General features: G+C 48.6%; 59 protein-coding genes, 1 other RNA gene and 2 pseudogenes (1 of these 62 running past the window's edge). 52 read left to right on the forward strand and 10 right to left on the reverse strand.

Annotated elements, in window-relative coordinates:
- The 9 genes in view from G9F48_RS08445 to G9F48_RS08485 are tightly spaced (at most 49 nt apart) and all read left to right on the forward strand, a layout consistent with a single transcriptional unit that may run on beyond the window.
- On the forward strand, positions 1-33 hold the 3' end of the coding sequence (locus tag G9F48_RS08445) for a nucleotide sugar dehydrogenase (protein ID WP_094247488.1). Its footprint begins 1,305 nt before the window's first position; the window shows 33 of its 1,338 coding nt (coding positions 1,306-1,338); the start codon falls outside the window, past its left edge; it ends in the stop codon at positions 31-33.
- 49 nt (positions 34-82) lie between these two features.
- A complete protein-coding gene (locus tag G9F48_RS08450; RefSeq protein WP_238785812.1) occupies positions 83-1,213 on the forward strand; it encodes a DegT/DnrJ/EryC1/StrS family aminotransferase in 1,131 nt (376 codons plus the stop codon).
- The gene (locus G9F48_RS08455) at positions 1,210-2,139 is read left to right on the forward strand and encodes an NAD-dependent epimerase/dehydratase family protein (RefSeq protein WP_165409344.1); all 930 of its coding nucleotides are present in this window, start codon (positions 1,210-1,212) and stop codon (positions 2,137-2,139) included. Before G9F48_RS08450 ends, G9F48_RS08455 begins: the two co-directional genes overlap by 4 nt.
- The gene (locus G9F48_RS08460; RefSeq protein WP_165409345.1) at positions 2,105-3,361 is read left to right on the forward strand and encodes an aminotransferase class V-fold PLP-dependent enzyme; all 1,257 of its coding nucleotides are present in this window, start codon (positions 2,105-2,107) and stop codon (positions 3,359-3,361) included. Before G9F48_RS08455 ends, G9F48_RS08460 begins: the two co-directional genes overlap by 35 nt.
- Positions 3,362-3,372: 11 nt before the next feature.
- A complete protein-coding gene (locus G9F48_RS08465; protein ID WP_165409346.1) occupies positions 3,373-4,254 on the forward strand; it encodes a GNAT family N-acetyltransferase in 882 nt (293 codons plus the stop codon).
- Positions 4,227-4,985: a WbqC family protein gene (locus tag G9F48_RS08470; RefSeq protein WP_102422561.1), complete on the forward strand. Its 759-nt coding sequence runs from the start codon at positions 4,227-4,229 to the stop codon at positions 4,983-4,985. The genes G9F48_RS08465 and G9F48_RS08470 overlap by 28 nt, the downstream gene beginning before the upstream one ends.
- Positions 4,948-5,625, forward strand: a complete 678-nt coding sequence (locus G9F48_RS08475) for a PIG-L deacetylase family protein (protein WP_156735803.1) — start codon at positions 4,948-4,950, stop codon at positions 5,623-5,625. The genes G9F48_RS08470 and G9F48_RS08475 overlap by 38 nt, the downstream gene beginning before the upstream one ends.
- A gap of 7 nt (positions 5,626-5,632) precedes the next feature.
- Positions 5,633-6,553, forward strand: a complete 921-nt coding sequence (locus tag G9F48_RS08480) for a TIM barrel protein (RefSeq protein WP_015387694.1) — start codon at positions 5,633-5,635, stop codon at positions 6,551-6,553.
- The gene (locus G9F48_RS08485) at positions 6,528-7,763 is read left to right on the forward strand and encodes an MFS transporter (protein WP_003151636.1); all 1,236 of its coding nucleotides are present in this window, start codon (positions 6,528-6,530) and stop codon (positions 7,761-7,763) included. Before G9F48_RS08480 ends, G9F48_RS08485 begins: the two co-directional genes overlap by 26 nt.
- A gap of 42 nt (positions 7,764-7,805) precedes the next feature.
- On the opposite strand, the gene G9F48_RS08490 is transcribed toward G9F48_RS08485, so the two are convergent.
- Positions 7,806-8,267 carry a GNAT family N-acetyltransferase gene (locus G9F48_RS08490; protein ID WP_156735800.1) on the reverse strand — a complete coding sequence of 154 codons (462 nt, stop codon included), beginning with the start codon at positions 8,265-8,267 and terminating at the stop codon, positions 7,806-7,808.
- 131 nt (positions 8,268-8,398) lie between these two features.
- On the opposite strand from G9F48_RS08490, the gene G9F48_RS08495 reads away from it, so the two are divergent.
- Positions 8,399-10,189, forward strand: a complete 1,791-nt coding sequence (locus tag G9F48_RS08495) for a zinc ribbon domain-containing protein (protein ID WP_156735799.1) — start codon at positions 8,399-8,401, stop codon at positions 10,187-10,189.
- Positions 10,190-10,228: 39 nt separating this feature from the next.
- Here G9F48_RS08495 and G9F48_RS08500 read toward each other — a convergent pair whose 3' ends face one another.
- The gene (locus G9F48_RS08500) at positions 10,229-10,939 is read right to left on the reverse strand and encodes a hypothetical protein (protein ID WP_015387695.1); all 711 of its coding nucleotides are present in this window, start codon (positions 10,937-10,939) and stop codon (positions 10,229-10,231) included.
- A 439-nt stretch (positions 10,940-11,378) separates the two neighbouring features.
- On the opposite strand from G9F48_RS08500, the gene G9F48_RS08505 reads away from it, so the two are divergent.
- Positions 11,379-12,011 (forward strand): NAAT family transporter, encoded by a 633-nt coding sequence (locus G9F48_RS08505; protein ID WP_003151647.1) that lies wholly within the window; start codon positions 11,379-11,381, stop codon positions 12,009-12,011.
- Between the two features lie 20 nt (positions 12,012-12,031).
- Here the strand turns inward: G9F48_RS08505 and G9F48_RS08510 are convergent, their stop codons facing one another.
- Positions 12,032-12,589 carry a GbsR/MarR family transcriptional regulator gene (locus G9F48_RS08510; RefSeq protein ID WP_014418904.1) on the reverse strand — a complete coding sequence of 186 codons (558 nt, stop codon included), beginning with the start codon at positions 12,587-12,589 and terminating at the stop codon, positions 12,032-12,034.
- A 260-nt stretch (positions 12,590-12,849) separates the two neighbouring features.
- Here G9F48_RS08510 and opuCA point away from each other — a divergent pair, with 260 nt between their 5' ends.
- The 4 genes from opuCA to opuCD are packed head-to-tail and all read left to right on the forward strand — an operon-like array spanning position 12,850 to position 16,287.
- On the forward strand, positions 12,850-13,989 hold the full coding sequence (gene opuCA, locus G9F48_RS08515) for an osmoprotectant ABC transporter ATP-binding protein OpuCA (RefSeq protein ID WP_062623563.1): 1,140 nt from the start codon (positions 12,850-12,852) through the stop codon (positions 13,987-13,989).
- A gap of 21 nt (positions 13,990-14,010) precedes the next feature.
- Positions 14,011-14,664: an ABC transporter permease gene (locus G9F48_RS08520; protein WP_003151654.1), complete on the forward strand. Its 654-nt coding sequence runs from the start codon at positions 14,011-14,013 to the stop codon at positions 14,662-14,664.
- A gap of 37 nt (positions 14,665-14,701) precedes the next feature.
- Positions 14,702-15,595 (forward strand): osmoprotectant ABC transporter substrate-binding lipoprotein OpuCC, encoded by an 894-nt coding sequence (gene opuCC / locus G9F48_RS08525; protein ID WP_102422576.1) that lies wholly within the window; start codon positions 14,702-14,704, stop codon positions 15,593-15,595.
- Positions 15,596-15,612: 17 nt separating this feature from the next.
- Positions 15,613-16,287 (forward strand): glycine betaine/carnitine/choline/choline sulfate ABC transporter permease OpuCD, encoded by a 675-nt coding sequence (gene opuCD / locus G9F48_RS08530; protein ID WP_003151658.1) that lies wholly within the window; start codon positions 15,613-15,615, stop codon positions 16,285-16,287.
- A 33-nt stretch (positions 16,288-16,320) separates the two neighbouring features.
- On the opposite strand, the gene G9F48_RS08535 is transcribed toward opuCD, so the two are convergent.
- The gene (locus G9F48_RS08535) at positions 16,321-16,854 is read right to left on the reverse strand and encodes a GbsR/MarR family transcriptional regulator (RefSeq protein ID WP_003151660.1); all 534 of its coding nucleotides are present in this window, start codon (positions 16,852-16,854) and stop codon (positions 16,321-16,323) included.
- Positions 16,855-17,139: 285 nt separating this feature from the next.
- Here G9F48_RS08535 and G9F48_RS08540 point away from each other — a divergent pair, with 285 nt between their 5' ends.
- The 9 genes from G9F48_RS08540 to G9F48_RS08580 all read left to right on the forward strand — a co-directional run bounded on the left by G9F48_RS08540 (position 17,140) and on the right by G9F48_RS08580 (position 24,983).
- Complete coding sequence (locus tag G9F48_RS08540; RefSeq protein ID WP_071392293.1) at positions 17,140-18,285, forward strand: betaine/proline/choline family ABC transporter ATP-binding protein; 1,146 nt, start codon at positions 17,140-17,142, stop codon at positions 18,283-18,285.
- A gap of 16 nt (positions 18,286-18,301) precedes the next feature.
- Positions 18,302-18,955 (forward strand): ABC transporter permease, encoded by a 654-nt coding sequence (locus G9F48_RS08545; protein ID WP_014305838.1) that lies wholly within the window; start codon positions 18,302-18,304, stop codon positions 18,953-18,955.
- Between the two features lie 14 nt (positions 18,956-18,969).
- Positions 18,970-19,887 (forward strand): osmoprotectant ABC transporter substrate-binding protein, encoded by a 918-nt coding sequence (locus G9F48_RS08550; RefSeq protein ID WP_165409347.1) that lies wholly within the window; start codon positions 18,970-18,972, stop codon positions 19,885-19,887.
- Positions 19,888-19,905: 18 nt separating this feature from the next.
- The gene (locus G9F48_RS08555) at positions 19,906-20,583 is read left to right on the forward strand and encodes an ABC transporter permease (protein ID WP_165409348.1); all 678 of its coding nucleotides are present in this window, start codon (positions 19,906-19,908) and stop codon (positions 20,581-20,583) included.
- A 110-nt stretch (positions 20,584-20,693) separates the two neighbouring features.
- The gene (locus tag G9F48_RS08560; protein WP_165409349.1) at positions 20,694-21,407 is read left to right on the forward strand and encodes a lantibiotic protection ABC transporter ATP-binding protein; all 714 of its coding nucleotides are present in this window, start codon (positions 20,694-20,696) and stop codon (positions 21,405-21,407) included.
- Positions 21,404-22,138 (forward strand): lantibiotic immunity ABC transporter MutE/EpiE family permease subunit, encoded by a 735-nt coding sequence (locus G9F48_RS08565; protein WP_165409350.1) that lies wholly within the window; start codon positions 21,404-21,406, stop codon positions 22,136-22,138. The genes G9F48_RS08560 and G9F48_RS08565 overlap by 4 nt, the downstream gene beginning before the upstream one ends.
- Positions 22,135-22,905 (forward strand): lantibiotic immunity ABC transporter MutG family permease subunit, encoded by a 771-nt coding sequence (locus G9F48_RS08570; protein WP_165409351.1) that lies wholly within the window; start codon positions 22,135-22,137, stop codon positions 22,903-22,905. The genes G9F48_RS08565 and G9F48_RS08570 overlap by 4 nt, the downstream gene beginning before the upstream one ends.
- Positions 22,906-22,926: 21 nt before the next feature.
- On the forward strand, positions 22,927-23,589 hold the full coding sequence (locus G9F48_RS08575) for a response regulator transcription factor (protein WP_016937907.1): 663 nt from the start codon (positions 22,927-22,929) through the stop codon (positions 23,587-23,589).
- The gene (locus G9F48_RS08580) at positions 23,580-24,983 is read left to right on the forward strand and encodes a sensor histidine kinase (protein WP_165409352.1); all 1,404 of its coding nucleotides are present in this window, start codon (positions 23,580-23,582) and stop codon (positions 24,981-24,983) included. The genes G9F48_RS08575 and G9F48_RS08580 overlap by 10 nt, the downstream gene beginning before the upstream one ends.
- An 83-nt stretch (positions 24,984-25,066) precedes the next feature.
- Here the strand turns inward: G9F48_RS08580 and G9F48_RS08585 are convergent, their stop codons facing one another.
- The 3 genes and pseudogenes from G9F48_RS08585 to G9F48_RS19735 all read right to left on the reverse strand — a co-directional run.
- The gene (locus G9F48_RS08585) at positions 25,067-25,384 is read right to left on the reverse strand and encodes a winged helix-turn-helix transcriptional regulator (RefSeq protein ID WP_016937909.1); all 318 of its coding nucleotides are present in this window, start codon (positions 25,382-25,384) and stop codon (positions 25,067-25,069) included.
- A gap of 81 nt (positions 25,385-25,465) precedes the next feature.
- A pseudogene (locus G9F48_RS20055) lies at positions 25,466-25,537 on the reverse strand (transcriptional regulator); the annotation flags it as partial.
- Positions 25,532-25,618 (reverse strand): annotated as a pseudogene (locus G9F48_RS19735) (transcriptional regulator); the annotation flags it as partial. The pseudogenes G9F48_RS19735 and G9F48_RS20055, both read right to left, overlap by 6 nt.
- Before the next feature lie 195 nt (positions 25,619-25,813).
- Here G9F48_RS19735 and G9F48_RS08595 point away from each other — a divergent pair.
- From G9F48_RS08595 to G9F48_RS08630, 8 genes are all read left to right on the forward strand, one after another.
- Positions 25,814-26,002: a helix-turn-helix domain-containing protein gene (locus tag G9F48_RS08595; protein WP_095241444.1), complete on the forward strand. Its 189-nt coding sequence runs from the start codon at positions 25,814-25,816 to the stop codon at positions 26,000-26,002.
- Between the two features lie 121 nt (positions 26,003-26,123).
- The gene (gene secG / locus G9F48_RS08600) at positions 26,124-26,354 is read left to right on the forward strand and encodes a preprotein translocase subunit SecG (RefSeq protein ID WP_013353627.1); all 231 of its coding nucleotides are present in this window, start codon (positions 26,124-26,126) and stop codon (positions 26,352-26,354) included.
- A gap of 118 nt (positions 26,355-26,472) precedes the next feature.
- Positions 26,473-27,213, forward strand: a complete 741-nt coding sequence (locus G9F48_RS08605; RefSeq protein ID WP_016937913.1) for an alpha/beta hydrolase — start codon at positions 26,473-26,475, stop codon at positions 27,211-27,213.
- An 18-nt stretch (positions 27,214-27,231) separates the two neighbouring features.
- A complete protein-coding gene (gene rnr / locus G9F48_RS08610) occupies positions 27,232-29,565 on the forward strand; it encodes a ribonuclease R (protein ID WP_165409354.1) in 2,334 nt (777 codons plus the stop codon).
- A 139-nt stretch (positions 29,566-29,704) separates the two neighbouring features.
- A complete protein-coding gene (gene smpB, locus G9F48_RS08615) occupies positions 29,705-30,175 on the forward strand; it encodes an SsrA-binding protein (RefSeq protein ID WP_029973572.1) in 471 nt (156 codons plus the stop codon).
- Between the two features lie 167 nt (positions 30,176-30,342).
- Positions 30,343-30,705, forward strand: a transfer-messenger RNA (tmRNA) gene (ssrA, locus tag G9F48_RS08620).
- A gap of 75 nt (positions 30,706-30,780) precedes the next feature.
- Positions 30,781-31,086, forward strand: a complete 306-nt coding sequence (locus tag G9F48_RS08625; protein WP_165409355.1) for a barstar family protein — start codon at positions 30,781-30,783, stop codon at positions 31,084-31,086.
- Between the two features lie 114 nt (positions 31,087-31,200).
- The gene (locus G9F48_RS08630; protein ID WP_165409356.1) at positions 31,201-31,995 is read left to right on the forward strand and encodes an SDR family NAD(P)-dependent oxidoreductase; all 795 of its coding nucleotides are present in this window, start codon (positions 31,201-31,203) and stop codon (positions 31,993-31,995) included.
- A 38-nt stretch (positions 31,996-32,033) separates the two neighbouring features.
- On the opposite strand, the gene G9F48_RS08635 is transcribed toward G9F48_RS08630, so the two are convergent.
- Positions 32,034-32,924 (reverse strand): LysR substrate-binding domain-containing protein, encoded by an 891-nt coding sequence (locus G9F48_RS08635; RefSeq protein ID WP_165409357.1) that lies wholly within the window; start codon positions 32,922-32,924, stop codon positions 32,034-32,036.
- Positions 32,925-33,076: 152 nt separating this feature from the next.
- Here G9F48_RS08635 and G9F48_RS08640 point away from each other — a divergent pair, with 152 nt between their 5' ends.
- The 10 genes from G9F48_RS08640 (at position 33,077) to azoRB (ending at position 40,965) form a co-directional block, all read left to right on the forward strand.
- Complete coding sequence (locus tag G9F48_RS08640; protein WP_003151702.1) at positions 33,077-33,616, forward strand: GNAT family N-acetyltransferase; 540 nt, start codon at positions 33,077-33,079, stop codon at positions 33,614-33,616.
- On the forward strand, positions 33,613-34,425 hold the full coding sequence (locus G9F48_RS08645; protein WP_165409358.1) for an amino acid ABC transporter substrate-binding protein: 813 nt from the start codon (positions 33,613-33,615) through the stop codon (positions 34,423-34,425). The genes G9F48_RS08640 and G9F48_RS08645 overlap by 4 nt, the downstream gene beginning before the upstream one ends.
- A 25-nt stretch (positions 34,426-34,450) precedes the next feature.
- On the forward strand, positions 34,451-35,263 hold the full coding sequence (locus tag G9F48_RS08650) for an amino acid ABC transporter substrate-binding protein (RefSeq protein WP_015387707.1): 813 nt from the start codon (positions 34,451-34,453) through the stop codon (positions 35,261-35,263).
- Positions 35,264-35,285: 22 nt separating this feature from the next.
- The gene (locus tag G9F48_RS08655) at positions 35,286-36,008 is read left to right on the forward strand and encodes an amino acid ABC transporter permease (RefSeq protein WP_025853845.1); all 723 of its coding nucleotides are present in this window, start codon (positions 35,286-35,288) and stop codon (positions 36,006-36,008) included.
- A 15-nt stretch (positions 36,009-36,023) separates the two neighbouring features.
- Positions 36,024-36,731, forward strand: a complete 708-nt coding sequence (locus G9F48_RS08660; RefSeq protein ID WP_077722846.1) for an amino acid ABC transporter permease — start codon at positions 36,024-36,026, stop codon at positions 36,729-36,731.
- Positions 36,728-37,507, forward strand: a complete 780-nt coding sequence (locus G9F48_RS08665) for an amino acid ABC transporter ATP-binding protein (RefSeq protein WP_146284069.1) — start codon at positions 36,728-36,730, stop codon at positions 37,505-37,507. Before G9F48_RS08660 ends, G9F48_RS08665 begins: the two co-directional genes overlap by 4 nt.
- A complete protein-coding gene (locus tag G9F48_RS08670) occupies positions 37,504-38,511 on the forward strand; it encodes an LLM class flavin-dependent oxidoreductase (RefSeq protein ID WP_165409359.1) in 1,008 nt (335 codons plus the stop codon). The genes G9F48_RS08665 and G9F48_RS08670 overlap by 4 nt, the downstream gene beginning before the upstream one ends.
- 11 nt (positions 38,512-38,522) lie before the next feature.
- A complete protein-coding gene (locus G9F48_RS08675; protein ID WP_003151715.1) occupies positions 38,523-38,810 on the forward strand; it encodes a glutaredoxin family protein in 288 nt (95 codons plus the stop codon).
- The gene (locus G9F48_RS08680; protein ID WP_165409360.1) at positions 38,807-40,135 is read left to right on the forward strand and encodes an LLM class flavin-dependent oxidoreductase; all 1,329 of its coding nucleotides are present in this window, start codon (positions 38,807-38,809) and stop codon (positions 40,133-40,135) included. Before G9F48_RS08675 ends, G9F48_RS08680 begins: the two co-directional genes overlap by 4 nt.
- Positions 40,136-40,329: 194 nt before the next feature.
- A complete protein-coding gene (azoRB, locus tag G9F48_RS08685; RefSeq protein WP_003151719.1) occupies positions 40,330-40,965 on the forward strand; it encodes an FMN-dependent NADH-azoreductase AzoRB in 636 nt (211 codons plus the stop codon).
- A gap of 46 nt (positions 40,966-41,011) precedes the next feature.
- Here azoRB and G9F48_RS08690 read toward each other — a convergent pair whose 3' ends face one another.
- Complete coding sequence (locus G9F48_RS08690) at positions 41,012-42,052, reverse strand: oxidoreductase (protein WP_165409361.1); 1,041 nt, start codon at positions 42,050-42,052, stop codon at positions 41,012-41,014.
- A gap of 138 nt (positions 42,053-42,190) precedes the next feature.
- Between G9F48_RS08690 and csoR the strand changes: the two genes are divergently transcribed.
- The 6 genes from csoR (at position 42,191) to G9F48_RS08720 (ending at position 48,750) form a co-directional block, all read left to right on the forward strand.
- The gene (gene csoR, locus G9F48_RS08695; RefSeq protein ID WP_013353610.1) at positions 42,191-42,496 is read left to right on the forward strand and encodes a copper-sensing transcriptional repressor CsoR; all 306 of its coding nucleotides are present in this window, start codon (positions 42,191-42,193) and stop codon (positions 42,494-42,496) included.
- 75 nt (positions 42,497-42,571) lie between these two features.
- Complete coding sequence (gene copZ, locus G9F48_RS08700; protein WP_015240581.1) at positions 42,572-42,778, forward strand: copper chaperone CopZ; 207 nt, start codon at positions 42,572-42,574, stop codon at positions 42,776-42,778.
- Between the two features lie 83 nt (positions 42,779-42,861).
- Positions 42,862-45,291 (forward strand): heavy metal translocating P-type ATPase, encoded by a 2,430-nt coding sequence (locus G9F48_RS08705; protein WP_165409362.1) that lies wholly within the window; start codon positions 42,862-42,864, stop codon positions 45,289-45,291.
- Positions 45,292-45,440: 149 nt separating this feature from the next.
- Positions 45,441-47,552, forward strand: coding sequence for a heavy metal translocating P-type ATPase (locus G9F48_RS08710; protein WP_165409363.1), 2,112 nt, complete (start codon positions 45,441-45,443; stop codon positions 47,550-47,552).
- A gap of 117 nt (positions 47,553-47,669) precedes the next feature.
- Positions 47,670-48,341: a DsbA family protein gene (locus tag G9F48_RS08715; RefSeq protein ID WP_138092940.1), complete on the forward strand. Its 672-nt coding sequence runs from the start codon at positions 47,670-47,672 to the stop codon at positions 48,339-48,341.
- Positions 48,331-48,750 (forward strand): disulfide oxidoreductase, encoded by a 420-nt coding sequence (locus tag G9F48_RS08720; protein WP_156735780.1) that lies wholly within the window; start codon positions 48,331-48,333, stop codon positions 48,748-48,750. Before G9F48_RS08715 ends, G9F48_RS08720 begins: the two co-directional genes overlap by 11 nt.
- A gap of 33 nt (positions 48,751-48,783) precedes the next feature.
- Here the strand turns inward: G9F48_RS08720 and G9F48_RS08725 are convergent, their stop codons facing one another.
- Positions 48,784-49,584 (reverse strand): zinc-dependent metalloprotease, encoded by an 801-nt coding sequence (locus G9F48_RS08725; protein ID WP_014305811.1) that lies wholly within the window; start codon positions 49,582-49,584, stop codon positions 48,784-48,786.
- Between the two features lie 222 nt (positions 49,585-49,806).
- On the opposite strand from G9F48_RS08725, the gene G9F48_RS08730 reads away from it, so the two are divergent.
- The 4 genes from G9F48_RS08730 to cysI all read left to right on the forward strand — a co-directional run bounded on the left by G9F48_RS08730 (position 49,807) and on the right by cysI (position 56,629).
- Positions 49,807-50,415, forward strand: coding sequence for a trimeric intracellular cation channel family protein (locus G9F48_RS08730; protein WP_007410017.1), 609 nt, complete (start codon positions 49,807-49,809; stop codon positions 50,413-50,415).
- 172 nt (positions 50,416-50,587) lie between these two features.
- Positions 50,588-52,903 (forward strand): RNA polymerase recycling motor HelD, encoded by a 2,316-nt coding sequence (gene helD, locus G9F48_RS08735; RefSeq protein ID WP_165409364.1) that lies wholly within the window; start codon positions 50,588-50,590, stop codon positions 52,901-52,903.
- Between the two features lie 174 nt (positions 52,904-53,077).
- Entirely contained in the window at positions 53,078-54,886 is a 1,809-nt protein-coding gene (locus G9F48_RS08740; protein WP_165409365.1) for an assimilatory sulfite reductase (NADPH) flavoprotein subunit, read from the forward strand.
- 27 nt (positions 54,887-54,913) lie between these two features.
- Positions 54,914-56,629, forward strand: a complete 1,716-nt coding sequence (gene cysI / locus G9F48_RS08745) for an assimilatory sulfite reductase (NADPH) hemoprotein subunit (protein ID WP_156735777.1) — start codon at positions 54,914-54,916, stop codon at positions 56,627-56,629.
- The last annotated feature ends 288 nt before the right edge of the window (positions 56,630-56,917 follow it).

The raw sequence follows: 56,917 nt of genomic DNA on the forward strand, positions 1-56,917 counted from the left end.
TCAGCCGACAATTGCAGAGTTGTCACTTTATAAGGAGGGAACGGTCATTAGTAATCGATTTATCTCTTTTCACAGACCTGATATGACAAACGAAGAAATCGCAAGCGTAACCGAAACGATTCAGTCGGGCTGGATTTCGAAAGGCCCGAAGGTAATCGATTTTGAGAAAAAGCTGGGAGAATGTATTGGAGCCGAACACGTCATCAGCTGTAATTCAGGCACTGCTGCATTACATATGGCTTTATTGGCGCTCGGTGTGGGAGAAGGCGATGAAGTCATCGTGCCGAGCTTCACGTTCTGTTCCAGCGTCAATGTCATCCTGCACGCCGGAGCCGTTCCTGTGTTTGCGGATATATGCGAGAAAAGTCTATGTGCCGATCCTGAAGATGTCAGGAAGAAAATAACGCCGCGCACAAAAGCGGTAATTGCGGTTCATTTTGCCGGCTATCCGGCTGATCTGGAAAACTTGCAGTCCATTTGTAAAGAAAACGGATTGTATCTGATTGAAGACGCCGCTCATGCGCTCGGTACAAAATATAACGGAAGCATGATCGGCACTCACGGAGATGCCGTGTGCTTCAGCTTTTATGCCACCAAAAATATTACAACGGGGGAAGGCGGAGCCCTCGTCATGAAAGACGAACAGGCCGCAGAAAGAGCGAGGCTGTACGGATGGCACGGCATCACAAAAAATGCCTGGAACCGGTACGGTGAAAAAGGCAGCTGGAGATACGACGTGTTACTGCCGGGCTTTAAATATAATATGACGGATATTCAGGCCGCGCTCGGTCTGGTTCAATTGAAACGCGCAAACGAAATTCAAGAAAAACGGGCACAGATCGCTCAATTTTATGTGCGTGAACTGTCGGGCCAATCTGACAAAGCGGCGCTTCCGCTTTCTGACATTCCAAGCGGCATAACGCACTCATGGCATTTATTTATTTTACGTATTCGAGAAAACGGCGGTATGGACAGAGATCTGTTTATTGAGAAAATGAAAGAAAAACAGATCGGGCTGAGCGTGCACTTTATTCCCGTGCATATGCATCCTTACTATCAAAAACATTTTCCTGCCGAGCTTCCGGTTACTGAACGTGTTTTCCGGGAGATCGTGTCACTGCCTCTTTACAGCCAGTTATCAGATGAGGATTGCAGCTATATTGTCAAGTCTATAAAAGAAGTTTTGACTATCAGCCAGGAGGTAGGATCATGAAACATATTGCGATTATCGGAGGAGCCGGTTTTATCGGAAGCGAATTGGCGGCATTATTACAGGCTAAAGGTTATCACACCATTATTGCAGACCAAAAGGAGCCGGCTTTTGACACTGAATACCGCCAAACGGATATCCTTGACCGGACGTCCCTCCGCGAATCACTGCGGGGAGCGGATGCGGTTGTCCATTTGGCGGCAATGGTCGGTGTAGACAGCTGCCGAAGCAATGAAGAAGACGTCATACGGGTCAATTTTGAAGGAACGAAAAATGTCACCGAGGTATGCGGTGAATTGGGAATCAGCACACTTCTTTTCTCATCGAGTTCAGAAGTGTTCGGCGATTCACCTGATTTTCCTTATACCGAGACAAGCCGAAAGCTTCCGAAATCGGCTTACGGAAAAGCCAAACTGCAATCAGAGGAATATTTGAGAGAACAGGCTTCCGACGAGCTTCATATTCGGGTCGTCCGGTACTTTAATGTATACGGGCCGAAACAGCGCGAGGATTTTGTCATCAACAAGTTTTTCAGCCTGGCCGAGAATGGCTCTGAGCTGCCTCTTTACGGGGACGGCGGACAAATACGCTGCTTCAGCTACATCAGTGATATCGTCACCGGAACTTATCTCGCGCTCATTCATGAAGGAGCCGTCTTTGAAGACTTCAATATCGGAAACGACCAGCCGATCACGATAAAAGAACTGGCTGCAAAAGTCAATGTGCTCTCTGGCAGAGAGAAGGATAACTATTTGTTTAAAAAGCTGGGCGAAGACGGCGTGAGGGGAAAAGACATCGAGATTTTTAAACGGGCGCCGTCAATCGAGAAGGCGAAACGTTTACTCGGTTACGCTCCGAAAGTAAGTCTGAATGAAGGCCTGGAGATCATTAAAGATGAAAGACAAAAGCACAAACTTTCACTTTCCTGAAAACCCGGAAGTGGTCAAATACCCCGTTTATCCCGGACAGCTTTCCGTCAGCGGCCGTCTGCGCGCGGTGAAGCACTTGCTTACTGCCGGACAAAGCGGACTGACTGAAAAGCTGGAAAAACGGTACGGAAAAGGGGTTGTACTGACCTCCAGCGGCAGTGCGGCACTGGTGCTCGCCTTAACTTATTCGGGAGCCGGGCCGGGGAAAGAAGTGATTTTCTCATCCTTCAGCTGCCCGAATGTCATTGATGCCGTATTGCAATCCGGTGCAACGCCTGTTTTTGCGCAGCTGGATGAGCATCTATCCTTATCGTTTGAGGATGTCAAAAAAAAAGCGACGCGGCAGACGTGTGCGGTTATCCTCACGCATGTATACGGCCGGAGAGAAAATACCGCCATCATTGACTGGGCGAAGGAACACGGTATTTTTGTCATTGATGATGCCGCTCAAGCTATGTATACAAAACAAGCGGATACATATGCCGGCGGTCTGGGCGATTTCGGCATTTTAAGCTTTGGCCCGTCAAAACCGCTTGCGAGTATCGGAGGCGGCGCGTTAATCGCGCCGAAAGAATTGCTGAAGCAAAATGCAGCTCCCCCGATGGAACGGCGCGGCCGAGTAGCAAATGACTATCGATCCTATATCAGAAATCAAAGAATACAGGCTGTTATGAAACGGCAACGGCATCATCCCGTTTCATATATTTATAGAAAAGCGGGCGTCATGCCTTCCATGAAAGCCACTAAGCTCGAAGCTCTGCCGGATAAACCGGCTGTTGTACCGGTGCTTCGCATGCATCCGGCAAGGGAAGCCATTATTGAAGATCAGCTTTCACGTATGGATCAGCTTGTAACAGCTTCCATTCGAAACTTAGAGACGGCGGGAGAAATCTTTATAAAGGCGGAAGAGACGTACGGCATAAAGATGATCCAGCCCCAAGAAGGAGAACATCTGAATTATTTAACGATTGTATTCCCCAGAGATGAAGAGCGGTACGGGTGTTCCGTTTATTTAGCTGAAAGAGGCATCCAAACATGCTGGAACTATCTTCCCCTCGGACGTATTCCGATTTATGAAACATATGCGGCGGAAGAAGGGGAAGATCCGCTTTGGAAGAGAGTTCTTTCTCTGCCGTTTAAACCTCCTCTTCAAAAGGAGCAAGTCAGATATATAGCCGAATCCGTTTTATCATATTGTGAGCAAAAGAATAAGACTGAATAGTGGTGATAACAATGCAAAAAACAGCAGTATGCACGAGCCGCCAGGCATGGGATCGGGCCGCTGACATGTATCAGGCGGGGTTGTTTCAAAGCTATGATTGGGGAATTCTCATGGAAGAGCTTCCCGGCACGTCATTTCACCCTGTCAGACTGACAACGGACGGAGGACAGGTCATCTATCTTCCGCTTTTTGAACAGAAGGGCGTATTATCCGGCAATATGATCGGATACGGCGGCGTTATTTCAGATCGCCCCATCTCATTTGAATGGCTTCAAAGTGAAATCGAGGCCATATTCGGCCGGAACATATCCCGGATGCTGCTGCCGTACGGTCAGACTTCTTTTACAGAAGAAATCGGGGAAGGGTGGACGGAAAAGGCGACACGGATTCTTACGCTTCCGGACACGTTTGACGAACTTTGGACGGGCATTTCCGGAAAAGCCCGGACGGCAGTCAGATACGCTGAAAAAGAGAATATTGTCACCAGGCTGATCGGGCGACAAGAACTTGAATCATTTTACGAACTCTACAAGGAGCATACGGCGGCAATCGGCGCGGCTTATGTGCTGAGTCACGGATTTTTCCAAAAACTGCTTGACACGTTTGGGGACCGGATGTTTTGGGTCGGAGCATATCAGGATGAGACGCTGATCAGCAGCAGTATTTTTCTCTATGACCGCTCTCATTTCTATTATTGGCAGAATGTAAACAGCCTGGCGGGAAAAAAAGCGCAGGCCTCTTACTTGTTGATGCGTGACGCTTTGCAATTCGCCATCAGCCGCAAGCTTCAATGGGCTGATTTTGGCTATTCACACAGTAAAGAAATCGCAAGACCGAAACGATATTGGGGAGCTGAAGAAAAACAATGCCGACTTTTTACGAAACCGGAATGAAAACAATAAGCGGCCATCAATCCAGTTATCTGCCGTGGTACGGTTTTTTTGAAAAAATGTATAAGTCGGATCTGTTTGCCATTCATGACACGGCTCAATTTGAGAAAAAAGGGTTTCTGAACCGCAACAGAATCAAAACGCCGCAGGGCCCCAGATGGCTGACGGTGCCTTTGCAGATGAAACAATATAAAGACATAGAGCTTCGGCATATGAAAATCGACCAGACGCAGGATTGGCGGAAAAAACATTGGATGGCGATTAAGATGAACTATGCGAAAGCTCCCTATTTTGAGCGGTACCAGCATTTTTTTCAAGATGTCTATCAGCGGGAGTGGGAATATCTCCATGATTTGAATATGCACATCATTGAATTTTTCCGAAAAGAGCTCCGAATTGAAACGCCGCTCTGTTATGTCTCTGAGCTTGAATGCCGGAAGGAGAAAAAAAGCGATTTTGTTTTAGCGCTTTGTCGGGAGCTGGGGGCGGATCGTTATTATTCAGGCAGTCAGGGTTCCGACTATTTAATAGAAAGCGATTTTGAAAGAAACGGAATTGTCATTGAGTATCAGCAGATCCGGCATTTTGACTATCCTCAATTATTCGGGGAGCATATCCCTCACCTCTCCATGCTTGATATGCTGATGAACTGCGGAGCGGATACAGCTGAAATGTTAGTTAAAGGAGGGCAATATGATGAAAGTAATGGTATTTGCAGCGCATCCCGACGATGAAATTATCGGCGTCGGCGGCACGCTCGCCAAACATGTCCGCCAAGGTGACAGCGTGTCGGCAGTCATTATGGCGGAAGGCAAGTCATCAAGAAAAACGGATTATGAGAAGCCTGAAGAGTCCGTTATGCAGCATTCTGCTCAAGAAACGGAACAAGCGCTCAGCACTTTGGGCATCCATGATTTTGTCAGGCTGAACCTTCCTGATAACAGAATGGATTCAATGGATTTGCTGGATGTCGTGAAGGAAGCGGAGAAACAAATCAATCGTTTTCAGCCTGACATTGTGTATACCCAGTACGGCGGTGACATTAATATTGACCACTCCGTCGTATTCAGAGCGGTCATGACCGCAACCCGTCCGCTTCCCGGTCATACGGTAAAACGGGTTTTTGCCTATGAAACATTGTCTTCGACGGAATGGAATTACTGTCAGAAGGATCAGTTTCATGCCAACTTCTTCGTTAATATTGAAGCTGAACTTGAAACGAAATTGAAATCGATGGCGTGTTACGGCTCCGAGCTCAGGGACTTCCCTCATCCCCGTTCTTTGCAGGCGATTGAACAAAATGCCCGTGTATGGGGAGCAAAATCGGGTTTTTCCGCTGCGGAAGCGTTTATGCTTGTGAGAGGAACATGGTGACTGTCCTATGATTGCTCAAATTCCGTTTTTCGGACTTGATCCGAAGCAAATCGATGAGAAATGGGTGGAAGCGGGATACGGTCTGGAAGCCAATATTTTTGACGGCCGCTCCTTTAGTGAAGCGGATTATCTCAAAACATTCAATCAGACGCTGGAATATGCAAAACAGCTTGATCCTTCATTATTGACGCTGCATTTCCCGACAGATCATGCCGATTATGTGCATGAAGATCACATCAAAAAACAGCTTTATCACTTTGCGGAGCTCGCTGTGAAATACGGCGCCAAAGGCATAACCGTTCATGCGAATCAATTTATGACGGTTGAGGAATTTCAAGTCTATGACCTGGAAGGAAACCGTAAAAAAATCATTGAGTTTTTCGCGGAGTTTGATGAGCAGCTGAAAGGGACGGACATTTGGATCGGTGTGGAAAACCTTCCGATCATCGGGAATCTGGGAGAGGATTTTGATCCGATTTTCATTTATCCTGAGGATTTTACAGAGCTGGTGCAGCTGGATCTGAAGCATGTCGGTATTACGTGGGATCTGTGCCATTGGGCGATTACCTATCAGACTCACTTGTCTTCCGCGCTTATGTTCAGAAATGACCAGCTGAGATACCCGGATTTCTTTCAGTTTCTCTCGATAAAAGAGAGCATTAAACATTATCACTTCAGCTCATTTCGCCAGCTTGCGTTCCCGCATGGCGGCGTCCGCTGTTTTGAGGGCCGCCATCCGAGTGAAGGGACAATCGCTGAGGAGCTGCTGAGACGGGCTGCAGATACTTTGCAGGAGCTTTATCGGAATCAAGATACCGGCATTGTATTTGAGGTGATGGAAGAGGATTATACGGAAAGACGGGAATCATGGAGAACGCTGGAATGGTTCGGCGGTGTTTCTGATGCCGAGGATCAAAAAAGGGCCTGATATGACATATCGAACACCGAACTATGCAAAGCTTTGGTGTGCGCAGGTGTTTTCTTCAGCGGCGGACGGGATCTGGCTTATTGCACTGCCGCTGTTAGTGCTGGAATTGACCGGCAGCAAAATTCTTGTCGGCGTTATTTCTTTTATCGAACTTGTGCCGTTGACATTTGGCGTGCTGGCGGGACCGCTGATTGATTTATTCCGAAAAAAGTCGATCTTGTATTTGTGCAATACGGGCCGGGCCGTCATCATGATCCTCTTGGCGGTGCTCAGCGCGAACGATTTATTAACCGTGTGGATAGCCGGGGTGTGCGCTTTTTGTCTATCTCTGCAATCGATGCTGTTTGCGCCGGCGAAAGTTGCGATCATTCCGCTGCTCGTCCGCAAACAGCATCTTGATCAGGCGACATCTTTGATCAATACGAGTGACTTGATCGGACTCATCGTCGGAAAACTGATCAGCGGGATCATGATTGCGGCTATTCCGTTCGGGCTGCTGTTTGCCATAAACGGAACTGCTTTTTTTATCTCCGCGGCATTTATCGCGTTCATTCGTATTTCAGAACAGCCCAATGAAAAAAGCAACGGGGCTGAAGATGTAAAAGCCGGTTACAGGATGCTGAAAGGAAATGCGGCATGGCTGACATCGGTCGGATACTTTTTCGTCGTAAATCTCGTCATTGCCGGTCTTATTTCAGTAATGGGGCCGATTCTTGCTGTGGAGCGTTTTCAGCAGAACTATTCTGTATGGTTTGCCGTCATGTATTCAATGTTTCAGGCGGGGATGCTTTTGGGCAATCTGGCCGTATTTTTCAAATGGAATACAAAACGCTTGAACCGGCTGTACCCGCGGACGTTAACGGCAGCGGGACTGCTCATTTTGGTGCTGTTTTTTCCGCTTCACGGGTTTGAGTGCATCATCTTCCTGGTGCTCGGCATCATCATCTCGTATATTGATGTGCAAACGGTGCTGTATTTCCAAAAGACGGTTCCGGCCGCATATTTCGGAAGGGTCTTTGCACTGATTTTTTCCATTGTCAAAATGGGTGAACCGCTGTCGGCCGCTGTCTACACAGGGCTTCTGCTGTTGATGAATGCGGATTATATTTTTGCGGCGGTCGGACTGACCCTTACGATCGTTTTTGCTGTTTTTTCAGTCAGACAAGGGAGTCAAAGAAATACAGAGAAACAAGCGGATCAATCCGTCTGAATGTTAAACGAAGGGGCGCCGATGTCAGCCGGCGCCCTTTTATCATAAATCCAAATAAAGCCGTATCATATCCCGGCATTGAATGCCGTTTTCAAAAATGTCTTCATCATAATGTCTGATAAAAAAATCATGGTCGACAGCCTGAATGCGGAATCCGCATTTTTGATAGAGTGACAGCTGATGAATACTGGAATTTCCGGTGCCGATTTCAATCGTGTCAGCTCCCGATTCTCTCGCTTTTTCAATGGCATCCCGCACCAGCTGTTTTCCGAATCCCCTGTTCTGCAGCGATTCTTTTACCGCGATGTTTACGATTTCTATGGTTTTAGGCCTTGTTTGCAATAAGACGTAAACCCCTGCAAGCTTGTCTGACGTCCAAGCCGTATAGCATTCTCCTCTTACAAGATAATCATCGACAATCTCTTTCGACGGATCGGCCAGAAGCAATAGTTCATACAGCGCTTCATCCGGCTCCGCGGCTTTTCGGATGCTCAGTTTTTGCATGTCCGTTTCTCCTCCTCCATTATGATCGACAGCTATTTTTCAAAATAACTCCAAAATCATTCTACTTTATTATAAAATATGAAACATAGGAAAAGTTATACAAGTTTTGCAGATTGAATAGGAGGAAAGTCATGTTTTTTTGTAAGTATTGCGGCCGACAGAACAACGAAGAGGCGCATTTCTGTAAAGAATGCGGAAAACCGATCGGGAAAGGAAGCCGGCTTGAACGGCAGGCGGCTGTAAGAGCGGCTGAACCTGCTTCACAAATGAGAAATCCGATCCCTAAAAAAACGCTCTTCATATGGGGCGGCATTGCCGCAGCGCTGATCTTATTGATTGCCGCATATAAAACCGGAGCCTGGCTGACATCTGAAAAAAGGCTCACAGATCAATTCGAACAGGCAGTTCATGACGGGGACACGAAAAAGCTCGCAGCCCTGCTCACTCCTTCAGACAAAAAACTGAAGCTGAATGAGACCAATGTCAAACCGCTCCTTGCATACGCAAAGAAACACGATGAACTGCTGGCAACGCTTCGCGGCAATTCATCAGAAAAAGATGCGGTATACGTCAAAAAAGAGGGTAAAACCCTTCTATTGTTTGACCATTACGAACTGAAAGTCGATCCGGTTTATTTCCGCGTCACCAGCAATTATAAAGGCGCCGATCTTTATATCAACAGCGAGAAAACAGGTACGGTCAAAAAAGCCGATGAAACCCAAATCTTCGGCCCGTATGCACCCGGTGTCTACACGGCGGAAGCCAAGCTTAAAAATGACACGGTTGACGTTGTCAAAAAGCAAGAGGCAGAGGCGGCCGGCAGCCGGAATGTTGATTTTGACCTGCCGTTAGACGCCGAGGATGTGACGTTCACTCCGGCAGACAGCTTCAAAAACGCGAAAGGCGATCTGCTGATAAACGGCAAGTCCGTCCATAAAGATCCGTTTAAATCCGTTACATACGGTCCGCTCTTAACTGACGGTTCCATGACAGCCGCCGTGGAGGCTGATTTTCCTTGGGGAAAAATGAAAACTGCCGATGTTCCGATCAACGGTACTGATATGGAATTAACGCTTATCCCGGATCAAGATACACAACAAACAATTATGGACACGATTGTCAAAACAACGAAGCAGTATACAAAGGCGATGGCAGACGGAAATACCGATCAGATGACCGAGGCTGGTTCCGCCTGGAAAGAGCAGACGAAAGAAGTGGTATCCGGCATGAAGAGTTCCGGCACCTTTTTGAAAGATCAGTATAAAGAGACAAGCTTTGATCTGGATTCATTTGCGATTTCTCAAGAGAACGGCCGCTGGCAAGTAACTGTTACGGGTAAAGAGCTTCATGAGTCTGCTTATTTCGACGGGAATACGAAGCCTGATATGGAAGAGGCTGAGCCGAGCTTTCATTATGTACTCTCATATGATACAAAACATAAAAAATGGGTTTTCGAAAAAGCTGACCCTGCCTCAGATTCTTCTGGGACAAATGTAAAAAAAATAAAAAACGACCAGCCGAAAACCTATACATCCGCATGGGCATCTTCCAAAGGAAATACAGCTTCAGGCAGCGTGACAAACGAGCAAGTCACATCGTTTATGACTGATTACCTGACAAATCAATCAAGCGCCGTCAGCCTTAACAATTTTGCCATCATGGCGGGCAATATAGAAGAGGGAAGCCCTTTGTATGCTGATCAGCAGAAACTGGTCAAAAAACTGTACAGCGAGGGGACGACTGAAGTATTTAATAAAGTGAATGTCAAAAGCTTTTCACAGAAAGGCTCTCATCTGACGATTCATACGTACGAGGAGTTTTATATTACGAAAGCCGGCGGCAGTCCGAAGCTCAGAACATACAATTGGACGTATGGCGGCGTTGTCAAAGACGGAAGAATTTATTTAACATCCATTCAATAAAAAAAACCCCGCGCCAATCAGGCGGCGGGGTTTCCGTTTTTAAAAGAAGAAATAATTCATGAGTTCTTTCATATAATGCTTGATCGTGAATTGAAACGTTACGCAAATGATCAAATAGATGACGATAACAGAATAAATGATATCCGCTTTAGCCGTGAGCTGATGCTGATAGCTCGCCAGCATGAGCGGAGGCACGGCAAACGCCGCTCCTAAAAGACCGACAGCCAGAATGGTAAAGCAAACGGTTGTATGAAGCAGCATAAAAATGAGGGCAAGAAGCAAAATAGCTGTAAACGGAATCAAAAATGCTCCGAATCTGGACAGCGAATCTTTAAATGACACCTGCGCGCCGCCGGCCTTCAAAGCGATAAAAATCAAGAGATACAGGCAGAAAACGCATAATGCAAAGGTAAGCGCCGGTTTGATCACAACCGCGGTAAAACTGACGTCACGAAAGCCGTCTGATAAGAGAATATAAAACATAATCGGCGTCACCAGGCAAAAAAGCACCATGTTGATGATGCTGCTGACAAGCTGTTCGCCGCCTGTCGTTTTACATGTTTGATACGGTCTCTTTAACACATCAAGCACGAATAAGGCAAATTGCTTTGAAGCCTGCTTAGCCGCGGCGCCGGCCTGAGCGGCCTGACCCTGTGTTTGGCCTGCGCCTCCCTGCCCGGGCTGGGGCGCACCGCACTTTTCACAAAATTTTCCGCCATCAGTATGATGGCCGCATTGAGAACAATACATTCTAAAACTCCTTTTACAAGTAATATAGGGATTTTGTTCAATATTTACATTATAAAAGAAAATAGGACGGATGTAACGGAGTTTTCTAAAGATATATAAATCACCTTCTCTATGAATTGATAATAGAGAAAAAGTACCCATTATGGTAGAATTTTATTGGAGCTGACAGATATCATGTCTCTCGGCGCATTGATTCAGAGTGAAAAAGGAAATTAACGCATGCTAAAAAAATTGAAAATGCTTTATCGGCTGTTGAAATTCGGAAAAGGCTTATGGAGATAGCAAACAGAAAAAAACCGTCCTTACAAGGACGGTTTTTTCTGTTTTCCGGATCGTCCGGCTGAGGTTATAAAAAGCAGACCCCGGGGTAAAAATCATGCATAAGAAACAGCGGAGAACAAAACATAACTCAATAATGGCAAGCCATAAGGAGGTACGCATGTTTTCATTCATCATTCATGTCTTCATTTCACTGTTTGCAGTCTCCAATCCCATCGGAAACGTGCCGATTTTTCTTTCACTGACGGAAGGGTACCCGGAGAAAGAACGGACAGCGATCGCACGCAAGGCTTCCGTGCTGTCGTTTATCATCTTGGCGGCTTTTTTAATCTTCGGCCATCTGATCTTTAAACTGTTCGACATTAACATTCATGCCTTGCGTATCGCGGGCGGCATTTTTATTTTCGGCATCGCTTATAATCTTCTGAACGCGAAGAAATCTCATGTACAGTCTCTCCATCATGAAGAGAAAGGGGAGAGCAAGGAGAAAGCCGATATATCCGTGACGCCTTTGTCGATTCCGATTATCGCCGGACCCGGTACGATCGCGACGGTGATGAGTCTGTCGGCCGGCCATGGCGGCATCATCCATTACATCAGCGTGCTTATCGGCATTGCGGCCGTCATCGCGATGACGTTCATCTTCTTTCACTATTCATCTTTCATCAGCAATAAGCTCGGGAAAACCGAAATGAACGTCATTACCCGACTGATGGGGCTGATTTTGGCGGTGGTGGCGATCGGCATGATCGGCGCCGGTCTGAAAGGCATGTTCCCGATATTGGTTTCCTGACTTAAAAAAGCAGCGCCCGGTTATCTTCGGGTGCTGCTTTTTTCTATTTTCGGCACATGCTGAAACACTTCTTCACTCTCAAAAAATTCTATCAAACGGCTCAGCCAGTCATAATAATGGAGCCAATCCGTCAGTTCATCCAAAAGCTGACGGGCTTTTTCTTCAATATCGGGACTGAGATTTTCCGATTCCAGAAGCTCAGTCAGCTCGCGGTTCAGCTTTTTATAGAGCATTTTGTTTTTGCTGACCGCCTTTGTCCAATTTGCCGTAAACAGGGAGATAAACGTCTGGTAATAATCACGCTCCACGTCGTAAAGGTCTTTGCGAACGCCTTTTTCAAACACTTTTTCCGCCAGATTGGCATCAGTCATTTCACGGACCACCTGGCTCATCCTCGTTTTGCTCATCCCGGTCGCCTCTGACAGCTCATTTAACGTCATCGGCTTGCGGTTCATATAAATAATACCGAGCACACGACCAAGTGTGGCCGGCATTCCGAATGTATGCATATTCTCGGCGATTCTCTCAATGAGATGCTCTTCAGCATGCCCGATGATATCAAGAGCGTTTTTTTCCACGGCTGATCATCCCTTCACTGGCTTTTCATGCTGACAATATATCATATTTTTTACAGTTGATGAAAAAGATGATGCGGCAGGATATGCGAGCTATCGGGAGCGATTGTAAGAACATCCGCATTGTCAGCGGGATAACATGAAAAAATACGTATATTGTATATAATTTCAACACATTGTAAACTTTTTATTTTACAAATTTCATCTTATAATAAAGATTATACTTTTCAGAAAAATAACGGAACCCTTCGGAGGTGCACGGATTGCTGAGATTAGAAAATGTATCGAAAGTCTATAAAGGCGGAAAAAAAGCTGTCAGCAGCATTGATTTAAATATCGAAAAAGGCGAGTTTATTTGTTTTATCGGGCCGAGCGGCTGCGGAAAAACGACGACGATGAAAATGATTAACAGACTGATTGAGCCGTCATCCGGAAAGATTTTTATCGATGGCGAAAACATTATGGAGCAGGACCCGGTGGAGCTGAGACGGAAAATCGGCTACGTCATTCAGCAGATCGGACTTTTCCCTCATATGACCATTCAGCAGAACATTTCCCTCGTGCCGAAACTGCTGAAATGGCCGGAACAAAAGCGGAAGGAACGGGCGCGGGAGCTTTTGAAGCTCGTCGATATGGGCCCGGAATATTTAGACCGCTATCCTCACGAGCTGAGCGGCGGACAGCAGCAGAGAATCGGCGTGCTGCGCGCCCTTGCAGCGGAACCGCCTCTTATTCTTATGGATGAACCGTTCGGAGCGCTTGACCCGATTACACGGGATTCCCTTCAGGAAGAATTCAAAAAACTGCAAAGAACATTGAATAAAACGATTGTGTTTGTAACCCATGATATGGATGAAGCCATTAAGCTGGCTGACCGGATCGTCATTTTAAAAGCGGGAGAGATCGTTCAGGCCGGCACTCCTGATGACATTCTCCGGAATCCGGCTAATGAGTTTGTCGAAGAATTTATCGGCAAAGAACGGTTATTGCAATCAAGACCGGACATTGAGCGCGTCGAGCAGATGATGAACAAAAAGCCTGTCACCGTTACGGCGGACAAAACGCTTTCGCAGGCGATCCAAGTGATGCGGGAGCACCGTGTCGATTCCCTGCTTGTCGTTGATGACCTGAATGTGCTGCAAGGGTATGTCGATGTCGAGATCATTGATCAGAACCGGAAAAAAGCGAGCCTCGTCGGCGACGTGCTCCGCTCTGATCTCTATACGGTCGAGCAGGGGACACTGCTGCGTGATACCGTACGCAAAATTTTAAAGCGCGGAATGAAATATGTACCCGTCGTTGATGAACAAAGGCATTTAGTCGGAATCGTCACGCGAGCGAGCCTTGTCGACATCGTTTACGATTCAATCTGGGGCGAGGAAGACCAGCTGGTGACAGGCTGACAAGGGGGAGGAACGCTTACAATGAATGAAATGATCAAGTTTTTGCAGACGAACGGCGGAGAACTGTTATATAAAACGTGGGAGCATTTATACATTTCGATCATCGCCGTCATATTAGGCATTGTCGTCGCCGTTCCGCTCGGAGTGGCGCTGACGAGAATGAAAAAGGGCGCAGGCGCCGTCATCGGCGCCGTCAATATTGTGCAGACCTTGCCGAGTCTCGCGATACTGGCATTTTTTATCCCGCTGTTAGGCGTGGGAAAGGTGCCCGCGATCGTCGCGCTGTTTTTCTATTCGGTGCTGCCGATTCTCCGAAACACGTATACCGGCATTCAAGGCGTAAACAAAAATCTGCTGGAATCGGGAAAAGGCATCGGGATGACGGTCTGGGAGCAGATCAGGCTTGTGGAACTGCCGCTTGCGGTTCCGGTGATCATGGCGGGCATCCGCACATCCACCATTTATCTGATCGGCTGGGCGACGCTTGCTTCCTTTATCGGGGGCGGCGGGCTCGGAGACTATATTTTTATCGGCCTGAATCTCTATCAGCCTGAATATATTATCGGCGGCGCCGTGCCCGTCACCATTTTAGCCATTATCATTGATTATCTGCTGGCGGCGACGGAACGGAAGGTGACGCCGAAAGGGCTGAAAGGACTGAAGGAAGTATCATAAGGAGTTGGCTGTTTTGAAAAGAAACCAAAAGAGATGGATGTGCGCACTGGCGCTGTCGGCTGCTCTGCTTCTGGGCGGCTGTTCCCTTCCCGGCCTGAGCGGGGCTTCCGATGATACGATTAAAATCGGGGCGCAAAGCATGACGGAATCAGAAATTATCGCCAATATGATTGCACAGATGATTGAGCACAATACAGACTTGAATACGGCATTAATTAAAAACCTCGGATCGAACTATGTCCAGCAGCAGGCGATGCTCGGCGGTGAAATCGATATCGCCGCGACGCGCTACTCGGGAACGGATTTAACGAGCACCCTCGGCATGGAAGCGGAAAAAGACCCGAAAAAAGCATTATCTATCGTCCAGAAGGAATTTGAGAAACGCTTCCATTACAAATGGTTTGATTCTTACGGATTTGAGAACACATACGCTTTTACCGTCACGAAAGAGCTTGCGGAAAAAGACCATTTAGACAAAGTATCCGATATTAAGAAGTATGCGGATCAATTTAAGCTCGGTGTAGACAATGCGTGGCTGAAAAGAAAAGGCGACGGCTATAAGGGCTTCACCGACACGTACGGCTATGAATTCGGCACAACCTATCCGATGCAGATCGGACTTGTATACGATGCCGTGAAAAACGGGAAAATGGACGCCGTCCTCGCCTATTCAACGGACGGACGGATTAAAGCGTACGATCTGAAAATTTTAAAAGACGACAAGCAGTTTTTCCCGCCGTATGACTGTTCGCCGGTCATTCCCGACAGCGTGCTGAAGCAGCATCCTGAACTGAAGGGCATTGTGAATAAACTGATCGGCAAAATCGATACGGAAACGATGCAGGAATTGAATTACGAGGTGGACGGCAAGCTGAAAGAACCGTCCGTCGTCGCTAAAGAATTTTTGGAGAAACATCATTATTTTGAATAAGAAATGAGGTGGGGCAAATGGAAGTGCTGCAGCAGCTCGGCACTTATTATTCTCAAAACGGCGCCTATGTGCTTCAGGAGTTTTACCGCCATTTTCTCATGTCGGTATACGGCGTTTTATTTGCGGCGATCGTAGGGGTCCCGCTCGGCATCTTCATTGCCAGGTACAGAACATTAAGCGGCTGGGTATTCGCGGTGACTAACGTGATTCAGACCGTGCCGGCGCTTGCGATGCTTGCGGTGCTGATGCTCGTCATGGGGCTCGGCGCCAATACGGTGATTTTGTCGCTGTTTTTATATTCGCTTCTTCCGATCATCCGGAATACGTACACCGGAATCGCCAGCATTGAACATGCTTATCTTGAATCGGGAAAAGCGATGGGCATGACCAAATTTCAGGTGCTCCGCATGGTGGAGCTGCCGCTTGCGCTTTCTGTCATCATGGCGGGGCTGCGGACGGCGCTCGTTATCGCGATCGGCATTACGGCAATCGGTACGTTTGTCGGCGCGGGCGGACTCGGTGACATCATTGTCAGGGGCTCAAACGCCACGAACGGAACCGCGATTATTTTAGCCGGCGCCATCCCGACAGCGCTGATGGCCGTTATTGCAGATCTTGTGATGGCATGGTTGGAGCGGGCGCTGAGTCCGGTGAGAAAGAAAAAACGAACCAAAGCGCCGAATGCGGCATGAAAAAAACGCCTTGCGGGTCAGGGCGTTTTTTTCTTATGGCTTCGGAACATGCTTGAATATTTCTTCGCTTTCAAAAAACTCGATCAGACGGCTGATCCAGTTGTAGTAATCAAGCCAATCCTTTAATTCTTTCAGCAGTTCGTTGATTTTTTCCTCAGCTTCTTCCGGCACGCCGTTTTCAAGGACGGCCGTCAGTTCGCGGTTCAGTTTTTTATGCATCATCTTATTTTTGCTGACGACCTTGCTCCATGTGGCCGTAAACAGCGTAATAAAGGTTTGATAATAATCCTGCTCGACGTCGTATAAATCTTTGCGGACGCCTTTTTCAAACACTTTTTCCGCCAGATTGACGTCAAGCATTTCACGGACCGCCTGGCTCATTCTCGTTTTGCTCATGCCGGTCGCTTCTGATAATTCAGTTAAGGTCATCGGCTTGCGGTTCATATAAATAATGCCTAAAATGCGCCCCACCGTCGCCGGCATTCCGAATGTATGCATATTTTCAGCGATTCGTTCTATCAAATGATCTTCAGCTTGTTCGATTACGTGTAACGGATCTTTCTCCAACAGTTTCAATCCTTTCAGTCAGCAATTCCGATGTCAATATACCACATTTTTAAACCGGCGGAAATGCTCTTCCGAGAGAATTTGGCAGTAATTCGGAGCAATAAGAAGAACTTTGCCGGTCAATACGGGTAAATCAGTGCTTACACAACCTTTATATATAATATGGACAAATTGTAAACTTTTTAATTTACAAAGTTTAATTTATAATGGGAAACGTTCAATTGTCTGAAAAGTTAAATTTGAATTTAACGATTTGAACAAATTTAATATCGGAGGTGTGAGTGTTTGCTGACATTAGAAAATGTCTCGAAAACGTATAAAGGCGGGAAAAAAGCCGTCAACAGCATCAGCCTGAATATCGCCAAAGGCGAATTTATTTGTTTTATCGGACCGAGCGGTTGCGGCAAAACGACGACGATGAAAATGATCAACCGCTTAATTGAACCGACAGAAGGCAGAATCCTGATAGAGGGCCGAAACATTATGGAACAAGACCCGGTGGAACTCAGAAGAAGCATCGGCTATGTCATCCAGCAGATCGGGCTGTTTCCGCATATGACCATTCAGCAGAACATTACGCTCGTTCCGAAGCTTTTAAAGCATCCTGCCGAAAAACGGAAGGAACGGGCGCGGGAGCTTTTAAAGCTCGTTGATATGGGGCCTGAATATTTAGACCGTTACCCTCATGAACTGAGCGGAGGACAGCAGCAGCGAATAGGTGTATTACGGGCACTTGCCGCAGAGCCGCCGCTTATCTTAATGGATGAACCGTTCGGGGCGCTTGACCCGATTACGAGAGATTCCCTTCAGGAAGAATTTAAAAAACTGCAAAAAACCTTACATAAAACCATCGTATTTGTTACCCATGATATGGACGAAGCCATCAAGCTTGCGGACAGAATCGTCATTCTGAAAGCGGGAGAAATCGTCCAGGCCGGAACGCCTGATGAGATTCTCAGATTTCCGGCGAATGAATTTGTTGAGGAGTTTATCGGCAAGGAACGGCTGATTCAATCATCCAGCCCTGATATTGAACGGGTGGAGCAGATCATGAATCCCGATCCCGTGACGGTAACACCTGAGAAAACACTGTCAGCCGCCATTCAGCTGATGCGTGCCGAGCGGGTGGATTCGCTGCTCGTCATTGATGAAAAGAACGTTCTCCAAGGTTATGTCGATGTGGAGATGATTGACCGCAAACGAAGACAAGCGGTAACCGTCGCGGAAGTGCTTGAACGGGATCTGTACACGGTCAGAAGCGGCACTCTGCTTCGCGACGCCGTCCATAAAATTTTAAAAAGAGGCATGAAATTTGTGCCGGTCCTTGATGAGGACGGCCGGCTAACGGGAATCGTGACAAGGGCAAGCCTCGTTGACATCGTCTATGACTCCATCTGGGGAGAAGAGAATCAGCTCGCGGTGATGTCATGAGGAGGCTTCAATTGATATGAATCAGACCGTGCAATTTTTACAGGCAAATGGAGGAGAGATGCTTTATAAAACATGGGAGCATCTGTACATCTCATTAATCGCCGTCATGGCGGGCATTCTCGCCGCCGTTCCGCTCGGCGTCCTGCTGACGAGGATGAAAAGAGGAGCCGGCGCCGTCATCGGCATCGTCAACATCATTCAAACCTTGCCGAGTCTTGCCATTCTTGCGTTTTTTATTCCGCTTTTAGGCGTAGGAAAGGTCCCGGCCGTTGCGGCGCTGTTTTTCTATTCCATGCTGCCGATTCTCAGAAACACGTATACAGGGATTCTCGGCGTCAATCGGCATCTTCTGGAATCGGGAAAAGGAATCGGCATGACGGCATGGGAGCAGATCAGGCTTGTAGAGCTCCCGCTTGCCGCTCCGGTCATCATGGCGGGCATCAGAACGTCTTCGATTTATTTAATCGGCTGGGCGACGCTCGCCTCCTTTATCGGCGGAGGCGGGCTGGGAGATTACATTTTTATCGGCTTGAACCTTTATCAGCCGGAGTATATTATCGCAGGCGCCGTTCCGGTCACGATGCTGGCGGCCGCCGTCGATTACATGCTGGGGATGACAGAACGGAAAGTCACGCCTGACGGGCTGAAAAGCATAAAGGACGCTTCATAAGGAGGAGGTCTCTCATGGGGAATAGATGCAAAAAACGGCTGCTCGCAATCGTCTGTCTCGGCATGCTGCTCCTTGGCGGATGCTCGCTCCCGGGATTGAGCGCCGCATCGGAGGACACCATTAAAATCGGCGCGCAAAGCATGACCGAATCGGAAATCATCGCAAGCATGCTCGGACAGATGATCGAACATCACAGCGGGTTGAAAACATCCGTTATTAAAAATCTCGGCTCCAACGCCGTACAGCAGCAATCCTTGGTCAACGGTGATATTGATATCGCCGCGACGCGCTATACAGGAGACGCGCTGACCGGGACGCTTCGCATGGAGCCGGAAAAAGACCCGGACAAAGCGCTGCGGCTCGTTCAGCGTGAATTTCAAAACAGATATGACATGAAATGGTTTGATTCTTACGGCTTTGATAATACATACGTCTTTACCGTTTCCGGACAGCTTGCCAGCAAGTATCATTTAGAAACGGTATCCGATGTCAAAAAAGAAGCGTCTCATCTGAAATTCGGCGTAGATAACTATTGGATGAAGCTGAGAGGCAACGGATATCAGGATTTTATGAAAACATACGGAATGTCATTTGAAGGCACGTATCCAATGCAGATCGGCCTCGTATACGACGCGCTGAAAAGCAGAAAGATGGATATCGCGCTCGCTTATTCCACCGACGGAAGAATCATCGCTTACGGACTGAAAACGCTGAAGGATGATAAGCGGTTCTTTCCTCCGTATGACTGTTCACCCGTCGTTCCGGATCATGTATTAAAAGAGCATCCCGAACTGGAGGGCGTGATCAATCAAATGATCGGCGCGATTGATACGAAGATGATGCAGAAAATGAATTACGAAGTTGACGGCCGATTAAAAGAGCCGTCCGTCGTGGCCAAGGAATATTTAGAAAAACATCATTACTTTGAATAACGGAAAGGAGATGTGCGGATGGACACGATGAAAGAGCTGTTTATGTATTACGCTCAAAACGGCAGCTATGTTCTGTATGAGTGCTGGCGGCACTTTCTCATGTCGGCGTACGGCGTCGTTTTCGCCGCCGTTTTCGCTATTCCGGCCGGAATTGTGACAGCCAGGCACGGGCGTCTCGCCGGCTGGGTGTTTGCTGTGGCGAACGTGATTCAAACCGTTCCGGCGCTTGCGATGCTCGCCGTCCTGATGCTTGTCATGGGACTCGGCGCCAATACGGTCATCACGGCTTTGTTTTTGTATTCACTGCTGCCGATTCTCAGAAATACGCACACAGGCATTATCAATATCGAGCACGCTTATCTCGAGTCGGGAAAAGCGATGGGCATGACGAAATACCAAATCCTTCGTATGGTGGAGCTGCCGCTTGCGCTTTCCGTCATTATGGCGGGTCTCCGAACGGCGCTCGTCATTGCCATCGGCATCACGGCGATCGGCACCTTCGTCGGGGCGGGCGGTCTCGGCGATATGATCGTCAGAGGCTCGAACGCGACAAACGGAACCGCCATTATTCTGGCGGGCGCCATTCCGACCGCACTGATGGCGGTAGCCGCAGACCTGCTGATGGCGTGGCTGGAACGAGCCCTCAGCCCTGTGAAAAAACAAAAAAGAAAGCTGATCGTACGCTCAGCCTCATGAAAAAAAGCATTCTTCCGCGTGAAGGATGCTTTTTTTGATTTCTTGATTAAATTTTGATAACTGCGCTGTAAAGTCTTACACATCAAATAACAAAGCAGAGGGGTAATCATATGAGCAACATCTTAGAAACGAGACGGCTGCAAAAATCATTCGGCAGACAACAGGCAGCGGCTGATGTGTCTCTATCGGTTAAACGCAACAGTATATACGGCCTGCTCGGTCCGAACGGAGCGGGAAAATCAACGACACTTAAAATATTGACCGGCATGCTGCAGCAAACATCCGGCGAGGTTCTGTTCGACGGACATACATGGAAGCGCGAAGATTTGAAAAGCATCGGTTCCCTGATTGAAGCGCCGCCGCTTTACAGCAACCTGACAGCCGCTGAAAATCTGAAAGTCCGCTGCGTGATGCTCGGACTGCCTGATTCAAGAATTGCGGAAGTGCTGGAAATTACGGGATTAACGGGAACCGGAAAAAAGCGCGCCGGACAATTTTCCATGGGAATGAAACAGCGTCTCGGCATTGCGTTAGCATTATTAAACCGTCCGTCGCTCTTAATTCTTGATGAGCCGACAAACGGATTGGACCCGATGGGGATTCAGGATTTGCGGGAATTTATCCGCTCCCTGCCCGGACAGGGAATGACGGTTATTTTATCAAGCCACCTGTTATCAGAAGTCGAGCAGATCGCAGACCATATCGGAATCATCAGTGACGGCGTTTTGGGATATCAGGGAGAAATCAGCCGGGAAGACGATCTGGAGCGGCTGTTTCTGGAGGTTGTCAAATCAACACGGGAGAAAGCGGGGACTGGGAAATGATTCAGTACATGCAGGCGGAACATCTTACATCGAAAAGAACATTTATCAGAAAGCTCATCATTCTGATTCCGCTTCTGAACACGGCTTTTTCTTTTCTGCTGAATGCCGCCTATTTTATGACGGGCACGTTCAATTGGTGGGCGGTTATTTTCATGCCGCTCATGATTGCTCTAATGTGCGGTTTATCTGTTAAAAAAGAGAAAAAATCTGCGAATGACCGCGCGGTGTACTCATTGCCGGCAGATTTAAAAAGCATATGGCTCTCAAAAATAAGCTTGATCGCGCTGTATTCACTCCTGTCGCAAATCGTCTTTTTCATCATCATGTTTTTATTTGGCCTTGTATTTCCGGCAATTGCTGCGCTGCAGCTGAAAGGCGTTGAAGCAGGCTTCCTTTTATGGCTGACGACGCTTTGGGAAATCCCATTGTGCTTATGGATTGCCAGGCAGTTCGGATTTGCGGCAGTCATTCTCGTGAATATGATCGCCGCTTTTGTTTTGGGTATTGTGCCGGCGTCCGGTTCATTGTGGTGGCTGAGTCCGTGGAGCTGGTCAGTCCGGGTGATGTCACCGATTCTCGGGATCCATCCGAACGGAATTCCGCTTCCCGCAGACAGCGGCTTATTAAACGGAAACGTGATCTTTCCGGCTATTATTCTTTCTATCCTTTCTTTTATCGCAATAAGTTTGATTTCCGCAGTGTCTTTTTCAAAAGGGGGAAACCGGTCATGACCGTGCTTTTACGATATATGTGGGCCGATGTATTAAAAATGAAGCGCACGCCGCTCATATGGATGCATGCTGCGGCGCCGGTTTTATGCGCGGGATTTTTCCTGTTGTATATGTATGGAAGGATTCAGGAGCCTTATGTGCTGTACAGCGTCTTCTTCAACGTGATTGCCGTTTTATACCCTTTAATCATCAGTATTGTCTGCGGCATGTCTGCCTCCGTCGAGGAACAGGCGGGTCATTTTCAGATGATGCTGGCGGTTCCGCATTCGAAAATCGTCAGTTTTGCGGGCAAGCTGCTTCTATTGCTGCTCTTGAATGTGTTATCGATAGGTCTTGCCATCTGTCTTTATTTGGCGGGGATGAAATTTGTTCTTCACATCAATGACCTTCCGTACTTTCTCTTTTTAAAGGGAGGGGCGTGGCTGATTGCCGGCAGTATTCCGCTTTATATGATTTCTTTTTTTGTCGGCATACAGTACGGCATGGGACCGTCCGGGCTTTTAGGGGGAGCGGGTTTATTAATGGCGGCGCTGATGAATACGGGATTAGGCGATGTCATCTGGCGTTTTTTCCCGTGGGCATGGAGCGTGCGGCTGTCGGGCCTTGCAGGACTGCTGCATTTTGACAAAGTCAAAAAAGAGTTTCTCCCTTATGTGAGATACGATATGAGATTCGGAGAAATAATGTTATATTTTTCTATAGTGATATTATGTCTGGCCGGCCTCCATTGGTGCAGAAGATGGGAAGGGCGGCGTTCATATGAATAAAGGCAAGGAGCGATTCGGCCGGTGGCAAACATTTTAGCGGTAGATGATGAAAAAGATATTCTCGTTCTGATCAGAAACATTTTACAGCGTGATCAGCATACAGTAACGATTCTGGAAAAAGCGGAAGATCAGTCATTGGATTTTTTTCAAGGCTATGATTTGATTCTTCTTGATGTCATGATGCCCGGAACCGACGGAATTGAACTCTGCCGGAGGATTCGGCCGCTGGTGGACAGCCCGATTCTGTTTTTAACGGCAAAATCTGACGAAGAATCCATTGTGAAAGGCCTCATGACAGGCGCTGATGATTACATCACAAAGCCGTTCGGCGTACAGGAATTGATGGCAAGGGTAAACGCGCATGTCAGAAGGGAACAGCGGGAAAAGCGTCAGACAAAACGTCTGATATCAGGCTTCATGTTTGATTTTGATAATAAAGAAGTATGGTTTGATGACCGGAAACTGCCTCTTACGAAAAATGAATATAAAATCGTAGAATTTCTGGCACAGCATAAAAACAGAACATTCTCACGGGAGCAGATTTACGAGGAAGTGTACGGCTTAGACGGCGATGCGCTCTATTCAACCATTACGGAGTTTATCAGAACCATCCGGAAAAAATGTAAAGAACACGGGGCTGATCCGATCAAAACGGTGTGGGGTGTCGGATACAAATGGGAATAGCAAAAGGAAAATCCAGCATCCGCAAAGAGCTTGTCAAATTCACCATCACACTGTGTCTGAGCACGATGGGGGTGGCGGCATTATGCGTCGCCTTAAATGCCATTGCCCTGAATGCCGGAGCAATCCTGCCGGCAAATTACAGCGAGCATGAGGCGGAACAGATCAAGCCCCGCCTGAAATCGGCGGAAAAGATAACAGAAGACATGATCCCCGATGGTATGACATACGCCGTTTTTGATAAAAAAACAAAGCGGATGACGAAAGGAACGATGACGGAACAAGACGCGATCAGCGCCAGAAAAAAGATCCAGCATCAGCCGTATTTTAATTATGCTCAAAAAGGATTCATGGTGGTTGATCGGAAAAATGAATACGGCGTTCTCCAATATTCACTCAGGTCGGAATTTCAGTCGCCGCTGCTAAGGCGCTATCTGCCGAATTATGAATGGACGGGTCTTGCGGTTCTGATCTCTTTGCTTCTTTTAACTGTGTTTATCGTGACGACGCGATTCGCCAATCAGCTGAGACGGCATTTCAGCACACTCAGCTCCATTACGGCAAGCATTCAAAAACAGAATTTAAATATCAATCCCAAAAGGCCGCGCATAAAGGAATTTGACGATGTCATTGACTCTCTGCTGAAAATGAAAGACGCGCTTCAGGCATCTCTGGCGGCGCAATGGGAGGCGGAGCGGATAAAGAAGGAACAGATCGGCGCGCTTGCGCATGATATTAAAATTCCGGCAACGATCATTAAAGGAAATGCCGAGCTGCTTCAGTTAACAGAACCTGATGAGGAGCAGACGGAATACACGCAGTATATCCTTGATGCCGGAAACAAAATCGAGCAATATGTCGGGCAGCTGATTCAGCTTTCTAAAGCGGAGGAGGCAGTTGCCGTTCATCTGGAATATACCGATCTCAAAGAGTGGGCTCAAAACATATATCGTGACGCGGCGGCGCTTGCGGGGCCGAAACAGATTGATCTCGTCCTCAGTGAGCGGGGCATTGACCGAAAAGAAGCGCCGATTGATCAAGAACTGCTCCGCAGGGCGGTCATGAATATCGCGGCGAATGCCGTCGACTATACGCCGGAAAGAGGAGAAATCCGTGTGGACGTCCTATGCACCGATACCGCACTCAGTATTGCCGTATCCGACAGCGGAAGCGGGTTTTCGCAGGAAGCGCTGAAAAGGGCGACACAGCTTTTTTACACGGAGGATAAAAGCAGACATTCGGCGGGGCATCACGGCATGGGGCTTACATTCGCCCATCATGTCGTGCATCTTCACCACGGCGAATTAACACTTGAAAATCAAGAGTCTGGCGGAGCCCGTGCGGAAATCCGAATTCCGCTGGAAGGCATCAGACAAAAACAAGCCCTGCACGCATGAGGGCTTGTTTTCCTGTGTAAGAAAGGCAAAATGAAAACGGCTGTCCGTTTGAGAGATCAGCCGCTTATGCGGAAAAGCGTTTATCAGGAAGGATCAATCCATGTTGAAGACCACTTGGAAATTTCCTCTAAAATAGGGGCTAATGCGCAGCCTTTTTTCGTTAAAGAATACTCAATACGGACAGGCGTTTCGGGGATAACATCCCGTTTGATCACACCTTCTGTTTCAAGTTCTTTCAGACGTTCTGACAAGACTCTTCCGCTTAAATTCGGAAGCGCCGCTTCAATTTCGCTAAATCGCTGCTGTCCGTTCAATAACTGAAAGACGATTAGAGCCACCCAGCGTTTACTTAGGATGTCGACCGCTTTTTCGAATCTGGGGCACATTTCTGATTGGTTCATGCTTTTTCACCTCGTCTTCTGCTATTATACCGCAAAATCGGAGGGAACGTACGTCTGGCGCTTGTTAAGTTGAGGAGAGGATCAAAAAGAGGATGAGGAATCCGGGGAGCGCTTTTTCGCTTCAGCCGCGATAAAATCAAAGTATTTGCTGACGCCTGAATACGTTGCCAGCTGGTTCACTGTCAGATGCCGTTTTTCCCGCAATGTCCGTAATTGTTTCCCGAAGCTTTCCACAGTCTCTCCCCCTCCCGCGGTCTAATTATATTCTAGTATGTTTATTGACTAAAGGGAATAGTCAGGCTGGAAAAGTATTGACAAAAGTTAACAAAAGCCGTATCTTATGTATAAGAAAGAAAGTATTTGACAGAACGGAAGGTGAAGAAAGTGGTCGAAAAGATACAGATCAGAAGAGATTATGTGCTGCAGTATATGGTCAATAATGACTACTCGTTAAACCAGCTCGCCCTGGAGATCGGAATATCTCCCGCCACACTGAGCCGTGTACTGAATGGAGAGCGGAGGCCGGGCCAGCTGGTCATCGGAAAGATGCTCTATTACTTTGACATGAAGTTTGAAGATCTTTTTTACTACGATTTTGTTGACAAAAGTCAACGGTGATGAAAGATTCAAATTGCATTTCCGTTTTTCTGACATGATGTGCACCGATACGGCGTGACATGCCTTTGCTTTTCATGTAAAATAGAAGCAATGTAGGCCAGTCAGTCTGGAGGTGTATGGGATGCACACTTTATTGATTACCTTATTGGTTATCGTCAGTATTGCACTTATTATTGTCGTATTGCTTCAATCCAGCAAAAGCGCCGGTTTATCGGGTGCGATTTCAGGCGGGGCGGAGCAGCTTTTCGGAAAACAGAAAGCAAGGGGTCTTGATCTGATTCTTCACCGCACAACCGTTGTGCTGGCAGTCTTGTTTTTCGTGTTGACGATTTCGCTGGCGTATATCGTATAAGGCAATGTTTGTATAAGGTCTGATTTAATATCAGGCCTTTTTCTTGTTGAGAGACGGCGTTTGTTTCTCGCAAAACTGTGGAAAACTAAATTGAATGTGCAAAAAAGGGGTTATGAGCATGAAAATTGTGACACCAAAACCATTTACATTTAAAGGCGGAGACAAGGCGGTGCTTCTGCTGCACGGGTTTACGGGAAATACGGCAGACGTCAGAATGCTCGGCCGCTACTTGAATGAGCGCGGCTACACTTGTCACGCGCCTCAATATAAAGGGCACGGCGTTCCGCCGGAAGAGCTGGTACATACGGGACCAGAAGATTGGTGGAAAGACGTCATGGACGGGTATGAATATTTACAATCTGAAGGCTATGAAAACATTGCGGCCTGCGGACTGTCGCTTGGCGGGGTTTTTTCATTGAAATTGGGTTACACTGTACCCATAAAGGGAATTGTTCCTATGTGTGCTCCGATGCACATTAAAAGTGAAGAGGTTATGTACGAAGGAGTTCTCTCCTACGCGCGCAATTATAAAAAATTCGAAGGAAAACAGCCGGAGCAGATTGAAAAGGAAATGAAGGAGTTTGAAAAAACGCCGATGAATACGCTCAAATCGCTTCAGGAGCTGATTGCCGATGTGCGCAAAAACGTCGACATGATCTATTCCCCGACATTTGTGGTTCAGGCACGGCATGACCATATGATTAACACAGACAGTGCAGACATCATTTACAACGAGGTGGAAACGGACGACAAACAGCTGAAATGGTATGAAGAGTCAGGACATGTCATTACGCTGGACAAAGAACGGGACCTCGTTCATCAGGATGTGTACGAATTTTTAGAGAAACTCGATTGGTAACAAACAGGAGGTCGGATAATGGAAAAAGAAGCGTTTATGGACCGTCTTCTCGCGTTTATGAAGGAAGAGGCGTACAAGCCCCTTACCGTTCAGGAACTTGAGGAGATGCTGAACATCACGGAAGCCGAAGAATTTAAAGAACTGGTTAAAGCGCTGGTGGCGCTCGAGGAGACCGGACAGATCGTCCGCACCAGAAGCAACCGCTACGGGCTTCCGGAAAAAATGAATTTAGTAAAAGGAAAAATTTCCGCGCATGCAAAGGGATTCGCGTTTCTATTGCCGGAGGATACCTCTTTAAGCGATGTGTTTATTCCGCCGAATGAGCTGAATACGGCTATGAACGGCGATATCGTCATGGTCCGGCTCAATTCCCAGTCAAGCGGATCGAGACAGGAAGGCACGGTCATCCGCATCCTGGAAAGAAGCATCGACCGCGTCGTGGGCACATACACAGAAACGAAAAGCTTCGGCTTTGTCATCCCGGATGATAAGAAAATCACGAGTGATATTTTTATTCCGAAACATGCCAATAACGGCGCTGCGGAAGGCCATAAAGTCGTCGTCAAATTGACAAGCTACCCTGAAGGCAGAATGAACGCCGAAGGAGAAATCGTTGAAATACTCGGCCATAAAAATGATCCGGGCATCGATATTTTATCAATCATTCATAAGCATGGCCTGCCGGGAGATTTTCCGGCTGAAGCGATGGAGCAGGCAACAAGCACGCCCGATACCATCGATGAAAAAGACATCAAAGACCGCCGTGATCTCCGCGATCAGGTCATTGTCACCATTGACGGCGCGGATGCGAAGGATCTGGATGACGCCGTCACTGTAACAAAGCTTGATAACGGCAGCTACAAGCTCGGCGTCCATATTGCTGATGTCAGCCATTACGTCACGGAGAATTCCCCGATTGACAAAGAAGCGCTGGAAAGAGGGACAAGCGTGTACTTGGTTGACCGGGTCATTCCGATGATCCCGCACAGACTGTCTAACGGGATCTGTTCTTTAAATCCGAAGGTCGACCGCCTGACACTTTCCTGCGAAATGACAATCAACCAGCAGGGACAGGTGACAGAGCACGAGATCTTCCAAAGCGTCATTAAAACGACGGAAAGAATGACCTATTCAGATGTCAACCGGATTCTCACAGAAGACGACGCCGAGCTGAAAGAAAGGTATGAGCCGCTCGTCCCGATGTTTAAAGACATGGAACGTCTGGCGGAAATTCTCCGGGCGAAACGGATGGACCGCGGCGCCGTGGATTTTGATTTCAAAGAGGCGAAGGTGCTCGTCGATGAGGAAGGCGCCGTAAAAGACGTCGTCATCAGAGAGCGCTCAGTAGCGGAAAAGCTGATTGAAGAATTCATGCTTGTGGCAAACGAAACGGTGGCCGAGCACTTCCATTGGATGAACGTGCCGTTTATTTACCGGATTCACGAAGAGCCGAACACCGAAAAACTGCAAAAGTTCCTGGAGTTCGTCACGACATTTGGTTATATCGTCAAAGGGAAAGCCGGAGACATTCATCCGCGCGCGCTGCAAAGCATTCTTGACGAAGTGCGGGACCGTCCGGAAGAAACGGTGATTTCAACCGTCATGCTCCGTTCCATGAAGCAGGCGAAATACGATCCGCAAAGCTTGGGCCATTTCGGGCTGGCGACTGAATTTTATACGCACTTCACATCGCCGATCCGCCGCTATCCTGACTTAATCGTTCACAGGCTGATCAGAACGTATTTGATCAACGGACAATCGGACGAAGCGACTCAGGAAAAGTGGGCCGAACGCCTTCCGGAAATCGCTGACCATACGTCAACGATGGAACGGCGCGCCGTTGATGCAGAGCGGGAAACGGACGATCTGAAAAAAGCGGAATATATGCTTGATAAAATCGGTGAGGAATTTGACGGCATGATCAGTTCCGTCACAAACTTCGGAATGTTCGTCGAGCTGCCGAATACGATTGAAGGGCTTGTGCACGTCAGCTTTATGACGGATGATTATTACCGTTTTGACGAGCAGCATTTCGCCATGATCGGCGAACGCACGGGCAACGTTTACCGGATCGGTGACGAAATCACGGTCAAAGTCGTCGACGTCAATAAAGATGAGAGAAACATCGACTTTGAAATTGTCGGCATGAAAGGCACCCGCCGTCCGAGAGAAACAACAGGCGACCGCAGAAAACGAGGCAGACCGGCGCGGAAACGCGTGTTAAACAGCAATACCCCGGCTTCACCGCCGAAATCGGAGGAAAAAGGGGAATGGTTTACAAAACCGAAGAAGAAAAAGAAAAAACGCGGTTTCCAAAACGCGCCGAAACAAAAACGCAAAAAGAAGAAGTAAATGCGAAAAGCAAATGGGGCATAATGCTCTGTTTGCTTTCTTTCGCAAGCCGCATTTTCATTGTCGCGGAACGCTCCATTTGCTAAAATAAAGCGTATCGCACACATGAACGGTTTTTGCGGAGAGAGGAGGATAAGGCATGCCAAAAGGATCAGGCAAAGTATTATCGCAAAACAAAAAAGCAAATCATGACTACTTTATAGAAGAAACCTATGAAACAGGCATCGTGCTGCAGGGAACGGAGATTAAGTCCATCCGCGCCGGCCGCGTAAACATGAAGGATTCCTTTGCGAAAATCGAGCGCGGCGAAGTGTTCCTCCACAACATGCACATCAGCCCGTACGAGCAGGGAAACCGCTATAACCACGACCCGCTCCGGACGAGAAAGCTTTTGATGCACCGGAAAGAAATCAATAAGCTGATCGGCCTGACGAAAGAGAAAGGCTATTCCCTCGTGCCGCTGAAGCTGTACTTGAAAAACGGCTTCGCCAAAGTGTTAATCGGCCTCGGAAAAGGGAAGAAAACATACGATAAACGTGATGATTTAAAACGAAAAGACGCCAAAAGAGAAATCGAAAGAGCGTTCAGAGACAGACAAAAAGGCTTCTGATGCCTGAGCCTTGATGTGATGACAGCCCTGTGCTATACTGTTCACACATCAGATTCACAGGCCGTTTATTGAAGATATTCCCAATTGAATTTGCCTGTGATCATGGTATAATAACAGTACAGCCAGTTGAGCAAGAGCTTGATAGATCTCCCGTATACCCTTAACAAGGGGACGTTACGGATTCGACAGGGATGGATCGAGCTTGAGCTGCGAGCCGAGAGGCGATCTCGTTAACACGCACCTAAATATAACTGGCAAAACTAAAAGTTTTAACCAAAACTTAGCACTAGCTGCCTAATAAACGCAGCGAGCTCTTCCTGACATTGCCTATGTGTCCGTGAAGAGCACATCCAAGTAGGCTACGCTTGCGTTCCCGTCTGAGAACGTAAGAAGAGACTGACAGACTAGCTCTCGGAAGGCCCGCCCGCAGGCATGAAGACGAGTGAAACACGAAATATGCAGGCTACGCTCGTAGACGCTTAAGTAATCGATGTTTCTGGACGTGGGTTCGACTCCCACCGTCTCCATACATAACAGAGGAACCGCAGTGCCGTCACATGACCGCACTGCGGTTTTTTCATGCCGAAATAAAGGAGTGAATGTGAATGGAAATCGTCATCATAGACGGAAAAGATGTTACAAGCACAGAAGCATTACACCGAATCTTAAAAGATCAATTAGATTTCCCGGACTTTTATGGTGAAAATCTGAATGCCTTATGGGATTGTCTGACAGGCTGGATAGAATATCCGCTGACTTTGGTGTGGAAGAATTTTGAGATCAGTCAGAAGGAATTGGGTTCGGATGCTGATGATGTATTAAGGATATTAAAAAAGGCTCAGGCAGAATTAGATGGTGAGTTTTTCATTCAAATTGATCAGCCGTCAGCCGGGACAACGGACAGGCACTAAAAAGTGCGTACTTCCCCTCATCCATTTTTCTACACGATAATAGGGACGGAAGGTTTCAGGCTTTCGATTTCTGTCCATATATAAGAAGAGACTTACGATAGGGAGGAATGGATGATGGACTTGCAGTTGAAAGGGAAGACGGCGCTTGTGACGGGATCTACGTCAGGCATCGGGAAGGCGATTGCGGCTTCGCTGATTGCAGAAGGTGCGGCCGTGATCATTAACGGCCGCCGTGAAGAAAAGGTAAACGAAACGATCCGGGAACTAGAGAAACAGACGCCGGATGCCCGTCTCTATCCGGCCGCATTTGATTTAGGCACGGCGGAAGGATGCGGCGCGATTTTTCAGCAGTATCCGGATGTGGATATTCTCGTCAACAATTTAGGAATCTTTGAACCTGCGGAATACTTTGATATTCCTGACGAAGAGTGGCTCCGGTTTTTCGAGGTGAATATCATGAGCGGCGTGCGGCTGACACGCCGGTATGCAAAGCGGATGATTGAGCGGAAGGAAGGACGGGTGATTTTTATCGCGAGTGAAGCGGCCGTCATGCCTTCTCAGGAAATGGCTCATTACAGCGCTACGAAAACAACGCAGCTGTCGCTGTCACGCAGCCTGGCCGAGCTCACGGAAGGGACGAATGTGACGGTGAATACGGTCATGCCCGGCTCCACGAAAACAGAGGGCGTCGAAACGATGCTGGAGTCGCTTTACCCCGGTGAAAACCTGACAGCGGCTGAAGCGGAGAGACGATTTATGAAGGAAAATCGTCCGACGTCGATCATTCAGCGGTTGATCGGTCCGGAAGAAATCGCCCACTTTGTCGCCTTTTTAAGCAGCCCGCTGTCGTCTGCCATTAACGGATCTGCATTGCGGATCGATGGCGGCTTGGTGCGGAGCATTATATAAGATGAACATACAAAAACCCCCGTAAAGCGGGGGTTTTTTTAATGCGGATCACGCTGAAACCGGCTGATGATCCTGCTGATTAAATCTTTTGTGGCACAGTCAAAATGCTCTTCTTTTTGGTTTGTCAACAGCCCGACCGGCGGTGAAATTGTTAAGTTATGGATCGGAATGACCTTCGTGCCCTCGATCGGCTCTGAATGCGCCGTCGCCGTAAAGATTGAGACGCCGATATTTTCCCTGACATAGTATTGGTGAGCCATGCTGCTGGTCAGCTCCATTTTTCGATAGCGGCTGCCGATGGCCCGCTGCAGGTGCTGTTCAATTTGAATCCGGATCGGGCAATTGGCGGGCGTAAAAATCAGGCATTCATTTTCTAAATCTTCGAGATTAACGCTTGCTTTGGCGGCAAGGAGATGTCTGTCTGACACGATGACATTGAGCGAGTCGTGGAAAAACGGATCGAAATAATTTTCCAGAATCAGCTCCGGCTCGCCGCATACCGCAAAATCAATGGCGCCCTCCAGCAGTTTGCGGCTGCATGTATTGGCATCATCCACGCTGACATTGACCGACATGTCCGGATAATCATTTAAGAAACCCCGCAGCACGGCAGGGAAGATCAGGCTTGCCGTCGGTTCGGATATGCCGATCTGAATAAGGCCGGCCTGGCCCTGTCTGATATCGGCCAGAGTATGGTCAAGCACCTCGTATTGCGCGAGAAGCTGCCCGGCCCGCTCATGAAACAGACGCCCCGCCCTTGTCAGCTTCAGCTTCTTTCCCCGTTCAAACAGCTGCGCGCCTACATCCTGCTCCAGCTGTTTAATCCGCATTGAAATCGTCGGCTGTGAGTAGTTCAGAATTTCGGCGGCCTTATAAAAGCTGCCTGACTGTACGATGGTATGAAACGTTTTAATGGTGCGTAATTCCAACGAAATCCCCTCCCGGCTGTTCATTAATTTTCTTGAACCTTTCCTTTACTTTTTTTGATTAGTCAAACAAATCAGTTTGCTTTATAGTATAAACAATCAAAGCTTAGTAAACAAATTGGAATTATATATTTTTTGCGGGGAGAGTGACCGGAATGAGTGAAGACATATTTCGATTGGCTGAGAAAAAGGATGCGCCGGAGTTTTTAGAGCTGCTGTACAGCGCGTTTCAGCCGATCCGCAATTTGGAGATTGACTGGCCGTCGGCGCGGGCCGACATCGATATGGTAACGGAAAATATTGAAAATCATTCAGCCGTCGTGCTCGAACGGGACGGACGGCTTCTTTCAACAATTACGATCCGTTTTCCGTGGGAGAGTGACACGCCTCCGTCAAAATATCCGTTTGTCTGGTGGTTTGCGACGCTTCCTGAGCTGAAGGGGCAGGGCATCGGCAGCAAACTTTTGACTTATGTGGAGGAACATGTGCTGCGGGATACGCTGAAGGCCCCGGCCATCACGCTCGGCACTTCGGCGCGCAAGCATCCCTGGCTTGTAGATATGTACAGACGGAGGGGATATGAAGTGTATTTTGAGCAGGAGAAAGACGGAGACATCGGAGTTATGATGAGAAAGGTGCTCATACCGGAGCGGTTTGACGCGTCGCTGTTAGGCACACCGAGCTGGGCGCAATGATCAAAAAACGGATCAGAGCCGGCTGTCTGCTTCTGCTGCTCGGCGTGCTGGCCGGGTGCGGGCAAGGAGCAAGCACGAAAGCGGGGAGCGGCGTGCAGATCGTCATCGTCGGCACGGGAACTGATTTTCCGAACATTGCTTTTATGGATGAAAAAGGCGAGCTGACCGGCTATGACATTGAAGTGATGAAAGCCATTGATGAACAGCTGCCGCAATACAAATTTGTCTTTAAGACGATGGATTTTTCGAATCTGCTTACAAGTCTCGGAAACCGGAAAATTGACGTGATCGCGCACAATATGGCGAAAAACAAGGAACGGGAGAAACGCTTTTTGTATCACAAAATCCCGTATAACTACTCGCCGATGTACATTACGGTGAAGGCGGATAATGACGCGATACACACGCTCCGGGATTTAAAAGGGAAAACCGTCATCGTCGGCGCGACGTCAAATGCGGCGGATTATATGACGGCATACAACAAAACCCACGGCAGCCCGATACATTTGAAATACGCCGGGCAGGGCGGCAATGATACAGCGAACCAAATGGAGACAGGACGTGCTGACGCCACCGTATCCACGCCGTTTGCCGTCGATTTTCAAAATAAGACGCACGCGTTCAAACAAAAGACGGTCGGTGATGTGCTGCTCGATACCGAGGTGTATTTTATGTTCAATAAAAACAGCCAAACGCTGGCGGACGATACGGATCGGGCGATTCAAAAGCTTGAGAAGGACGGTACATTGAAAAGGCTGAGTGAAAAATGGCTCGGTGCGGATTATTCAAAATCAAGTTTCACGAAATAATTGAAGCAGAAAACGGGGCGATCACATGAAAATAAGACTGGCGGTCATGTCATTAACAATTGCGGCAACGGCGGCGTTATCAGCCTGCGGCGCGGGCGGGGAGGCGGCATCAGGCAATCAGAAAAACGTGAAGAACATTACGGTCGGCACGGGAACTCAATTTCCGAATATTTGCTTTATTGATGATAAAGGCAAATTGACGGGCTATGACGTTGAGCTGGTGAAAGAGCTTGACAGGCGCCTGCCGGACTATCGTTTCACTTTTAAAACGATGGATTTCTCCAACCTGCTTGTCAGCCTCGGCCAGCATAAAGTCGATATCGTGGCTCATCAAATGGAGAAAAGCGCCGAACGGGAGAAAAAATTTCTGTTCAATCAAGTCGCGTATAACAACTTCCCGCTGAAAATCACGGTGCTCCAAGATAACGGGGACATTCACGGCATTGATGACTTGAAAGGAAAGCGGGTCATTACAAGTCCGACGTCAAACGGCGCGCTTGTGCTGAAAAAATGGAATGAAAAACACGGCAGTCCGTTTGAAATCGCCTATGCCGGCCAAGGTTCAAATGATGCGGCCAATCAGCTGAAATCCGGCCGCGCCGATGCAACGATTTCAACGCCGTTTGCTGTCGATTTTCAAAACAAAACGAGCGCGATCAAAGAAAAAACGGTCGGCGGGGTGCTGTCAAATGCCAAAGTGTTCTTTATGTTTAACAAAAATGAACAAACGCTGAGCGATGACATTGATAAAGCGCTCAAGGAAATCATTGATGACGGCACGCTCAAAAAGCTGAGTGAAAAGTGGCTCGGCGCGGATTATTCAAAGGAGCAATATTAAGTGAAAAAGAGAGGGACCGGCAATGGAAAAAGCGTTTGATATCAGTATGATCGCCTCCTTTGTGCCGACATTGCTCGGGTATTTGCCCGTCACGCTGTATATATTGGCGGTGTCTTTGCTGTTCGGCTTTCTATTGGGGCTGCTTTTGGCGCTGCCCCGCATCTATCGCATTCCCGTTTTGAATCAGTTTGCGAAGCTGTATATCTCTTTTTTCAGAGGAACGCCCATCATGGTGCAGCTGTTCATTGTATTTTACGGCATTCCGGCGCTCACGGCGCTCGCCGGAATTGATACCTCTAAAATGGACCCTTTGTATGCGGCCATCGCCACGTACGCGCTGAGCAGCGCGGCAAGAGCGGCCGAAATCATCAGGGGAGGTGTGAACAGCGTCGGCCGCGGGCAGGCGGAGGCGGCGTTCAGCATCGGGCTGAACGGGGGGCAGACATTCCGGCGCATCATTCTGCCGCAGGCGCTTGTGCAGGCCTTTCCCAACATCGGGAATATGGTGATCGGTTTCTTAAAAGATACATCACTCGCTTTTTCGATCGGGGTGATGGATATGTCGGGCAGAGGACAGACCTTGATTACATCGAGCAATCATTCTCTTGAAGTGTATATCTCGCTTTCTGTTCTGTATTACGCGGCCGCCCTTTTATTTGAATGTGTCTTCAGATGGGCCGAAAAACGAATCAAGAAAGATGAGACGCGCCTTGTGACGGTTTTTGACATGAGTGCGCACGGCTGAAAAGGAGGGAGAACAGTGGAGCTGGACATTCCATTTATCGGCACTGCGATAAAACAAATGTTGAAAACCGTTCCGCTTACATTGGCGATGACGGTCATTCCGATTATTGCCGGATTTTTCATAGCTCTCGGCAATATCACGGTGCGTATATTCCGCATCAAATGGCTGCTGGCCTGCTCAGCGTTTTACGTGTCTTTTTTCCGCAGCACCCCGGCGATTCTCCATATTATGCTGATTTATTTAGGGGTTCCGCTGATTGCCGATCAATTCAGCCGCGCGTTTCATCTCGGCTGGTCGGCCAATCAGATTCCGGTCGCCGTGTTTGTCATCATGGCACTGTCGTTAACGGCAGGCGCTTATATGACGGAAATTCTCCGATCCGGGATCATGGCCGTCGATACGGGGCAGGCGGAGGCGGCATATTCAATCGGTCTGACGCGGGGCCAGATGATTCGGCGCGTAATTCTGCCGCAGGCGTTCATGATATCGCTGCCGAACTTCACCAATATAGGCATCGGCTTTTTGCATACCACTTCCATCGCGGCAATTGTTGCAGTGCCTGAAATTACAGGAACGGCAACGATTGCGGCATCCGATAACTATGCGTTTCTGGAAGCATTTATCGGGGCGGCCGTGATTTATTGGGGATTAACGCTGATTCTCGAAGCAGTAAACAGTCTGGCGGAAAAAAGAGCGGCCAGATATCAAGGAGGCGCATTATGATCGAAATCCGAAACATTCAGAAACATTTTGGCAGTCATCACGTGTTAAAGGGGATCAATTTAAGTGTCCGGAAAGGAGAAGTCGTGACGATCATCGGCCCGAGCGGTTCCGGGAAAACCACTTTTCTGCGCTGCCTTAATTTACTTGAGCGGCCGGATGAGGGCGCCATTTCGCTGCACGGTGAAGTCATTAACTGCAAAAAGCCTGCCAAAAAAGACATTCTCAGATTGAGGAAACAGACAGCGATGGTTTTTCAGCAATATCATTTGTTTTCGCATAAAACGGCGATTCAAAATGTCATGGAAGGCCTGACGGTCGCAAGGAAAATGAAAAAATCAGATGCGTACGCCATTGCCGAGCGGGAACTGGCTAAGGTGGGGCTTCAGGATAAATTGCATGCCTATCCGAATCAACTGTCGGGAGGACAGAAGCAGCGGGTCGGGATTGCCCGGGCGCTTGCCATTCATCCTGATGTGATGCTGTTTGATGAACCGACCGCAGCCCTTGATCCGGAGCTTGTCGGCGAGGTGCTTGAGGTGATGCTTAACATTGTGCGGACCGGCGCCACCATGATCATTGTCACACATGAGATGGAATTCGCCAGAAGAGTGTCCGACCGAATTGTGTTTATGGATGAAGGAGCAATCGTGGAACAAGGAACGCCTGAGGAAGTTTTTCACAAGACGAAAAAAGAAAGAACGAAGAAGTTCCTCCGCCGCGTGCTGCCTGATTACGGTTATGACATAAAAGAGCGCATAAAGGAGCCTGTCGTATGATTCGTTTAAGCATTTTAGATCAAAGTGTCACCGCGGAAAACCAAACCGCAGAAGAAGCCTTGCGGCAAACGGTGAAATTGGCTCAGGAGGCCGAACAATACGGATATGACCGTTTCTGGGCGGCGGAGCATCATAACAATGAAGAGATAGCGGGATCAGCGCCGGAAATTGTTCTGGGGTATCTTGCCGCAAGCACGAAAAAAATCCGTCTCGCATCCGGCGGGGTGATGCTGCAGCATTACAGTCCTTATAAAGTGGCGGAGCAGTTCCGGGTTCTGTCCGCCCTTGCTCCCGGCCGTGTGGCGCTCGGTGTCGGCAAAGCGCCCGGCGGATTTCAGCTGTCAACCGATGCGCTGCAGCGGGAGCTTATCCAGCCCGCCCGTTTGTTTGAAGAAAAGCTTGAGGAGCTGACTCATTTCATCCGAAATGATTTTCCGGACTCGCACCGCTACGCGTCATTGCGGCCGACGCCGCATACTGAGTATGCGCCTGACATCTTTTTACTCGGCGGCAGCGCGGAAAGCGCGATATCCGCGGCCAAACTCGGCATTTCCTTCGTTTTCGCCTATTTCATAAACGGTGAAGAGGCTGCGTTAGAAAAAGCGCGCCACGCCTTTGACGAGCATCTGCCGAAAGGATTGAAGGCGGAATTTCACCTTGCGCCGATGGTATTTACCGCGCATACAAAAGCAGAAGCGGAAAAACACGTCGTATCGCGTGAGTCGGTCAAAATCATTCTCGAAGACGGCAAAAAGGTGAATGTCGGTTCCCGGGAACAAGCGGAAGCGTTTCTTGAACAAGTCACGCAGCCATATAAGCTGATCACACAAAAGACGGGTGTGATTGCCGGGACAAAAGAAGAGACCGCCGCCGAGCTGCGACGATTATCCGTTCAATACAGCATTACCGATTTTGTGATTTTGTCGCCTATCAAAAACGCTGAGGAAAAACGATTGTCTTACCGGCTGTTAAGCGAAGCGGTGCAGCCGGCCCCACAATTATAGGAGGGATGAACATGAGTCATGAAGTAAACGTAGTGGTCTGGAGCAAACAGGGCTGCTCCTATTGTGATGAAGTGAAAGGATATTTGCGGGAAAAAGCCGTGGCATACGAAACAATTGATGTGACAGAGCGGGACGAATTGCGTGACGTGCTGCAGACGAAGTACGGCATCCGTCATGTTCCCGTCGTTGAAATCGGCAGCGGTGACAGCCGTGTGTATCAGGCCGTTACTCAAGTCGGCATTGAGCATGTAGAACGGGCGCTTGCCGATTACGAGGGGAAAAAGGGGGAGAGAAAATGAGCCGGACGGATCTAATTCAATTCGGAGCCATGATTCACGGTGTCGGCGGCACAACGGACGGCTGGCGTCATCCCGACGTCGATCCGACAGCAAGCACGAATGCGGCGTTTTACAGGCAAAAAGCGCAGACCGCTGAAAGAGGGCTGTTCAGCTTTGCTTTTATTGCGGACGGCTTGTTCATTTCTGAAAAGTCCATCCCGCATTTCTTAAATCGGTTTGAGCCGATCACTATTTTATCGGCGCTTGCCGCCTCTACAACCCATCTTGGTTTAATCGGCACATTTTCCACCTCGTTCACTGAGCCGTTTACCATCGCAAGACAGCTGATGTCTCTTGACCATATCAGCGGCGGCAGGGCGGGCTGGAATCTCGTCACCTCTCCGCAGGCGGGAGCCGCGCGCAATCACAGCAAAGAAAGCCTTCCCGACCACAGCCGGCGCTACGCCATCGCCCAGGAACATGTGGACGTGGTGCGCGGTCTGTGGAATTCCTGGGAAGAAGATGCCTTCGTCCGCAATAAAGAAACCGGGCAGTTTTTTGACCCTGACAAACTGCATCGCCTGTATCACAAAGGCGAGTATTTTCAAGTGGAGGGCCCGCTGAATATCGGCCGGTCCAAACAGGGAGAGCCGGTCGTTTTCCAAGCGGGGTCTTCAGAAACCGGCCGGTCGTTTGCCGCGAGGAATGCAGATGCAGTCTTTACGCACTCCAATTCACTTGAGGAAACGAAAGCTTTTTATGATGATGTGAAGAAGCGGGCGGCGGATTACGGCCGGGACGCTTCCAAGCTGCGGATCTTTCCGGGAATCAGTCCGATTATAGCCGGTTCACAAGAAGAAGCGGAAGCGAAATATCAGGAATTCGCCGAGCTGATACCGATAGAGAACGCCGTTAAATATGTGGCCAGATTTTTTGACGATTATGATCTGAGCCGTTTTCCGCTGGATGAGCCGTTTCCTGATTTGGGCGACGTCGGGAAAAACGCGTTTCAAAGCACGACAGACCGTATCAAAAGAGAGGCGAAAGCCCGGAATCTTACGCTGCGTCAAGTGGCGCGCGAAGCCGCGTTTCCGCGAACGAACTTTATCGGGACACCGGAACGTGTGGCATCATTAATTGAAACATGGTTTCAGCGGGAAGCGGCGGACGGGTTTATCATTCACTCTGACATCCCGGGCATGCTTGAAGCCTTTGTAGATCAAGTCATACCGATCCTTCAGGAAAAGGGGCTGTACCGAAAAAGCTATCCGGCGGATACACTGCGGGGGAATCTCGGGTTGGATATTCCGATCTGCAAACCAAATCCGATTTTGAGCAGAAACTAAATGTTTCTGCTTTTTCTGCTGCTTGCCATTCCCGTCATTACAGCCTTTTTTAAAAAATATACTGATTTCGAGATATTATTGTTGCGAAAAGAATTTTTTGTAACTATAATTATTACAGAACTGATCAGTATAAAAAAACATTCATATTTCATAATAAATGTGTGTGTAATTTGAAAACGAAAGGGCTGTTTACAATGGCAAAAGTACTTTATATCACTGCTCATCCTCATGATGAAAAGACATCTTACAGCATGGCGACAGGAAAAGCGTTTATCGATTCTTATAAAGAATCAAACCCGAATGATGAGGTTGTACATATCGACCTTTACAAAGAGAACATTCCTCATATCGACGCGGATGTATTCAGCGGCTGGGGAAAACTTCAATCCGGCACAGGATTTGAAGAGCTTTCTGAAAACGAAAAAGCGAAAGTCGGCCGTCTGAACGAGCTGAGCGATCAATTCGCGTCAGCTGACAAATACGTATTCGTCACACCGCTTTGGAACTTCTCATTCCCGCCTGTTATGAAAGCGTACCTTGATTCTGTGGCTGTAGCCGGAAAATCATTCAAATATACAGAGCAAGGCCCGATCGGTCTGTTGACTGACAAAAAAGCGCTCCACATTCAGGCGCGCGGAGGCTATTACTCTGAAGGCCCGGCGGCTGACATGGAAATGGGCCACCGTTACATCGGCATCATGATGAACTTCTTCGGCGTTCCTTCTTTTGACGGTTTAATCGTTGAAGGTCATAATGCTGAACCGAATAAAGCACAGCAAATTAAAGAAGATGCGATTGCCCGCGCGAAAGAAGCCGGAAAATCATTCTGATCTTAAAAAAAACCTCCCAGCTGACACGGCTGGGAGGTTTTTTATATTAAAGGGCAATCGTCCGTTTTTGCTCGCTGCTTTTCATCGCCGCTTCAATGACACGGATGACATCGATGCCTTCTTTTGCCGTAACGGGAAGCGGTTTTCCGTTTAAGATGCTGTCTGCCAGCAGTTTGTAGTACGTAAGGTAAGAGCCGTTCTCAGAGGGGATTGTTTCTGTATGCCGTTTTTCATCCGCTGCGATTGTCAGCTCTCCGAAGTTGTCAGGGTCATCGGCGCCCCAGCTCTCGTCAATCGGCTTTTGGCCGGCTGAAAGCGCCTCTTCCTGTCCGTCCTTTCCGTATTTGATAAAGCTTGCATTCCGTCCGTGAATCTGATAGCGCGGGCCGTTTGCCGCATTCATAGAGCCGGATTGAAGAATGACCTGAAGTTTGCCGTAATGGAGCGCGGCCAGAAAATAATCGACGGTTTCACTGTTGTCCCGCTGTTTCATCACATGTGCCGTGATGGATTCCGGCATTCCGAAAAGCAGGAGTGTCTGGTCAATAATATGTGAACCGAGATCATACAGCGTTCCCGTGGCGGGTCCGCTTTTTTCGCGCCATCTTTCTTGGACAACCGGATTGTACAGATCGTAGTTGACTTGATATGTATGAATGTCTTGAAGCGCCCCGTCCCGAATCAGCTTTTGTATCGTTAAAAAGTCATTGTCCCACCGCCGGTTGTGGTACACGCTCAGTAAGACGCCTTTATTTTCAGCCGTTCTTCTCAGCTCCTCCGCTTCTGCTGAAGTCGCCGTCATCGGTTTTTCCACGACGGTGTGTTTTCCCGCCAGGAGACATTTCATCGCTGATTCATAATGCATTCCGCTCGGTGTCGTAACGATGACGAGATCAATGTCAGGATCACCGGTAATGTCTTCAATCGCGCGCACGGCTTCAGCCCCCGGCAGATCACGTCTGACCTCCTCCGTTCTGGAGGTCATGACTTTTTTGATCTGATAATCATCAAGGACGTCCAAAAGCGGCGCATGAAAGACTTTCCCGGACAAACCATATCCCAATATGCCAACCTGTATCGTTTTCAATGAACTTCCCCCTCATGATATGTGATAACAATATATACCCCGCGGGTGTACTGGTAAAACTTGTGTGTTGAAAATTTTTTACACCGGATTTTCAAGTCTGTATAATGAAGATAACCAAGAAAAAAACCGAGGTGGAAAATGGACAAACATACCGAGCATCAATCGTTAAATCATAAAAGCGCCAAAGAAAAAGACCAGATTCTGAACCGGCTGAAACGGATTGAAGGCCAAGTCAGGGGCATTCAGAATATGGTGGAAAACGAACGATACTGCGTGGATATTCTCGTGCAGATTTCAGCCGTACAGGCGGCCATGCAGAAAGTCGCGTTTCATCTGCTGGAAGATCACGCCCATCACTGCGTAGCCGGCGCCATTGAGAGCGGAAACGGGGAGCAGGCGATTGCCGAGCTGCTGGATGTCGTGAAAAAAATCGCAAAATCGTAAAATAAAATGTTTTGAAATACCCTACAGGGGTATGGTAACATAAAAAAGAAAAAACAAGACGTGGAGGGAATCATCATGGAACAAAAAACACTGCAAGTCGAAGGCATGTCCTGTCAGCACTGCGTAAAAGCAGTAGAGACCGGAGTGGGAGAACTGAACGGAGTGACGGCGGTTCAGGTGAAATTGGAAGCCGGACAGGTGGATGTGACGTTTGATGAAAACAAAGTCTCCGTATCAGATATAAAGGACGCGATTGAAGATCAAGGGTATGACGTCGTATAAGGTTTATCGCGCTTCGGGAACGGGCGCGGTTTTCTTTTATCATAATTATACCCCCATGGGGTTTATGAAGAGAGATGAGGACATTGAGTGAACCGAAAGAAATGACCATTCAGGTGGGAGGCATGACATGCGCCGCCTGCGCTTCAAGAATTGAAAAAGGGCTGAAACGGATGGACGGCGTCAATGACGCTTCCGTCAATCTTGCGCTTGAGACCTCAAATATTTCTTATCAGCCTGACAAAATCGAAGCTGGCGCCATAAAGGATAAAATTGAAAAACTCGGCTATCACGTCGTGACGGAAAAAGCCGAGTTTCAGATTGAAGGCATGACGTGCGCCGCTTGCGCCAACCGGATTGAAAAGCGCCTGAACAAAACAGAGGGCGTTGTGAGCGCACCGGTGAATTTCACCCTGGAAACAGTCACCGTTGAATACAATCCGAAAGAGGTGACACCGAAAGAGCTGAAAGAGACCGTGGCAAAACTCGGCTACAGATTAGACGAGAAGAAAGCGGTTGATGGAGACGGCGGATTATCCCAAAAGGAGAAAGAGCAGCGAAAGCAGCTGATCAGACTCATATTTTCTGCCATTCTCTCCTTTCCGCTTCTATGGTCGATGGTCAGCCATTTTTCTTTTACTTCTTTTATCTGGATGCCGGATATCCTGATGAATCCGTGGCTGCAATTCGCGCTTGCCACCCCGGTGCAGCTCGTCATCGGCTGGCCTTTTTATATGGGAGCGTACAAGGCGCTGAGAAACAAAAGCGCCAATATGGATGTTCTCGTTGCGCTCGGAACGACGGCCGCTTACGCATACAGCCTGTACATGACGATTGCGTCTCTCGGACGAGACGGACATGCTGAGGGGCTTTATTATGAAACGAGCGCCATTTTGCTGACTTTGATTTTGCTTGGAAAGCTTTTAGAGATGAAAGCAAAAGGCCGCTCATCAGAAGCGATTAAAAAGTTAATGAAGCTTCAGGCGAAGACTGCGGCGGTTGAGCGGGACGGCAAAGTACAGGTGATTCCGATTGACGAGGTCCGGGCGGGGGATATCGTATACGTGAAACCTGGAGAACGCGTTCCTGTCGATGGCGAAGTGATTGAAGGCCATTCCGCGATTGATGAATCGATGATTACGGGAGAGAGCATGCCTGTCGATAAGTCTCCCGGAAGCACCGTCACCGGGGCGACGATCAATGCAAACGGCTTTCTCAAAATCAGAGCGGTGAATGTCGGCAAAGATACCGCGCTTGCACACATTATTAAAATCGTGGAAGAAGCCCAAGGATCAAAAGCCCCCATTCAGCGGCTCGCGGATCACATTTCAGGCATTTTCGTCCCGATTGTGCTGGGGCTGGCCGTGCTGACTTTTCTCATTTGGTATGTATGGGCGGCGCCGGGACAGTTTTCTGAAGCGATCGGCAAATTCATCGCCGTGCTTGTCATTGCCTGTCCGTGCGCACTGGGCCTCGCCACACCGACGAGCATTATGGCGGGCTCCGGCCGCGCAGCTGAATTCGGCATTCTCTTTAAAGGCGGGGAGCATCTAGAAAAGACCCAGCGTCTGACGACCATCGTACTGGATAAAACCGGAACGGTGACAAACGGCAGACCGGTGCTGACAGATGCCGTACCGGCAGCGGGAATGAACGAAGAGGAACTCCTGCGGCTGGCGGCGGCCGCCGAAACGGGATCAGAGCACCCGCTTGGAGAAGCCATCGTGTCAGGAGCCGAAAACCGGGGGATTTCCATCCCGAAACTCACCCGGTTTCAAGCCCGGATCGGTTCCGGAATCTATGCAGAGGCTGACGGCAGAACGATTCTAGCCGGATCAAGACGGCTGATGGAATCAGAGCATATTGAACATGAAGCGCTGCTTCCGCACATGGCCCGCTTGGAGGCGGAAGGAAAAACGGTGATGCTTATTGCGGCAGACGGCAAAGCGGCGGGGCTTATCGCAGTCGCCGATACCATTAAAGAAACATCTCCGGCCGCGGTGAAACGTCTGAATGATATGGGGCTTGACGTCATCATGATGACCGGTGACAACAAAAAGACCGCGGAAGCCATTGCAAAAGCCGCGGGCATCGGCAGCGTGATCGCCGAAGTGCTTCCCGAACAAAAGGCGGCGGAAATTTCCCGGCTGCAAAAAGAAGGCCGGCGCGTGGCGATGGTCGGCGACGGCATCAATGATGCTCCGGCGCTGGCTGTGGCCGATATCGGGATGGCCATCGGCACCGGCACCGATATCGCAATGGAAGCAGCGGACATTACGCTGATCCGCGGAGACCTGAACGGCATTGCCGACGCCATCGGCATGAGCAGGCTGACTATGAGAAACATCAAGCAGAATTTAGGATGGGCATTGGGCTACAACAGCATCGGCATTCCGATTGCGGCAGCCGGCTTTCTGGCTCCGTGGGTGGCAGGCGCCGCCATGGCGTTCAGCTCGGTATCGGTCGTGCTTAATGCCTTGCGTTTACAGAAGGTGAAAAAAGACAAAATCGGCTGATGCCGGTTTTGTCTTTTTTATTGACACTTTATTCAAAGCCTGCATATAATAGAGAAAACACTTATATGAATATATGCTCATATATATAATTTCGTTTAGCTGTATTGATGTTATGGGAATCCTATTACGGAAAGTAGGGTGAGTCGAAAATGAAAGCAGCCAAAGGTGAATTTGTATTAGACGGACTTGATTGCAGCAACTGTGCAAAAAAAATAGAAAACGGCGTAAAAGCCATTGACGGCATAGACGGCTGTGCTGTCAATTTTGCGGCAAGCACCATCACGGTCTCAGCCGGCGGCAAAAACGAGCAATGGATGAAAGACGAAGTCGCGAAAAAAGTAAAGTCCATTGATCCTCATGTGACCGTTCGTTCGAAGCACGAAGACAAACCCGGTGAGGATGAATACCGCAAAAAGCTGCAGCTGATGTTAGTGAGATTGGCGGCGGGCGCCGTTTTGGCCGTCATCGCTTACTTCGCGCACACGGGCGCCGTCCTTGAGTTTCTGCTCTTTTTTGCTTCATATTTGATCATCGGCGGCGATATCGTAGCCAGAGCGGGAAAAAATATTGTCCGCGGCCAGGTATTTGATGAGCATTTTCTGATGGCGCTTGCCACAATCGGCGCATTTATCATTCATCAATATCCGGAAGGCGTCGCGGTCATGCTGTTCTACCAAATCGGTGAATTGTTTCAGGGAGCGGCCGTCAGCCGATCCAGAAAATCGATCAGCGCGTTATTGGACATCCGTCCTGAGTACGCCAATGTGAAAACGGAAAACGGCATGACTGCCGTTCCGCCGCAGGACGTCAAAGTCGGACAGGTCATCGTCGTGAATCCCGGAGAACGGATTCCGCTGGACGGAAAGGTGCTGAGCGGTTCTTCGATGGTTGATACATCCGCTTTAACGGGCGAATCCGTGCCGAGAAAAGCGGAGCCGGGGCAAGAGGTGATGGCCGGATTTATGAATCAGAACGGCGTGCTTCATATTGAAACCTCTAAAGGGTATGAAGACTCTGCCGTGTCAAAAATATTGAATCTGGTCGAAAATGCGGCCGGACGCAAAGCGAAAACGGAAAACTTTATTACGAAGTTTGCCAAGTACTATACACCGGCCGTTGTCATTGTTGCGGTGCTTCTCGCCTTTTTACCGCCGCTTCTCGTGCCTTCAGCCGCGCTATCCGACTGGGTGTACCGCGCGCTGATTTTCCTTGTGATTTCTTGTCCGTGCGCACTCGTCGTCTCCATTCCGCTCGGGTTTTTCGGCGGTATCGGGGCTGCGTCTAAAGCAGGGGTGCTCGTGAAAGGCAGCAACTATTTAGAAGCGCTCAATCAGGTGGCATACGCCGTGTTTGATAAAACGGGAACCTTAACGAAAGGCAATTTCGCCGTGACTGATATCAAACCGGCGGCAGGATTTACGAATGACAGCCTGCTTCATGCAGCCGCGCTTGCAGAAGTCCATTCCAATCATCCGATTGCTTCTTCCATCCGTGAAGCTTACAATCAACCGTTAGCGGCTGAGGAGATTGAAGAATATGAAGAAATACCCGGACACGGCATTCGGGTGAAAACCGGCGGATCAACGATTTTGGCCGGAAATCAAAAACTGATGGCAAAAGAACAAATCGCTTCCGGCACAGCTGAAAATAACGGAACCGTCGTTTATGTCGCCGTTGATCAGCAGTATGCGGGGGCGATCGTGATCGCAGATGAAATCAAAGAGGACGCCAAACAGGCCATTGCCAATTTAAAAGCGCTCGGCGTGAAGCGGACAGTGATGCTGACGGGTGATTCAAAGCAGACCGGAGAAGCTGTCGGCCGAGAGCTCGGTATTGATGACGTGTACACAGAGCTTTTGCCGGGTGACAAGGTAGACCGCGTCGAAGAACTTGAAGCCGCGCTTTCACCGAATGAAAAACTGATGTTTGTCGGCGACGGGATTAATGATACGCCTGTGCTTGCCAGAGCTGACATCGGAGCTGCCATGGGGGCTCTCGGTTCTGATGCCGCCGTCGAAGCGGCCGATGTCGTCCTGATGACAGACCAGCCGTCAAAAGCAGCCGAAGCCATCCGGATTGCACGCCGCACACGCCGGATCGTCTGGCAGAACATCGGATTTGCTTTAGGCGTAAAAATCATTTTTCTCCTGCTTGGTGCATTCGGATTCGCCACCATGTGGGAAGCGGTCTTTTCAGATGTAGGCGTCACGCTGATCGCCGTTGCCAACGCGATGCGCGTCATGAGAGTGAAAGCGGAATAATTGTCAAAGATAATTCGTTTTTCAGGGTTTTCTTAAACAAGGTTGTCTTGGTAAAATAGAGAAGCGGGCCATCCGGCATCCGCTTCTTTTTTATTTTAAAAACAATGAGGTGTCTGAGTGAAAAAGAAACAATCGTCTGCGAAATTTGCGGTGATTCTGACGTTAATCGTTGTCGTTTTATTTGCGGCCATCGTAATTATTAACAACCAAACGGAAAAAGCGGGCGAAACAGTCGCCGAACAGCCTTCCATTAAAGGACAGCCCGTGCTCGGCAAAGACAGCGCGCCTGTTACGGTAGTTGAATTCGGAGATTACAAATGTCCGTCATGCAAAGTATTTAACAGCGATATCTTTCCGAAAATCAAAAAAGATTTTATCGATAAAGGCGACGTGAAATTTTCATTTGTGAACGTCATGTACCACGGAAGCGGCTCGCGTCTGGCGGCACTTGCTTCAGAAGAGGTGTGGAAGGAAGACCCGGCATCATTCTGGGCTTTCCATGAAAAGCTGTTTGAAGAGCAGCCGTCAAGCGAACAGGAATGGGTCACGCCTGCATTGCTTGAAAAAACGGTCAAAAGCACCGCGAAAAAGGTTGATCCTGACAAGCTGAAGGAAAACCTTGATAAAGAGACATTTGCAAAAGAGCTGAAAGCTGACACTGACCTGAATGATAAATTAAACATTACGGCGACACCGACGATTTACGTAAATGACAAAGTGATTAAAGAATTCTCTGATTATGAGGAGATTTCAAAAACGATTAAGAAAGAGCTGAAAAATGAAAAATAGAATCGTATTTTTATATGCTTCTTGGGTAATAGCTCTTGCTGCCATGCTCGGCAGCCTATATTTCAGCGAGATCAGAAAATTCATACCGTGCGAGCTGTGCTGGTATCAAAGAATTCTCATGTACCCGCTTGTCCTGATTTTAGGAATCGCCACCTTCCAGGGTGACACGCGCGTGAAAAAATATGTGCTGCCGATGGCCGTCATCGGCGCGTTTATATCGATCATGCATTACCTTGAGCAGAAGGTGCCCGGTTTCAGCGGCATCAAGCCATGCGTCTACGGCGTGCCTTGCTCATCTGAATATATTAACTGGTTCGGTTTTATTACCATTCCATTCTTAGCATTGACGGCATTTATTCTCATTATTGTCTGCATGTGTTTTGTCAAAACGGAACGCACGGCAAAATAAAGAGCCTGCTCCATGGGAGCGGCTCTTTTTCTATTATCTGTACCAAGCTTTGTTTGTCGCAATCTGTCTGTTATGGGAGCTGTCCCAAATATCCACGGAATAGGCATAATCATAATTCATGACGCAGCGGATGCCGCTGCCTTGGGCGTCATGCTGAAGTCCGAAGTTATGGGAAAACTCGTGCTGTGCCGCTTTCGCCGTGTTGGCCGTTCCTTGATCAAGGTTCACGCTGAAAGCCGGGCCGCTCGGTTTGCCGTTATATACATACGCGATACCGCCGGCGTCAAAACTTGATTTTGCGGTAAAACCGACGACAAAATGATAATTTTGATTTCTGAAGCTGCTTTGGAGATTCGATAAAATCTGAGAACTGTTTGAGCCGGAGGAATTCCAAGCCTGCACGGCCTGTACGACGAAATCAATGTTGTGATCACGGTTAAAAGCGACATCCGCCTGCTCCACGATCTGGACGATTCGCGTTTGCCAGTCGCTGTATTTGGCGCGGTATTCAGCGTCCGCCACCGCCAGCACTCTGACCTTCTGAGAGCCCGTGCTGGCTTTAGTTGAGGCTTTATCCTGACTGACATTGGCATTGAATCGTTTCGTGCCGACCTGCTTGCCGTTCTCATCCAGAATTTTTGTGTCAACCGTCTGTTCAACTTGGACCGGGCCTTTCAGATCTTTAAAATGATCGGCTTTCGGAAGCGGGTCCGTATACACCGTTTTCGCCGGCTCCGCATGAGTGTGCGAATGCGTATGGCTTTCGGCTGACGGCAGGCCGGGAATTAATCCGGCGGCCAATAAAACAGGAAAAACAAGTGAACTGATTTTCATCTCATACCCCCCTTTTTTGTTAGAGAAAGTATTCAATGAAACTTCCAATAAACCTCCCATTAAAGTATAAAATAGGAAAATATTCTCGCATCAGCGGTTGCGGGTGAGGTTGTCCCGGATTAGGAATCAGAATCTTTCAAAAATAAGGTTGATTTTAAGAGAAAGCGATTATAAAATCTAATGGTCGTCAGAAAATTTAACAAATAAAAAGGAGCATATGGAATGGCCTGGGAGCTGCTTAGTGTAATCGGCATCATTGCGTTTGCGGTCAGCGGAGCGATTGTTGCGATGGAAGAGGAGTATGATATTTTAGGCGTGTATATCTTGGGGATTGTAACGGCGTTCGGCGGAGGAGCCATCCGAAATCTGCTGATCGGTGTTCCGGTCTCCGCCTTGTGGGAGCAAGGCGCGTTTTTTCAAATCGCTCTCGCATCAGTTACGATTGTCTTTTTGTTTCCGAAGCTGCTGTTAAGGCATTGGAGTAAATGGGGCAACCTATCCGATGCCATCGGGCTTTCGGCGTTTGCCATCCAAGGCGCTTTATATGCCGTGAAAATGGGCCATCCGCTCAGTGCGGTGATTGCGGCAGCGGTCCTGACCGGCAGCGGGGGCGGTATCATACGGGATCTGCTCGCGGGCAGAAAGCCGCTTGTGCTCAAGGCGGAAATTTATGCAGTCTGGGCCGCGCTCGGAGGGTTAATCGTGGGCCTCGGCTGGGCCGGGGATGCCGCCGGTTTGTATGTGCTGTTTCTTGTGCTTGTGGCATGCCGCATCTGCAGTTATGTGTTCAGGTGGCGCCTGCCGAATCGTTCCTATCATATAGATCAGTAAAAAAACCGATTTCACAAACGAAATCGGTTTTTTTGCATAACGGCTTCTGATAAAAAAAGACGCCCGATATGATAAGAAAAAGGGTATTTGACCATAATGCTGAATAATATGTTGCATATATGTTTGTATGAGGAAAGCCGGATTTGTCAGCTTGATCTCGGAGGTGCCGCTGATGGCAAAACGTGATAAAGAGTGGAAAGAAGAGCAGGAAAGAATCAATTTTGTCATGAAGGAACTGGAACAGAAACAAACTCATCTTGAAGCCTCATCGGGCGGTTTGAAGCAGGATATTGTCGGCCTGAGAAAAACGTTTTGGGATGATGTCACCGTGAATATGGATGACGCCCATGAAGCGGCTGAGACATTTTCAAGCATTAAACAGCAGGCGGAAATGCTTTCAGAACGTGAACGGACGCATCGGCTTCAATACCGGCAGCTTCAAAAAATCCAAAAGCTGAAAACCTCTCCTTACTTCGGCCGTGTCGATTTTACGGAAAAAGGGGAGTCCTCTTCCGAGCGGATTTACATCGGGCTGACTTCTTTGATGGATGAAAACAACGAGCAATTTCTCATTTATGATTGGCGCGCGCCCATCTCATCTCTTTACTATCAATATTCCCCGGGAAAAGCCCGCTATGAAGTTCCGGAAGAAACGATAGAGGGAGACATCACACTGAAGCGGCAGTTCATCATTAAAAACGGGACGCTTAAAGCGATGTTTAACACGGACATGACGATTGGTGACGAAATGCTGCAAGAGGTGCTGAGCGGCCATTCCGGACAGCATATGAAAAACATCGTGTCAACCATCCAAAAAGAACAGAACGAAATTATCCGTGATGAAAAAAGCAAATATCTCATCGTTCAGGGAGCCGCCGGAAGCGGGAAAACATCCGCGGCGCTTCAGCGGGCCGCTTACTTGCTGTACCGCGGGCGCGGGGTGCTTGATGCCCGTCAGATTGTATTGTTTTCCCCGAACATTTTGTTTAACAGTTATGTTTCCGCCGTATTGCCGGAATTGGGAGAAGAGAATATGGAGCAGGCCACCTTTCAGGAATATATCATCCGCCGTCTCGGACGAAAGTTTGATTGTGAAAGCCCGTACGAGCAGCTTGAATATTGCCTGACTGAACAAAATCAGGACGCACTTTCCGTAAGGCTTGCAGCCATTGCTTACAAAGCGTCATCAGCTTTTCAGGCCATGATTGACCGCTATGCCGGCTCACTTTCCTGCTCGGGTCTGATATGTAAACAGATCAGCTTCCGGGGAGACATCCTGATTTCAAAAGAGCGGGTTGAAGCCTATTTTTATTCGCTTGATCAGCAGCTGCCGATTCCGAACAGAGCGGAGCTGACGGCGGAATGGCTTCTCGCGGAAATCAGCGCTCTCGAAAAAAAGGAGCGTAAGAAGGAATGGGTCTTGCAGGAGAGCGAGCTGCTTGATAAGGAAGACTATGCTGAGGTTTATCAAACACTCAAGAAGCAGGAGGCAGATGATGAACCTGCATTTGACGACCATCAGCGCGAACAGCGCCTGCTTGGCGCCATTATTGTCGGCAAAGCCTTTAAACCGATTAAGCAGGCCGTCAGACGGCTCGGCTTTCTCGATATAAAACGGATGTATCTCCGGCTGTTTTCAGACTGGGGAGCTGATGAAAAGCCCGATCATTGGGAGAGCATCGGCGCTTTGACCAGAAACGCATTTGCAGAACGGTCGCTTCCGTATGAAGATGCCGCTCCGTATCTGTATTTGCAGGATCTGTTAGAAGGAAAAAGAAAAAACACACAAATGAAGCACGTCTTCATTGATGAAGCGCAGGATTATTCCCCATTTCAGCTCACATATATTCAAAGCATCTTCCCGGCGGCAAAGATGACGGTGCTCGGTGATGTCAGCCAGTCGATTTATGCCCACACCATTACGGGTCCTTCTTCCCTCGCCGGCTGCTTTCGCAATGGTGCAGAAAAGTATGTCAGCCTGAAGCGGACTTACAGATCGACGCGGCAGATTGTTGAATTTACGAAAGCGCTGCTGGCTGACGGCGATGACATTGAGCCTTTTAACCGGAACGGGGAAAAACCGCGTGTTTTGCGGACGGATACAGAAAATGCGCGGCAGGAACAATTGGCGGATACAATCCGGGAGCTCAGACAAAAAGGCTGGGAGACGGTCGCCGTCATCTGCAAAACGGCCGCGGAAGCCAAAAAAGTGTTTCAGGCAGTCAGCGCCGAGAGCGGTGTCCGCTTGATCAATAAAGAAAACCAGCCTTTTCAAAAAGGGGTATGCGTCATTCCCGTTTATTTGGCAAAAGGCATTGAGTTTGACGCCGTCATTGCCGCTGACGCCTCTGCTGCCCAGTACAATAGCGAACATGACCGTAAGCTGTTATATACGGCCTGTACGCGGGCGATGCATCATCTGACCGTATTGTCCCCGGGAGAACCCTCTCCTTTTATAAAAGAAGTGCCCGCCGGCTTATTCGTGTAAGCCCTTTGCCGAGTGCAAAGGGCTTTTTATCATTAGTAATCTTAATCGTTGTCATCATGATTATATATTTTACTTACATACAAACTTTCGGTAAAGTTTCAATTAGAATATTATTTTGACAATTCCTATAGAAATAACGTACGTTACGTTTAATTCCTTGTGAGGTGGATATCGTTGCAACTTCAGGTCATGAACAGTCCGTTTAATCAGGAGCAGGCAGAGCTCCTTAACCGCCTTCTGCCGACCTTGACAGAATCACAGAAAATCTGGCTGAGCGGTTATTTGGCTGCGGCCCGGTCCGAATCCGGTGAAACAGCCGCGCCCGCTGCTCCGGCTCCTGCAGAAAGCCCGGCAGTCTCGAAAGAAGTGACCGTATTATACGGATCGCAAACGGGAAATGCGGAAGGTCTTGCGAAACAGACGGTAAAGACGCTTGAGGAACGGGGATTCCAGGTCACCGTCGCGTCGATGAACGATTTTAAGCCGAATAATCTGAAAAAATTAAACAATTTACTGATCGTGGTGAGCACGCACGGAGAAGGCGATCCGCCGGATAACGCGCTGGCCTTTCATGAATTTCTTCACGGCAGACGCGCGCCGAAGCTTGAAGCGCTCCGTTACTCCGTTTTGGCGCTCGGGGACAGCTCGTATGAATTTTTCTGCCAGACCGGCAAAGAGTTTGACGAGCGTCTTCAAGAGCTCGGCGGCACCCAGCTTGCGCCGCGGGTTGATTGCGATCTTGATTATGATGAGCCGTTTTCGGAATGGCTTGACGCGGTTATCGGCGGTTTGAACGAAGGAGCGGGAAATCAAACAGCCGAAGCGCCTGCCGAGACGCCCGCTCTCGGTGAATCCGTATATTCCAGAACGAACCCGTTTCGGGCGGAGGTTCTTGAGAACATCAATCTGAACGGACGCGGTTCGAATAAAGAAACACGTCATCTCGAGCTATCGCTTGAAGGATCGGGCCTCGCGTATCAGCCCGGAGACAGCCTCGGCATCTATCCGGAAAATGATCCGGCGCTCGTTGATGAGCTGATCAATGAGCTGAAATGGGACCCAAAACAGGAAGTGGCGGTGAATAAACAAGGAGAGCGCCGTCCGCTGAAAGACGCGCTTACTTCTCATTTTGAAATTACCGTCTTAACAAAGCCGCTTTTGCAAAAGGCCGCACAGTTTACGGCTGATCAAAAGCTGAGTGAACTTCTGGCCGAAGGAAACGAAGAGCAGCTGAAAGCATACACCAACGGCCGTGATCTGCTTGATCTCGTCCGGGATTTCGGTCCGTGGGAAGCTTCCGCGGAAGACTTTCTTTCCATCCTGCGTAAAATGCCGGCCCGGCTCTATTCGATCGCAAGCAGTTTAGAAGCGAATCCGGAAGAGGTGCATCTGACAATCGGAGCGGTCAGATATGACGCGCACGGCAGAGAACGTAAAGGCGTGTGCAGCATTCTTTGTGCGGAAAGACTCCAGCCGGGAGATACGCTTCCGATTTACATTCAGCACAACCAAAACTTCAAGCTGCCGGAAAACCCGGATACACCGATCATTATGGTCGGGCCGGGGACAGGCATCGCACCGTTCCGTTCCTTTATGCAGGAGCGTGAAGAAACCGGAGCTGAAGGGAAAACATGGCTGTTTTTCGGGGATCAGCACTTTGTCACTGATTTTCTGTACCAGACGGAATGGCAAAAATGGCTGCAAAACGGTGTTCTCACAAAAATGGACGTCGCTTTTTCCCGGGATTCGGAGGAAAAAGTATATGTGCAGCACCGCATGAAAGAACAAAGCAAAGAGCTGTATGAATGGCTGCAGCAGGGAGCCGCCGTATACATCTGCGGTGATGAACAGCATATGGCGCATGACGTGCACCAGGCGCTTCTCGATATCATTCAGGAAGAAGGCGGCATGAGCTGTGAAAAAGCGGAAAGCTTCCTGGCAGACATGCAGCAGAAAAAACGCTATCAGCGTGACGTATATTGATTTTGGTTTGAAAGGAGCTTATTCAGCATGGTGAACAACATTTTAAAAGCGCCGGAAGGCCCTCCAAGTGATGTTGAGGAAATTAAAGAAAAAAGCGATTATTTGCGCGGCACATTGAAAGAAGTCATGCTCGACCGGATTTCAGCCGGCATCCCGGACGATGACAACCGGCTGATGAAGCATCACGGAAGCTACTTGCAGGATGACCGCGATCTCCGTAATGAACGTCAAAAACAAAAGCTTGAACCGGCTTATCAGTTCATGCTGCGCGTCCGGATGCCAGGCGGCGTGTCAACTCCGGAACAATGGCTTGTCATGGATGAACTGGCGCAAAAATACGGAAACAATACATTGAAGCTGACAACGCGTGAAACGTTCCAAATGCACGGAATTTTAAAATGGAACATGAAAAAAACGATTCAGAAAATCAATGCGGCGCTGCTTGATACCATTGCGGCCTGCGGAGATGTCAACCGAAACGTCATGTGCGCTTCAAATCCGCATCAGTCTGAAATTCATGCGGAAGTATACGAATGGTCGAAGAAATTGAGCGATGACCTTCTTCCGCGCACGAGAGCCTATCATGAAATCTGGCTTGATGAAGAACGTGTGGCGGGCACTCCTGACACGGAAACGGAACCGATGTACGGTCCGCTGTATTTGCCGCGGAAATTCAAAATCGGAATCGCCGTGCCTCCGTCCAATGATATCGATGTCTTTTCTCAAGATCTCGGCTTCATTGCCATCGTGGAGGAAGGCCGTCTTATCGGGTTCAACGTGGCAATCGGCGGCGGTATGGGAATGTCGCACGGCGATACGGCCACTTATCCGCAGCTTTCAAAAGTCATCGGCTTCTGCAAACCGGAGCAGCTGTATGATGTAGCGGAAAAAACCATTACAATTCAGCGCGATTACGGAAACCGTTCCGTCAGAAAGAATGCCAGATTCAAATACACCGTTGACCGTCTCGGGCTGGAAAACGTAAAAGCCGAGCTGGAAAACCGTCTCGGCTGGCAGCTGGATGAAGCGAAACCTTATCATTTTGACCATAACGGCGACCGTTACGGATGGGTGAAGGGCGTAAAAGGGAAATGGCACTTTACGATGTTTATCGAAGGCGGCCGCGTCACGGACTATGAGAATTATAAGCTGATGACGGGATTGCGTGAAATCGCCAAAGTCCATACAGGGGATTTCCGTCTCACTTCTAATCAAAACCTGATTATCGGCAATGTCTCGAGCCAGAAAAAGAAACAAATCAGCGCATTAATCGAACAATACGGTCTGACAGACGGCCGGCAGCATTCCGCCCTCCGCCGCAGTTCAATGGCTTGCGTCGCGCTTCCGACATGCGGGCTCGCCATGGCCGAAGCCGAGCGGTATCTGCCGAAATTGATTGATAAGATTGAAGACATTGTTGACGAAAACGGGCTGCGGGATGAAGAAATCACCATCCGTATGACCGGGTGCCCGAATGGCTGCGCCCGCCATGCACTCGGCGAAATCGGATTTATCGGAAAGGCGCCCGGAAAATATAATATGTATTTAGGAGCGGCGTTTGACGGCAGCCGTTTGAGCAAAATGTACCGGGAAAATATCGGTGAAGAGGAAATTCTGAGTGAGCTTCGCACTATTCTCCCGCGCTACGCGAAAGAGCGTGAGGAAGGCGAACACTTCGGCGATTTCGTCATCCGCGCCGGCATCATTAAAGCGACGACAGACGGCACGAATTTTCACGAATAAGATGAGCTCTTAAAACCAAGGATAGAGACACACTGGCGGTGGTTCTCTATCCTTTGCTAAGCAGCATAAACGCTGCACCGCGTCATGAAACAGATGACGCAGCTTGCGAAAAAGCCTGTTTTCAGAGAAAACAGGCTTTTTCTTTTTCCGGAAAAAATGTAGCTGAAGGCAAAAAAAGTTCGCCGTGAGCGCGTTATGAGAAATTTTAAATAAAAACGGGTAAAATAAAAGAAGAATGGTTGCGTGCGGAAAATATATTGAATCTGCCCGATCATCGGCTCCGGCCTT

This window comes from Bacillus sp. EKM420B, from assembly GCF_011065565.1.
Lineage (GTDB): Bacteria > Bacillota > Bacilli > Bacillales > Bacillaceae > Bacillus > Bacillus velezensis.

Coding starts and splice junctions, on each gene's coding strand:
- G9F48_RS08640 (WP_003151702.1), top strand. CDS start 33,077: ATGAGTGAAGACATATTTCGATTGGCTGAGAAAAAGGATGCGCCGGAG.
- G9F48_RS08520 (WP_003151654.1), top strand. CDS start 14,011: ATGAATGAAATGATCAAGTTTTTGCAGACGAACGGCGGAGAACTGTTA.
- G9F48_RS08485 (WP_003151636.1), top strand. CDS start 6,528: ATGCCGAGGATCAAAAAAGGGCCTGATATGACATATCGAACACCGAAC.
- opuCD (WP_003151658.1), top strand. CDS start 15,613: ATGGAAGTGCTGCAGCAGCTCGGCACTTATTATTCTCAAAACGGCGCC.
- copZ (WP_015240581.1), top strand. CDS start 42,572: ATGGAACAAAAAACACTGCAAGTCGAAGGCATGTCCTGTCAGCACTGC.
- G9F48_RS08555 (WP_165409348.1), top strand. CDS start 19,906: ATGGACACGATGAAAGAGCTGTTTATGTATTACGCTCAAAACGGCAGC.
- G9F48_RS08500 (WP_015387695.1), bottom strand. CDS start 10,939: ATGTATTGTTCTCAATGCGGCCATCATACTGATGGCGGAAAATTTTGT.
- azoRB (WP_003151719.1), top strand. CDS start 40,330: ATGGCAAAAGTACTTTATATCACTGCTCATCCTCATGATGAAAAGACA.
- G9F48_RS08465 (WP_165409346.1), top strand. CDS start 3,373: ATGCAAAAAACAGCAGTATGCACGAGCCGCCAGGCATGGGATCGGGCC.
- csoR (WP_013353610.1), top strand. CDS start 42,191: ATGGACAAACATACCGAGCATCAATCGTTAAATCATAAAAGCGCCAAA.
- G9F48_RS08710 (WP_165409363.1), top strand. CDS start 45,441: ATGAAAGCAGCCAAAGGTGAATTTGTATTAGACGGACTTGATTGCAGC.
- G9F48_RS08480 (WP_015387694.1), top strand. CDS start 5,633: ATGATTGCTCAAATTCCGTTTTTCGGACTTGATCCGAAGCAAATCGAT.
- G9F48_RS08595 (WP_095241444.1), top strand. CDS start 25,814: ATGGTCAATAATGACTACTCGTTAAACCAGCTCGCCCTGGAGATCGGA.
- G9F48_RS08625 (WP_165409355.1), top strand. CDS start 30,781: ATGGAAATCGTCATCATAGACGGAAAAGATGTTACAAGCACAGAAGCA.
- G9F48_RS08455 (WP_165409344.1), top strand. CDS start 1,210: ATGAAACATATTGCGATTATCGGAGGAGCCGGTTTTATCGGAAGCGAA.
- G9F48_RS08570 (WP_165409351.1), top strand. CDS start 22,135: ATGACCGTGCTTTTACGATATATGTGGGCCGATGTATTAAAAATGAAG.
- G9F48_RS08545 (WP_014305838.1), top strand. CDS start 18,302: ATGAATCAGACCGTGCAATTTTTACAGGCAAATGGAGGAGAGATGCTT.
- G9F48_RS08560 (WP_165409349.1), top strand. CDS start 20,694: ATGAGCAACATCTTAGAAACGAGACGGCTGCAAAAATCATTCGGCAGA.
- G9F48_RS08475 (WP_156735803.1), top strand. CDS start 4,948: ATGAAAGTAATGGTATTTGCAGCGCATCCCGACGATGAAATTATCGGC.
- G9F48_RS08650 (WP_015387707.1), top strand. CDS start 34,451: ATGAAAATAAGACTGGCGGTCATGTCATTAACAATTGCGGCAACGGCG.
- G9F48_RS08490 (WP_156735800.1), bottom strand. CDS start 8,267: ATGCAAAAACTGAGCATCCGAAAAGCCGCGGAGCCGGATGAAGCGCTG.
- G9F48_RS08450 (WP_238785812.1), top strand. CDS start 83: ATGACAAACGAAGAAATCGCAAGCGTAACCGAAACGATTCAGTCGGGC.
- G9F48_RS08675 (WP_003151715.1), top strand. CDS start 38,523: ATGAGTCATGAAGTAAACGTAGTGGTCTGGAGCAAACAGGGCTGCTCC.
- cysI (WP_156735777.1), top strand. CDS start 54,914: ATGGTGAACAACATTTTAAAAGCGCCGGAAGGCCCTCCAAGTGATGTT.
- G9F48_RS08470 (WP_102422561.1), top strand. CDS start 4,227: ATGCCGACTTTTTACGAAACCGGAATGAAAACAATAAGCGGCCATCAA.
- rnr (WP_165409354.1), top strand. CDS start 27,232: ATGGAAAAAGAAGCGTTTATGGACCGTCTTCTCGCGTTTATGAAGGAA.
- G9F48_RS08645 (WP_165409358.1), top strand. CDS start 33,613: ATGATCAAAAAACGGATCAGAGCCGGCTGTCTGCTTCTGCTGCTCGGC.
- G9F48_RS08725 (WP_014305811.1), bottom strand. CDS start 49,584: ATGAAAATCAGTTCACTTGTTTTTCCTGTTTTATTGGCCGCCGGATTA.
- G9F48_RS08680 (WP_165409360.1), top strand. CDS start 38,807: ATGAGCCGGACGGATCTAATTCAATTCGGAGCCATGATTCACGGTGTC.
- G9F48_RS08630 (WP_165409356.1), top strand. CDS start 31,201: ATGGACTTGCAGTTGAAAGGGAAGACGGCGCTTGTGACGGGATCTACG.
- G9F48_RS08665 (WP_146284069.1), top strand. CDS start 36,728: ATGATCGAAATCCGAAACATTCAGAAACATTTTGGCAGTCATCACGTG.
- smpB (WP_029973572.1), top strand. CDS start 29,705: ATGCCAAAAGGATCAGGCAAAGTATTATCGCAAAACAAAAAAGCAAAT.
- G9F48_RS08505 (WP_003151647.1), top strand. CDS start 11,379: ATGTTTTCATTCATCATTCATGTCTTCATTTCACTGTTTGCAGTCTCC.
- G9F48_RS08720 (WP_156735780.1), top strand. CDS start 48,331: ATGAAAAATAGAATCGTATTTTTATATGCTTCTTGGGTAATAGCTCTT.
- helD (WP_165409364.1), top strand. CDS start 50,588: ATGGCAAAACGTGATAAAGAGTGGAAAGAAGAGCAGGAAAGAATCAAT.
- G9F48_RS08495 (WP_156735799.1), top strand. CDS start 8,399: ATGTTTTTTTGTAAGTATTGCGGCCGACAGAACAACGAAGAGGCGCAT.
- G9F48_RS08655 (WP_025853845.1), top strand. CDS start 35,286: ATGGAAAAAGCGTTTGATATCAGTATGATCGCCTCCTTTGTGCCGACA.
- G9F48_RS08585 (WP_016937909.1), bottom strand. CDS start 25,384: ATGAACCAATCAGAAATGTGCCCCAGATTCGAAAAAGCGGTCGACATC.
- G9F48_RS08730 (WP_007410017.1), top strand. CDS start 49,807: ATGGCCTGGGAGCTGCTTAGTGTAATCGGCATCATTGCGTTTGCGGTC.
- secG (WP_013353627.1), top strand. CDS start 26,124: ATGCACACTTTATTGATTACCTTATTGGTTATCGTCAGTATTGCACTT.
- G9F48_RS08605 (WP_016937913.1), top strand. CDS start 26,473: ATGAAAATTGTGACACCAAAACCATTTACATTTAAAGGCGGAGACAAG.
- opuCC (WP_102422576.1), top strand. CDS start 14,702: ATGTGCGCACTGGCGCTGTCGGCTGCTCTGCTTCTGGGCGGCTGTTCC.
- G9F48_RS08670 (WP_165409359.1), top strand. CDS start 37,504: ATGATTCGTTTAAGCATTTTAGATCAAAGTGTCACCGCGGAAAACCAA.
- G9F48_RS08460 (WP_165409345.1), top strand. CDS start 2,105: ATGAAAGACAAAAGCACAAACTTTCACTTTCCTGAAAACCCGGAAGTG.
- G9F48_RS08580 (WP_165409352.1), top strand. CDS start 23,580: ATGGGAATAGCAAAAGGAAAATCCAGCATCCGCAAAGAGCTTGTCAAA.
- G9F48_RS08565 (WP_165409350.1), top strand. CDS start 21,404: ATGATTCAGTACATGCAGGCGGAACATCTTACATCGAAAAGAACATTT.
- G9F48_RS08550 (WP_165409347.1), top strand. CDS start 18,970: ATGGGGAATAGATGCAAAAAACGGCTGCTCGCAATCGTCTGTCTCGGC.